Raw genomic sequence first — 57533 nt, 5'->3', positions numbered from 1 at the left:
CGGACCTCGGACGAGTCCGCCTACGACCGCGCCCGCAAGGCGCTGTTCGAGGAGGGCATCTCCACGTCGCGGATGTTCCTCGACCCGCAGCGTCCGGGCGTCGAGGACCTGATCGACTCGATCATCGCCGGTGTGCGGTCCTCCTGCACCTACGCCGGTGCGGGCTCGCTCGCCGAGTTCGAGGAGAAGGCGGTCGTCGGTCTCCAGTCGGCCGCGGGCTACGCAGAGGGCAAGCCCCTCCACGCGAGCTGGAGCTAGCAGCTGCGCTTCGGCGGGGCCTCCGGGGTTTCCCCGGGGGCCCCGCCGCCCGTTGTGGGCGCGCTTCCGCCCCGTTGTGGGCATGCGTTCCGCCGGGGCGGAACGGGTGGGCACAACGGAACGGCGCCCATGCCGGCGCCCGAGGCTCCCGCGCCTGAACCTGCACCACGTGTGCGCCGCGGACCGGGGTGCGGGTCCAGGCGCGTAAGGCGGAGGCGCCGCGGAGGGCGCCGTCCCGTGTGCCCACCCGTCCCGCCCTGCGGGACGATTGCCCACACGGCGGCGGGCGCGGGTCCCACACGGGGGCGGGCGCGGGTCCCACGCGGCGGCGGGCGCGGGTCCCACACGGGGGCGGGTGCGGGGTCCCACACGGCAGCGGGTGCGGGCCCCACACGGGGGGCTCAGTGGGGCGTCGTGGAGCCGCGGAGCGCTTCCGTCACCGCCTGTGCCACCCGCGCATGCCCCGCGTCGTTCGGGTGCAACCCGTCCGCCAGGTGTTCCGGGCCCAGGAGTGGCCGCCCCGGCAGGAGCAGCAGGTGGCGGTCGCCCTCCGCGGACAGGTCCCGGGCCGCGCGTTCCATCGCCCGGCGCAGTTCCGTCAGCGTCGCCCCGAGGGCGTTGCGCGTGTGCTCCGCTTCCGGCCGCAGGACAGGCGAGACGATCAGGAGCGGCGTCTCCGGGTGGCCCCGGCGGACCAGGCCCACGAAGGCGCGGACCGTCGCGTAGAGCCAGTCCGCGGTGGCCGGCACCCGTGACCAGCAGTTGGTGCCGAACGCGAGGGTGATCAGATCGCCCCGCAGCCGGGCCAGGTGCTCCGCCAGCGGCAGTTCGCCCCTCGCCCCGCCCGCGTACCCCAGGTTCACCGTGTCGAGGCCCAGGAGCCGGCCCGCCGTGGCCGGCCAGGAGTGGGCCGGGCGGGTCGACCACCAGCCCTCGGTGATCGAGTCGCCGTGGACGAGCCAGCGGGGCCGCTCAGGGGCGGGGGAGAGGGCGCCCCCGAGGGCCCGCAGGCCGAGCGGCACGGGCGCCTGGCCCTCCGGGAGATGGACGGCGAAGACGCCGCCCTCAGGGGGCAGCGGGAGCCTCACGACGGCCTCCGGCGCGGGAGCCGCGCACGTCTCGCCGACGAGCCGCGTCCCCCGCCAGACCGCGAAGCAGTGCCGCAGCGCCCGCAGCGGGTCGTCCGCCGCCGGGACGGCCGCCCGGTAGCGCAGCTCCACCGCGCGCGTACCGGGCGTGGCCGTGAACTCGATCCGTACCCCGATGGGCAGCGCGGCCCGCTCGGCGATGTCCCACGGCAGCCGTTCGAGGTCGTCGGGGTCGGCGCGGACGGGCCGGCCCTCGTCCAGCCAGGCCGTGCCGCGCAGGAACGGTGCCGGGTCGAGCCAGTGCACGGGGTCTCCGATCGTGGCGCCGGGAGCGGTCGTCAGGGGCTCGAAGCGTCGGTCATTCCGCACGAGGAGTCCATACGCGTGCGCGTGCCGGTTCACACCCCGATGTGTCGATTCATGCGGGGGCGCGCAATGTTTTCCCGTCTGCGCCCCAAGCGCGCAATGATCATCCGGCACTGCGCAACAACCCTGCATTACGACTGCGAAGCTTCGCCCCTTAGGCTCGTGCCCCGTACCAGGAGTGGCGGCGACCGCCTGCTCGGCGGTTCCGTCCCCCGTGGGTCTGCTTCGGCATGCCCTCGTACCGCCGCGGTCGCCTTCCTACCCTCACAGGCAGCGATAAGGAGCCTCCGCAGTGCTGGATCAAGGCGCAGCCCCGCCGGTCGACGACACGGCCACCCCGAAGACCTCCGCTCTCGGCGCACTGGTCCGGCGCAAGCCGGTGGAACGCCTGGTCGACGAGGGTGGCCAGGGTGAGGGCGGCAACCTCCGCCGCTCGCTCTCGATGTGGCAGCTGACCATGATCAGCATCGGCGCCACGCTCGGCACCGGCATCTTCGTCGTCCTCGGCGACGCCGTCCCGAAGGCCGGCCCGGCCGTCACGATCGCCTTCGTCGTCGCCGGTCTCACGGCGCTCTTCTCGGCCCTCTCGTACGCCGAGCTGGCCGGCTCGATACCGGTCGCCGGGTCCTCCTACTCGTACGCGTACGCAACGATGGGTGAACTCGTCGCCTGGGTCTGCGGCTGGTGTCTGGTCCTGGAGTACGGCGTCTCCGTCGCCGCCGTGGCCGTCGGCTGGGGCGAGTACCTCAACGAGCTGCTCGACGGGACCATCGGCGTCACCATCCCCGATGTGCTCTCCTCGGCCCCGGGCGAGGGCGGCGTCATCAACCTGCCCGGCCTCATCGTCGTCCTGCTCGCGATGGTCTTCCTGCTCGGAGGCGCCCGCGAGTCCGCCGTGGTCAACACGATCATGGTCGTGGTGAAGATCGCCGCGCTCGCCCTCTTCTGCGCGATCGGCTTCATGGGCTTCAAGTCCGGCAACTACAAGGACTTCATGCCGCTCGGCACGGCCGGCGTCAGCGCCGCCGGCGCCAGCCTGTTCTTCTCGTACATCGGCTTCGACGCGGCCTCCACGGCCGGTGAGGAGGCGAAGAACCCCAAGCGTGACCTGCCCCGCGCGATCATGCTCTCGCTGCTCATCGTCACCGTCCTCTACGTCCTGGTCGCCGCCGTCGCGGTCGGCGCGTGGAACTGGAAGGAGTTCGAGGGCTCCGAGGCCACGCTCGCGGCGATCATGAACGACGTCACCGGCCAGACCTTCTGGGGCACGATGCTCGCCGCCGGCGCAGTCATCTCCATCGCCAGCGTCGTCCTCACCGTCCTCTACGGCCAGACCCGCATCCTCTTCGCGATGTCCCGCGACGGCCTGGTCCCCAAGGTCTTCGGCAAGGTCAGCGGCAAGACCGGCACCCCGCGCGTGAACACGGTCATCGTCTCGCTCTTCTGCGGCGCGCTCGCCTCGGTCATCCCGCTCGGCAAGCTCGTCGACGCCACCAGCATCGGCACCCTCTTCGCCTTCGGCCTGGTCAACATCGCGGTCATCGTGCTCCGCTACACCCGCCCCGACATGCCGCGCACCTTCAAGGTGGCCCTCGGCCCGGTCTTCCCGGTCCTCGGTTTCATCTTCTGCGCCTACAACATGTTCAGCCTCGATGCCGTCACCTGGGTGGTCTTCGGTTGCTGGATGGCCGCCGGGCTCGTGTTCTACTTCCTGTACGGCATTCGCCGCTCCCGACTGGCATCCGAACAGAAGTGATCCACCCGTAGTGCGACTCAATGACCTCGACGAACGCATCGTCCACGCCCTCGCGGAAGACGCCCGCCGCAGCTACGCCGACATCGGCTCGCTCGTCGGACTCTCCGCCCCCGCCGTGAAGCGGCGCGTGGACCGGCTCCGGGCCGAGGGCGCCATCACCGGATTCACCGTACGGGTGGACCCGGCGGCGCTCGGCTGGGAGACCGAGGGCTTCGTCGAGATCTACTGCCGTCACAACACCTCGCCGGAGGACATCCGGCGAGGTCTGGAGCGGTACCCCGAGGTGGTGTCCGCGTCCACCGTCACCGGTGACGCGGACGCCGTCGTCCAGGTCTTCGCCTCGGACATGCGCCACTTCGAGCGCGTCCTGGAGCGCATCGCGGGCGAGCCCTTCGTGGAGCGCACCAAGTCCGTCCTGGTGCTCTCGCCGCTGCTGCGGCGCTTCTCCTCGGGCTCGCCCGCGTAGTCCGACGGGAGGAGGGGCGGTGCGGGCCGTGGTTCCCGCACCGCCCCTCGGTCGTTCCCGCGGTCACCCGGTCGTTCCCCCGGTCACCCGGTCGTTCCCCCGGTCACTCGGTCGGGTAGTCGACCTGCCAGGGCAGCACCTTGAAGTCACCGGTGCCCTTCTGCACCGTCTCGAACGGAGCCGAGCTCAGGCAGGGCGGAACCTCCAGGTTCGTGTCCCGGCCGACCCAGCTGTAGCCCAGGCGGTCGTGCTTCCCGTCGTCGTGCACCGAGATCCCGACGCGCTTGTTCCTGAAGGCGTCCACGTCGGTCTCGGTCACGACGCCCGTCACCACGGCCACCTTGCCGCCCGTGGTGAGGCAGTCGACCTTGGCCACCGCGTAGCCGCCCTTCCCGTCCTTGTAGTGGCTGAACCGGAAGGTGCCGGTCGCGGCCTGCGGATCCTTGTTGTCCTTCGCCGCCAGGTGCGCGTCGAAGCTGAACGTGATGTCGTCGCCGGCCGGCCGGTACAGCTTGGCCGTCCCGGTCAGCGCCGCGGCCTCCCGGACCGTGCCGTGCCCGTGCCCGCCGTCCCCTCCCGAGGCGACGGCGACACCCCCGGCCCCCAGGGTGAGCAGCACGGCGGCGGCTACGGCGACGATCTTCGTACGGCGGTTCATCGTGGTCCCCTTCGGCAGGTCGTCCGGCAGGTCTTCCGGACGACCACCACTCTTCCGCGCGAGACCCGCCCGGGCGTCGCGCCGCAGAACGGTCCTCGTCTCCGCCGCGCGGCGGGGGAGCCGTACGACCACGGTCGGAGCCGTACGCAACGAATCGACGCCCCGGCCGCTCATCGCGCAACGGTTCGACGGTCGGTCCGCAACGCTGCCGCCTTGTCCCGGGAGAGCGCGAAACCGTACCGTTTTTGACGTCTTCCCCCTCAACTTTCGACCCCCGAGGATCGCCGATGCCCGCGCTGCGCACCGCCCTGCTCCAGAGCTCCGGTGAGCTCGGTGACGTGGCCGCCAACCTCAAGATCCTCGACGAGGCCGCCGCCCGCGCCGCGGCCGCCGGAGCGAGCGTGCTGCTCGCCCCCGAGCTCTTCCTCACCGGCTACGCCATTGGCGCCGACATCGCGCGCCTGGCCGAGCCGTCCGACGGCCCTTCCGCCCGCGCCGTCGCCGCGATCGCCGTGCGCCACGGCCTGGCCGTCGGCTACGGCTACCCGGAGCGGGACACCGAGCGGCACGGAGTCCTCTACAACTCCGCGCAGCTCATCGGCGCCGACGGCGTCCCCCTCGCGCGGTACCGCAAGACCCACCTCTTCGGGGACTTCGAGCTCCAGTGGTTCACCCCCGGTGACGAGCCCCTCGTCCAGGCGGAGCTCGGCGGGCTCACCGTCGGCATGATGATCTGCTACGACGTCGAGTTCCCCGAGAACGTCCGGGCGCACGCGCTGGCCGGTACGGACCTCCTCCTCGTACCGACCGCGCTCATGCACCCCGCCGAGGTCGTGCCCCTGTCCGTGGTACCGGTCCGCGCCTTCGAGAACCAGCTCTACATCGCGTACGCCAACCGGACCGGTCCCGAGGGCGACTTCGAGTTCGTCGGCCTCTCCACCCTGGCCGGCCCCGACGGCACCGCCCGGGCCCGCGCCGGGCGCGGCGAGGACCTCGTCCTCGGCGACGTCGACCCGGCCTTCCTCGCGGCCTCCCGCGCGGAGAACCCCTACCTCCGCGACCGGCGCCCCGGCCTCTACGGCTCCCTCGTCTGAGCCCCCTCGCTTTCCTGACCTGCCTCACCTTTTTCCGTGCAAGGAGTCCGTACCCCATGACGTCCACGGTGCCCACGACCGCCGTCCCCCACAGCGACGGCCAGCCGCCGATCACCATGTTCGGTCCGGACTTCCCGTACGCCTACGACGACTTCCTGGCCCACCCGGCCGGGCTCGGCCAGATACCGGCCACCGAGCACGGCACCGAGGTCGCGGTCATCGGCGGCGGGCTCTCCGGCATCATCGCCGCCTACGAGCTCATGAAGATGGGCCTCAAGCCCGTCGTCTACGAGGCCGACCAGATCGGCGGCCGACTGCGCACCGTCGGCTTCGAGGGCACCGGCACCGAGGGCCTCACCGCCGAGATGGGCGCCATGCGCTTCCCGCCCTCCTCGACCGCGCTCCAGCACTACATCGACCTGGTCGGCCTGGAGACCACGCCCTTCCCGAACCCGCTGGCCGAGTCGACCCCGTCGACCGTCGTCGACCTCAAGGGCGAGTCGCACTACGCCACCACCGTCGACGACCTCCCGCAGGTCTACCGCGACGTGATGAACGCGTGGAACGCCTGCCTGGACGAGGGCGCCGACTTCTCCGACATGAACCAGGCCATGCGCGAGCGCGACGTCCCGCGCATCCGCGAGATCTGGTCGAAGCTCGTCGAGAAGCTCGACAACCAGACCTTCTACGGCTTCCTCTGCGACTCCGAGGCCTTCAAGTCCTTCCGGCACCGCGAGATCTTCGGCCAGGTCGGCTTCGGCACCGGCGGCTGGGACACCGACTTCCCCAACTCCATCCTGGAGATCCTCCGCGTCGTCTACACCGAGGCCGACGACCACCACCGCGGCATCGTCGGCGGCTCGCAGCAGCTGCCGCTGCGCCTGTGGGAGCGCGAGCCGGAGAAGATCGTCCACTGGGCGCAGGGCACCTCGCTCAGCTCCCTGCACGAGGGCGCCCCGAAGCCGGCCGTGACGCGGCTCAACCGGACCGCCGGCAACCGGATCACCGTCACCGACGCCTCCGGCGACATCCGCACGTACCAGGCGGCGATCTTCACCGCCCAGTCCTGGATGCTGCTCTCCAAGATCGCCTGCGACGACTCGCTCTTCCCGATCGACCACTGGACCGCGATCGAGCGCACCCACTACATGGAGTCCTCGAAGCTGTTCGTGCCCGTGGATCGGCCGTTCTGGCTGGACAAGGACGAGGAGACCGGCCGGGACGTCATGTCGATGACGCTGACCGACCGGATGACCCGCGGCACCTACCTCCTGGACGAGGGCCCGGACAAGCCGGCCGTCATCTGCCTCTCGTACACCTGGTGCGACGACAGCCTGAAGTGGCTGCCGCTCTCGGCGAACGAGCGGATGGAGGTCATGCTGAAGTCGCTCGGCGAGATCTACCCGAAGGTCGACATCCGGAAGCACATCATCGGCAACCCGGTGACGGTCTCCTGGGAGAACGAGCCCTTCTTCATGGGCGCCTTCAAGGCGAACCTGCCGGGTCACTACCGCTACCAGCGCCGCCTGTTCACGCACTTCATGCAGGACCGGCTGCCCGAGGACAAGCGCGGCATCTTCCTCGCCGGCGACGACATCTCCTGGACGGCCGGCTGGGCCGAGGGCGCGGTGCAGACGGCGCTCAACGCGGTCTGGGGCGTCATGCACCACTTCGGCGGCGCGACCGACGGCACCAACCCGGGTCCGGGCGACGTGTACGACGAGATCGCCCCGGTCGAGCTGCCGGAGGACTGAGGCCCTTAAGGGTCTGTCTGACAATTCCCGCCGGGTCCGGCCCGCCCGGCCTGATCCGGCGCGAATTGTCAGACAGGCCCTAAGGGCGTGTGAGTGGGGTGAGCAGCATCCGCCCCACCAGGCCCACCGACCGGTCGAGGCGTTCGGTGAACTCCTCGGCCAGGTCGGGCAGCCGCCGCAGCTGCCACAGCGAGCGGGCGGCGAGCCAGGCCCCGTCGCGGGCCCGGTCCAGGCTCCAGCAGCCGAGCAGATGCGTCAGCGGGTCCGCGACCTCCAGGAGGTCCGGGCCCGGCATCAGTTCCTCCCGGATGCGCTCCTCCAGGAGGACGAGGATGTCTCCGACCCGGTCGAACTCGTCCTCCAGGTCCGCCGGGGCGCACTCCAGGACCCGGCAGGAGTCCACCACCGCGAGCGCCAGGTCGTGGCCGATGTGGGCGTTGATCCCGGCCAGCGCGAACTGCAGCGGCCGTACGCCGGGATGGCGGCGGTAGTGGAAGAGGGGCCGCCAGCAGGCGGGGGCGGGACGGCCGCCGATGACGGAGTCGACCGCCGCGAGATAGCGCTCGGCGAACCGTACGTCGAGGGTGGCGGCGGCCCGCCGGTCGGCGAAGGTGCCCGCCTCGATGGCGTGGCCGATCTCCTCGGTGACCGTGAGATAGACCCGGTTGAAGACGGCGACCCCGTCGGCCGGATGCCAGCCGGAGCGGAGCGCCCGCATCCGGTCCACCACGGGGTCGACCGCGACGAACTGGCCGATCCGCTCTTCGGTCCCCTGGGTCTGCGCCATGGGGGCAGGCTCCCAGCCGCCGGGCCCGGGAGGGAACTCCTCGGGCCCGGCTTCCCCAGAACGGGCGAATCACTCAGTTCTTCGACACGCCGTCCGTGTGCGTCTCGTACGAGCTGGTGCCGGCGTCCAGGAGCGGTTCCTGCGTCTTGAGGTGGGCCGGGGCGAAGGCCCGCAGCACGTGGTAGCCGGTGATCACGACGATCGTGCCGAGGGCGATGCCGCCCAGCTCGAAGGTGTCGGTGAAGGTCAGCTTCACGCCGCCGACGCCGATGATGATGCCGGCGGCGGCCGGGACCAGGTTCAGCGGATTGCGCAGGTCGACCTTGGCGTTGATCCAGATCTGGGCGCCGAGCAGGCCGATCATGCCGTACAGGATCACCGTGATGCCGCCGAGGACGCCGCCGGGGATCGCGGCGACGATCGCGCCGAACTTGGGGCAGAGGCCGAAGAGCAGCGCGAAGCCGGCGGCGGCCCAGTAGGCGGCGGTCGAGTAGACGCGGGTGGCGGCCATGACGCCGATGTTCTCGGAGTACGTGGTGTTCGGCGGGCCGCCCACGGCGGTCGACAGCACCGAGGCGGCGCCGTCGGCGGCGATCGCGGTGCCGAGCTGGTCGTCGAGGTTGTCGCCGGTCATCTCGCCGACGGCCTTGACGTGGCCGGCGTTCTCGGCGATCAGGGCGATGACGACGGGGAGCGCGACGAGGATCGCGGACCACTCGAAGCTCGGGCCGTGGAGGGTCGGCAGGCCGATCCAGTCGGCCTTGCCCACGCCGGAGAGGTCGAGCCGCCAGTGGTCGGTGACCTGGCCGCCCGGGGACATCGAGTGGATCTTGCCGAAGACGAGGTCGAAGACCCACGAGATGGCGTAGCCGAAGACCAGGCCCAGGAAGATCGCGATCCGGGACCAGAAGCCGCGCAGACAGACCACGGCAAGACCGGTGAACAGCATCACCAGCAGGGCCGTCCACTGGTCCTGCGGCCAGTACGTCGAGGCGGTGACCGGTGCCAGGTTGAAGCCGATCAGCATGACGACGGCGCCGGTCACGATCGGCGGCATCGCCGCGTGGATGATCCGGGCGCCGAACTTCCGGACGGCGAGACCGGCCAGGAAGAGCACCGCGCCGACGACGAGGACCGCGCCGGTCACGGTGGCGCTGGTGCCGCCGGAGGCCCGGATGGCGGCGGCGACGCCGACGAAGGAGAGCGAGCAGCCCAGGTAGGACGGGACGGTGCCGCGGGTCGCGAGCAGGAAGATCGCGGTCGCGACACCGGACATCATGATCGCGAGGTTCGGGTCCAGGCCCATGAGGACCGGGGCGACGAAGGACGCGCCGAACATGGCGACGACGTGCTGCGCGCCGAGGCCGACCGTACGGGGCCAGGAGAGCCGCTCGTCCGGGCGGACGACCGCTCCCGGAGCGGGTGTTCTCCCGTCGCCGTGCAGGGTCCAGCGCACGCCGAGGTTCATGAGGTCGCTCCCGTTCTCCGGTTTCCGGCGGCCGTGTCGCGACCGCAAAAGATCAGCCACATGGTATGCGTCGCCGGAGGTCGCGGATTTCCGGTGATTCGTCCTATCCGACCGGGCCGGCGCTCTTCGCGGGCGCGGGCGCCGACGAGGCCGTCTCCCGGCCGCCGGTCCTGAGCACGCCCGCGCCGAGCACCAGACCCAGGGTCAGCAGGGTGACCAGGCCGAAGGAGAAGACCAGCGAGGTCGCGTCGGCGATGCCGCCGATCGCCGAGGGGGCGATCAGACCCGAGGTGTACGTGATGGTGGCGACGCCCGCGATGGCCTGGCTCGGGTTCGGCCCGCTGCGCCCGGCCGCGGCGAAGGCCAGCGGGACGACGACCGCGATCCCGAGCCCGATCAGACCGAAACCGGCCATCGCGACGGCGGCGTGCGGGGCGAGGACCACCAGGACCCCGCCGAGGGTGGCGACGGCGCCCCCGACCCGTACCGTACGGACCGCCCCGAAGCGGTCCACCACGCGGTCGCCGACGAGCCGCGCCACGGCCATCGTCAGCGCGAAGGCGGTCGTGGAGGCGGCCGCGAGCCCCGCCGAGCTGCCCAGCTCGTCCCGGAGGTAGACGGCCGACCAGTCGAGGCTGGCGCCCTCCGCGAACACCCCGCAGAAACCGATGGCGCCGATGATCAGCGCGGACTTCGGCGGCAGCGAGAAGCGCGGCGGCGGATCCTCCTCCGGGGTGCTGCGGACGTCGAGCACGCCCTGGCAGAAGATCAGGCCGAGCGCGGTGAGCACGAGGGCCGCGACCAGGTGGTGCAGCCGGGCGTCGCCGCCGAGGTGGGCGGCGACCGTGCCGGCGGCGGAGCCGAGCAGGGCGCCCACGCTCCACATGCCGTGCAGGCTCGACATGATGGACTTGCCGAGCCGGTTCTCGGTCTCGACGCCCAGCGCGTTCATCGCCACGTCGGACATGCCCGCGGTCGCCCCGTACACGAGGAGCGCGCCGCACAGCCCCCAGACGTTCGGGGCCAGCGAGGGCAGGGTGAGGGCGAGCGTCCACAGGGCGAGCAGGCCGCGCAGCGCCGTACGGGCGCCGAAGCGGTGCGAGACGGCCCCGGCCAGCGGCATCGCGAGGGAGGCGCCGAGCGCGGGGAAGGCGAGCGCGAGCCCGAGCTGACCGGCGCTGACGCCCGCGTGCTCCTGGATCCAGGGGATCCGGGTGGCGAAGCTCCCGGTGACCGCGCCGTGCACGCAGAAGACGGCGGCGACGGCGAAGCGCGCCCGCCGGAGGCGATCGGTGCTGGTGACGGTCTCCGCCGCCATGGGCCCTCCCTGTGGTCGTGGTGTGCCGGGGTCTGTCGCGTAAACTATCAGGAACCCTGCCTGATAAATAGAGCGCGGTGAGGGCCCCCGGGTCCGACGCGTCTGAGAGGATCGCCGCATGGCCGCATCCCCGAGCACCGCACGAGCCATCAACGACCGGTTCGCCCTGCGACTGCTCCAGGACGAAGGCCCGTTGACGGCCACTCAGCTCAAGACGCTCACCGGGCTCTCCCGCCCGACCGTCGCCGACCTCGTCGAGCGGCTCCAGGGCTCGGGTCTCGTCCATGTCGTCGGCGAGGCCGGAGCCGAGCGCCGCGGCCCCAACGCCAAGCTGTACGGGATCGTCGCCGACCGCGCCCACCTCGCCGCCCTTGACGTCCGGACCCGCTCGGTCTCCGTCACCGTCGCCGACCTCCTCGGCACCAGGCTCGCCGAGGCCACCGTCCCCGTCGGCGACGACCACGGCACGGGACCGGCCGTCGAGAAGGCGGTCGCGCTCCTGGAGCGCACCGTGAAGGAGGCCGGCGCCGACCGGCTGCACAGCGTCGCCGTCGGCGCCCCGGGGCTCATCGACCCCGCCACCGGCGAGCTGCGCGACTCCTCCGGGCTGCCCGCCTGGCACCGGCGGCTCGTCGGCGTCCTCCAGGAACGGCTGCCCGCCCACGTCCTCGTCGAGAACGAGACCAACCTCGCCGCCGTCGCCGAACTCCGCGAGGGCGCCGCCCGCGACCGCGAGGACTTCGTCCTGCTCTGGCTCGGCCAGGGCGTCGGCGCCGCCGTCGTCCTGGACGGCCGGCTGCGCCGGGGCGCCTCCGGCGGCGCGGGGGAGATCGGCTTCCTGCCGGTCCCGGGCACCTCGGGACTGCCCTCGGCCACCGGCTGCGACGGCGGCTTCCACGAACTGGCCTGCGCGGCGGCCGTCGACGCCCTCGCCGCCGCCCACGGCCTCGACCCGGCCGACGCGCTCGCGGCGGGCCACGGCCCCTTCCTCGACGCCCTCGCCCGCCGCCTCGCCGTCGGCGCGGCCGCCGTCGTCTCCGTCCTGGACCCCGGCTGCGTCGTCCTCGCCGGGGAGACCGGCCACCAGGGCGGGCCGGAACTCGCCGCCCGGGTCGAGACCGAACTCGCGGCCCTCTCCCCCCTGCGCACCGAGGTCCGCGCCACGACCCTCGGCGACACGGCGGTCCTCCGCGGCGCCCTGCTCCGGGCACGGGACGCGGCGCAGGACGAGCTGTTCCCCTAGGTCTCGGGCGGGAACCGCAGCGCGAGGAACTCCTCGAAGGCCACCCGGCCCACCGCTCGTTCCGGCGCCAGATGGCCGCCGTGCCGCAGCCCCTGGTAGACGCGGCCCGGCAGCGGTACCTCCACGAGGCGGCGCCGGCGCCCGGTCGCCCGCAGATAGGCCTGGGCCAGCTCCCTGAAGGTGAGGATCTCCGGGCCGCCCATGTCCTCCACCCGGCCAGCCGGGGACCGAACGGCCAGCTCGGCGAGGCGCGCGGCCGCCTCCGTGACCTCCAGCGGCTGGTCCCGGACGTCCTTGGGGAGCAGCATCACGGGCGGCTTCGCGAGGCCCTGGAGCAGCTGGAGGATCAGGTCGTGGAACTGGGTGGCGCGCAGCAGGGTCCACGGGATGCCGGACGCGCGGATCATGCGCTCCACCGCGTACTTGGTCCGGTAGTAGGGGAGCGGCACCCGGTCGACGCCGACGATCGAGATGTACACCAGGTGCGGCACCCGGGCCCGCCGCGCAGCCTCGATCAGGAGGCGGGCGGCGTCCTTGTCGCCGCGCAGGATGTTGCTGCAGTGGACGACCGCGTCCACCCCGTCGACCGCCCGGTCGAGCAGCGGTCCGCCCTGCCGCAGGTCGACGGCGTACGGCGGCGAGTGCCGGCTGAGCACCCGTACCTCGTGCCCGTCCGCGCGCAGCCGCTCGCAGACGGGCCGTCCGAGCGTTCCCGTACCGCCGGTCACCAGGATCGTGCTCATGTCTTCAGCCTGACCGCCCCGCAGCGGGAACGCGAACGCGCCGCGCCCCGGACAGGGGGGCGCGGCGCTGTGGGCCCGGCGGCGGCAAGGGCCGTGAGTGTCCGCCGCCGGGGGTTCATCGGAGGGAGCGTGTCAGCAGGCGCCGAGGTCCTTCCAGACGCCCCAGTCGCCGGTCGTGCCCGGCTCCTCGTTCTGGGTCCACCACTGGGCCTTCCACTTGTGGCCCTTGTGGGAGACCTCGTTGCCCGCGTTGTAGATCGTGCCCGCCACGTACGCCGGGGCGGTGCAGCCCGTGGTGGGCGGCGTCGTCGGCGGGGTGGTGGGCTCCGTCGTCGGGGGAGTCGTCGGCGGGGTGGTGGTGCCCGGCTCCACGACCGTCGTGCCGCGCGCCAGGTCCCCGGCGAGGGCGTACGTCGTGCCGTTGATGTTCACCGTCCAGTTGGAGGGCGTGGACACCGGCAGGTAGTAGTTGAAGGCCAGGTCGATCGTGGCGCCCGGGGCAAGCGACTGCCAGGCCGGGAGCTTCAGGGAGACGCGGTGGAAGTCGCCCTTCAGGCCGCCCACGTTCGAGCCCGTGTGGTCGCTGCTGATGACCTTCGTGCCGAAGCCGGACTGGTCGGAGGCGTTGGCCGGGGCGGAGGTGCCGTAGTCGAACTGGAACTCCGTGCCGCCGGGCAGCGTCGTCGCCGTGTTGTTGGTGATCTTGATCTTCGGGGTGATCGGGTAGTTCGAGTCGCCCAGCTTGAACTCGGTGAACTGGGTGTCGATCTTCACGGCCTGGGTCGGCAGCGCCTTGTTCGACTTCTTCGCGCCGTACGGGGTGGCCGCCTTGAACTTGTCGTACATCAGCGAGGTGAGCGTGGAGCCCATCTCGTACTGACCCTTGCCCGCGTTCCAGGCGTAGTCGCCGGCCATCTCCCAGACCATGGTGCCGCCGATGCCGCGGCTGACCACGTAGTCGGCCTTCGCGGCCACGGACTGCTCGTCCTCGGTGGAGAGGAAGACCTTCTTCTCGGCGTTCCACAGCCACGGCGCGACGAGGGTCGCGTCGTACTTGCGGGCGTAGGTGCCGGTCAGCGTGGTGTTCGCCGGGAAGCCGTACTGGGTGACGTAGTCGCCGACGATCCCCTTCTCGAGGTTCTTGGCGTGCCACATCGGGTTGGAGCCCGCGGGCGACTCGACGCCGTTGGTGTCCTTGTCGTGCCACAGGTTGTCGATGCCGGTGGCACCGTCGCCGCACTTGGTCAGACCGGCCCCGGCCGGGCAGGTGGCCGCGGAGGCCTTGCCCCACAGGCCGTCGGTGCCGCCCTGCACGTTCTTGTGGCCGCGGGTGTAGTAGGGCAGGCCGATGTTGATGCGGCCGGCCGGCATGGAGCCGCGGAAGTAGTGGTACGCCCAGTCGGTGTTGAGGTAGCCGATGGAGCCGTACTGCGAGGAGCCGTAGACGTTGGCCGCGGCGAGCTCGCCGTCCTTGCCGTCGTCGAAGAGGGAGGCGTTGGGCCCGACGTACTCGTTCCAGGCCCCGTGCAGGTCGTAGGACATGATGTTGACGTAGTCCAGATACTTCTGCATCTGGAAGGTCTCCATGCCGCGCAGCAGGTAGCCGGAGGAGGGGGCGGCGACGGTCAGCAGGTAGTGCTTGCCGTCGGCGGCGCCGGCCGTGTCCAGCTTCTCGCGCAGGGACTTCATGAGGGCCGCGTAGCCCTGCACGAGCCCGGCGCGGCGCGCGTTGGCGAGCTGCCAGTCGAGCGGGTTGCCCGCGTCCTTCATCGTGGTCGGGTACTCGTAGTCGATGTCGACGCCGTTGAACCCGTACGTGCGGATGAAGTCGACCGCCGAGTTCGCGAAGGTGTCGATCCCGGCCTGGTTGACCGAACCGTCGGCGTTGGTGGCCATCGAGTAGAAGCCGCCGGAGTTCACCCGGTCGCCGTTGTCCGCGAAGTAGCCCCCGGTCTCCGCCCAGCCGCCGACCGAGATCAGCGTCTTGACGTTCGGATGCTGCTTCTTGAACTTGTTGAGCAGGTTGAAGTGACCCTTGTACGCGTACGCGGGGTCCATCTCGGCGCCCGCGACACCGGGCCAGGTCATCCCGGTGGCGGCGTTGTCGGGGCCGTTCGTGCCCACGGAGAGCTTGTTGTCGCTGCCGATGTGACCGAAGGCGTAGTTGATGTGGGTGATCTTGTCCCACGGGATGTCCTTGGCCAGGTAGGCGGGCTGGCCGTTCTTGCCGGTGCGCCAGCCGGTGAAGTAGCCGATGACCCGGCGCTGGTGGTCCGCGCCCATCTTCTCGCGGCCCTCGGTGTCGTAGACCGAGCAGTACGGGACGTCGACGCCGGGCGTCTTGTAGAGCCCGTCGGGGCGACAGAACTCGTTGTCGGCCGCGTACGAGACGCCGCCGGAGAGCGAGCTGAGCAGCAGCCCGGCGACGGCCGCGCCGGACGCGAGCAGCGAGGCTCTCTTTGCCGTGGGGGACAGCACGATCGGTTCCTCCAAGGGAGGTCTGCGGAACACAACGAACAAGGGGGTGGGTCGTGTTGGGCCCGTGGAGTGCGCACGCCGACGGACCGTTACCTCGGAGGTGACACGGAGATTAAGAGGACTAGACCAGTGCGTCAATAGGTCTGGACCAAAGAAGGGCCCTGGGGGAGTCTGTGAGCCAGCCCACAGGGCTCCGGGCTATCGCTTCCCGCGCGGCGTGGCACACTGGCCCTGTATCAGCAGCAGCGCACTCCGGGGTCGGTGTAATTCCGAACCGGCGGTATAGTCCGCGACCCGTCCGCAGCCAGCGGCCGGTTGACCAGGTGAAATTCCTGGACCGACGGTGAAAGTCCGGATGGGAGGCAGTGCGCGGCGGGCGACCCCTTCCAGGGGTGTGCCGGCCGTACGTCCGCTGGTGGCCGCTCTTCGTCGGCGCACCCGTGGCTTCCGGCCGTACCGGCATACCCGTGCGAAGCGTCGTACCCGCTCTCTGTCGTCATCGACAGGCCCCGGAGTCCGTGCCCGAAGAGGCAGGAGGACCCGGTGGCCCAGCAGGCCGACATCACCGCCATGCGACGCGCCGTCGAGCTCGCCGCGCGCGGACTCGGCGCCACCAGCCCCAACCCCGTCGTCGGCTGCGTCATCACCGACGCCTCCGGACACCAGGTCGGCGAAGGCTTCCACCAGCGCGCCGGCGGCCCCCACGCCGAGGTCCATGCCCTGCGCGCGGCCGGCGTCCTGGCCCGTGGCGGCACGGCCTACGTCACCCTCGAACCCTGCAACCACACCGGCCGCACCGGCCCCTGCGCCCAGGCCCTGATCGAGGCCGGGATCAGCCGGGTCGTGTACGCCGTCGGTGACCCGAACCCGCAGGCCACGGGCGGTGCCGACACCCTCCGCGCCGCCGGGATCGAGGTCGAGCAGGGCCTCCTGGAGGACGAGGCCGAGGCCGGCAACCTCGCCTGGCTCACCTCCGTCCGCGAGGGCCGCCCCTTCGTCCGCTGGAAGTACGCCGCCACCCTCGACGGCCGGATCGCCGCCGCCGACGGCACCTCCCGCTGGATCAGCTCCGCCGAGTCCCGCGCCGACGTCCACCGGCTGCGCGCCGAGGCCGACGCCGTCGTCGTCGGCTCCGGCACCGCCCGTACCGACGACCCCCACCTGGCCGTGCGCGGCATCGAAGGCGCCGTACAGCCGCTGCGGGTCGTCGTCGACACCGAGGCCGCCGCCGTCAAGCCCGGCGCCCGGGTCCTCGACGAGGCCGCCCCCACCGTGATCGCCGTCGCCGAGGACGCCGAGACCACCCTCCCGGACGTCGTACGGCTTCCCAGGGCCGAGCGCGGTCTCTCCGTCCCGGCCCTCCTGGACGCCCTCCACGCGCGCGGTGTCCGCTCCGTCCTCCTCGAAGGCGGCCCCACCCTCGCGGGCGCCTTCATCGCCGCGGGCGCCGTCGACCAGGTCGTCGGCTACCTCGCCCCGGTCCTCCTCGGCGCGGGCCCCGCCGCCCTCGCCGACGCCGGAATCACCACCATCACCGAAGCGTTGCGGCTCGACATCACCGAGGCCACGCGCATCGGAACAGACCTGCGCATCACCGCCGTCCCGACCCCCAAGGGAGCCTGACCGTGTTCACCGGAATCGTCGAAGAACTGGGCGAGGTCGTCGCCGTCGAGCAGCTGGAGGACGCCTCCCGCTTCCGGCTGCGCGGCCCCCTGGTCACGGAAGGCGCCCAGCACGGCGACTCCATCGCCGTCAACGGTGTCTGTCTCACGGTCGTCGAGTTCGGCGACGGCGAGTTCACCGCCGACGTCATGGCCGAGACCCTCAAGCGGTCCAGCCTCGGCGCCCTCGCGGTCGGCTCCCGCGTCAACCTGGAGCGGCCCATGGCCGTGGGCGGCCGCCTCGGCGGTCACATCGTCCAGGGCCACGTCGACGGCACCGGCACCATCCTGGAGCGGACCCCCTCCGAGCACTGGGAGCTCGTCAAGGTCGGCCTGCCCGCCCACCTCTCCCGGTACGTCGTCGAGAAGGGCTCGATCACGGTCGACGGCGTCAGCCTCACCGTCGTCGAGGTCGCCGACGACTGGTTCACCATCAGCCTCATCCCGACCACCCTCGACCTGACCACGCTCGGCATCAAGCAGTCCGGCGACCCGGTCAACCTCGAAGTGGACGTCATCGCCAAGTACGTCGAGCGGCTGCTCGGCACCGACGCCAAGGAGAACGAGAAGTGAACTGGCTCAACTCCGAGGCGTTCACCGTCCTCGACCAGAAGATCATCTGGTCCGACATGATCGGCAACATCTTCGGACTCGTCGCCCTCACCCTGGGCTGGCGCCGCTCCGTCTGGACCTGGCCCGTGCAGTTCCTCGCCGGCCTGATCCTCTTCGGCGCCTTCTACGGCCACCTCGCCGGCAGCGCCGGCAAGCAGGTCGTCGTCATGCTCGTGGCCCTCTACGGCTGGTGGCAGTGGCAGCGCCGCAAGGGCGAGGGCACGGACGGCCAGATCGCCGTCCGCTTCGCCACCTGGGCCGAGCGGGCCGGCATGGTCGCCGCGGCCGCCGTCGGCACCGTCGCCGTCGCCCTGCTCTTCGAGGCCTTCCCGACGCTGTCCTGGGACCCCTGGCCCGACGCCTACATCTTCGTGGGCACCATCGTGGCCATGTACGCCCAGGCCCGCGGCATGGTCGAGTTCTGGTTCGCCTGGCTGCTCGTCGACCTGGTCGGCGTCCCGCTGAACTTCGCCAACGGCTACGCCTTCTCCGGCTTCGTCTACGTCATCTACGGCGCGCTCGTCCTGTGGGGCCTGCGCGACTGGTGGCTGCGCTCCCGCGGCGCCACCGTCCTGGAAGGAGCCCACGCATGAGCGCACATCCCCTCTGGGACGCCACCGACCTCGCCCTCGACCCCGTCGAGCAGGCCATCCGCGACATCGCCGCCGGCCGGCCCGTCGTCGTCGTCGACGACGAGGACCGCGAGAACGAGGGCGACCTCGTCATCGCCGCCGAGAAGGCCACCCCCGAGATCGTCGCCTTCATGATGAGCGAGTGCCGCGGCCTGATCTGCGCCCCCATGGAGGACGAGGAGCTGGAGCGCCTCGAACTCCCGCAGATGGTCGCGCACAACACCGAGTCGATGCGCACGGCCTTCACCGTCTCCGTCGACGCGTCCTCCGCGCACGGCGTCACCACCGGCATCTCCGCCGCCGACCGCGCCACCACCCTGCGGATGCTGGCCTCCGGCAGCCACGAGCCCGGCGACTTCGTCCGCCCCGGCCACATCTTCCCGCTGCGCGCCAAGCCCGGCGGCGTCCTCGTCCGCAACGGACACACCGAGGCCGCCGTCGACCTCGCCCGCCTCGCGGGCCTCCGCCCGGCCGGCGCCATCGTCGAGATCGCCGGCGAGGACGGCGTGATGCTGCGCCTGCCCGAGCTGGTCCCCTTCGCCCGCAAGCACGGCCTGACGATCATCTCAATCGAGGACCTGATCGCCTACCGGCGCTCCGCCGAGCCCACCGTCCGCCGCGAGGCGGAGGTCCACCTCCCCACCGCGCACGGCGAGTTCACCGCGTACGGCTACCGCTCCACCGTGGACGGCGTCGAGCACGTCGCCCTCGTCCACGGCGAGATCGGCGACGGCGAGGACGTCCTCGTCCGGGTCCACTCCGAGTGCCTCACCGGCGACGTCTTCCACTCCCTGCGCTGCGACTGCGGCCCCCAGCTGCAGGCCTCCATGGACCGCGTCACCGAGGCCGGGCGCGGCGTCGTCGTCTACCTGCGCGGCCACGAGGGCCGCGGCATCGGCCTGCTGTCCAAGCTGCGGGCGTACGAGCTCCAGGAGCAGGGCCGCGACACCCTCGACGCCAACCTGGAGCTCGGGCTGCCCGCCGACGCCCGCGACTACGCGGCCGGCGCGCAGATCCTCGGCGACCTCGGCGTCCGCAGCCTGCGTCTGATGACCAACAACCCCGACAAGATCGACGCCCTCACCCGGCACGGCCTGAGGGTCGAGGGCCGCGAGCCCATGCCGGTCCAGGCGGGCGAGCACAACCTCCGCTACCTGCGCACCAAGCGGGACCGGATGGGGCACGACCTGCCCTGGCTGGACGGCTCCCCGGCCTCCACCTGCAACAACCAGTGATCACCCACGTACGAATCGGCTAGGAGAGACATGAGCGGCAAGGGCGCACCCGTCCTCAGCGTGAAGAACTGCGGCGACCTCCGGGTCGCGGTCATCGCGGCGCAGTGGCACGAGAAGATCATGGACGGTCTCGTCGACGGCGCCCTGCGCGCCCTCAGCGAGCTCGGCATCGACGAGCCGACGCTCCTGCGCGTCCCCGGCAGCTTCGAGCTCCCGGTCGTGGCGAAGGTCCTCGCCGGGCGCGGTTACGATGCCATCGTGGCGCTCGGCGTCGTCATCCGCGGCGGAACGCCGCACTTCGAGTACGTGTGCCAGGGCGTCACCCACGGCCTCACCCAGGTCTCGATCGACACCGGCGTACCCGTCGGATTCGGTGTTCTCACCGTCGACAACGAGGAGCAGGCGCTCGACCGCGCCGGCCTCGAAGGTTCCTCCGAGGACAAGGGCCACGAAGCGGTCACCGCCGCCGTCGCCACCGCCACCACCCTGCGCACGGTCAGCGAGCCCTGGCGCTAGGCCCGCGCCCCTTACCCCGTACTCTTAGGACCATCATGGCGAACAAAACCTTCGAAGAGCTCTTCTCCGAGCTCAAGCTCAAGGCAGAGACCGGCGATCCGGCCACCTCCCGCACCGCGGAGCTGGTGGGCAAGGGCGTCCATGCCATCGGCAAGAAGGTCGTCGAGGAGGCCGCCGAGGTCTGGATGGCCGCCGAGTACGAGGGCAAGGAAGCGGCCGCCGAGGAGATCTCGCAGCTGCTGTACCACGTCCAGGTGATGATGGTCGCCCGCGGGATCTCGCTCGACGACGTCTACGCCCACCTCTGAGCGCAACCCCACGCTGCACACCCTCCCCAGAACTCCCAGGCAAAGGAAGCTCACCCCATGCTGCGCATCGCCGTCCCCAACAAGGGTTCCCTCTCCGGACCTGCGTCGGCCATGCTCCATGAGGCCGGCTACCGCCAGCGCAAGGAGTCCAAGGAACTGGTGGTCATCGACCCCGACAACGAGGTCGAGTTCTTCTACCTGCGGCCGAAGGACATCGCGATCTACGTCGCCTCCGGGAAGCTGGACATCGGCATCACCGGCCGTGACCTGCTCCTGGACTCCGGAGCCAGCGCCGAGGAGATCCTCCCGCTGAACTTCGGCCGCTCCACCTTCCGCTACGCCACCCGCCCGGGCACCGCGAACGGCCCCGAGGACTTCGGCGGCATGACGATCGCCACCTCCTACGAGGGCATCGTCGCCAAGCACCTCGCCGACCAGGGCATCGACGCCTCCGTCGTCCACCTGGACGGCGCCGTCGAGACCGCGATCCAGCTGGGCGTCGCCCAGGTCATCGCGGACGTCGTGGAGACCGGCACCAGCCTGCGCAACGCGGGCCTCGAGGTCATCGGCGAGCCGATCCTGACCTCCGAGGCCGTCGTCATCCGCCGCCACGGCGCCGCGGACGACCACCCGCAGGTGCAGCAGTTCATGCGCCGCCTCCAGGGCGTCCTCGTCGCCCGCTCGTACGTGATGATGGACTACGACTGCCGTGCCGAGCACCTGGAGCAGGCCGTCGCCCTCACCCCGGGCCTGGAGTCGCCGACCGTCTCCCCGCTGCACAACGAGGGCTGGGTCGCTGTCCGCGCGATGGTCCCCGCCAAGGAAGCCCAGCGGATCATGGACGACCTGTACGAGATCGGCGCCCGCGCCATCCTCACCACGGCCATCCACGCCTGCCGCCTCTGACGGCCGCCGGCCCGCACCGTCCCACCAGGGCTCCGTCCCACCCGGCGCCGTCTCACCAGGCGCCGTCAGGACGCCGTCCCACCAGGCACTGAGGAACCCCCGATGTCGCAGTCCACGACGCCCGCCCTTCCGGTCACCTTCCGCCCCGGTCGCACCCGGGCGATCCTGCTGACCCTGGGCGTCACGATGTTCGTCGTCGTCACGGCCGTCGCGATGATGCTGGAGCGCCTCGGGCCGGGGGAGCGCGCCAGCTTCGTCTTCACCGCGGCGCTGCTCTCCGGGGTCCTGGTCCTGCTGAGCCGTCCCAAGGTCGTGGCCGACGAGGAGGGCGTGACGGTCGTCAACATCACCAGGAGCCGGCGCCTCGCCTGGGCGGAGATCCTCAAGGTCAACCTCCGCCCCGGCGACCCCTGGGTCTTCCTGGACCTGAGCGACGGCACGAGCATGCCGGCCCTCGGCATCCAGCCCGGGATCGCCAAGGAATCGGCGATCCGAGACGCCCGCGCCCTGCGGGCCCTCGCGGACAGCCGCGGAACGAGCGCGGAAACCCGCTGAGACCCCGATCCGGCTTGGGGGAACCCCCGATCCGGGCCCGGGGCGGGCTGGGGGAAACCCCGATCCGTCCCCCATCCGGGGCCGACCCCCTGCCCCTCGGGGCGTTCACGTGACTACTCTGGAGACGGTGGTGCCGAGCGGCACCACCGTCTCGCATGTGCAGGGCCGCAGCCGCGGCCCGCGAGACCACCCTTCGACCCGAGGAGTGACTCCCTCCAGCAATGGACGGATCGTCCGGTAGTACCTGCGCCGCCCCCTCCCTGGAGGCGGCGGCATGATCGTCTCCCTTCTGCTGCTCTGCGCGGCCTTCCTCCTGATCCTCGCCAACGGCTTCTTCGTGGCCGCCGAGTTCGGTCTCGTGACCGTCGAGCGCGCCGAGGCCGAGCGGGCCGCGGCCGCCGGCGACCGGCGCGCCCGCAATGTCGTCACGGCGCTGCGCGAGCTCTCCTTCCAGCTCTCCGGCACGCAGCTGGGCATCACCCTCACCTCGCTGGTCGTCGGCATGCTCGCCGAGCCCGCGCTCGCCGGCCTCCTCAACGGGCCGCTGACCGCGACCGGACTGCCCGAAGGGGCCGTCTCCGGGATCTCCGTGGTGATCGGCATGCTCCTCGCCTCCGCCGTCCAGATGGTCGTCGGCGAGCTCGTGCCGAAGAACTGGGCGGTCTCCCGGCCGCTCCAGGTCGCCCGCTTCGTCGCCACCCCGCAGCGCCGCTTCTCGGCGCTGTTCCGGCCGGTGATCTCCCTGCTCAACCGGGTCGCCAACGGGCTGGTCCGGCTCCTGGGCGTCGAGCCCACCGAGGAGCTGGACTCGGTCCGTACCCCCGGCGAGCTCGTCTCGCTGGCCCGGCACTCCGCCCAGGCCGGCGCGCTCGAACAGGACACCGCCGACCTCTTCGTACGGACCCTGTCTCTCGGCGGCCTCACCGCCGAGCAGGTCATGACCCCGCGCGTGAAGGTCAGCGCCCTCCAGTGGGACGCGACGGCGGCCGACGTCGTCAACCTCACCCGGGCCACCGGCCTCTCGCGCTTCCCGGTCTACCGGGACCGCATCGACGAGGTCGTCGGCATGGTCCACCTCAAGGACGCGCTCGCCGTCGCCCCGCACGCCCGTCTGCGCACCCCCGTCGGACGGATCGCGGTCCCGCCGCTCCTCGTCCCCGAGACGCTGCCCGCCCAGACGCTCCTGGAGCGGCTGCGCCGGGAACAGCCGATCGCGGTGGTCGTCGACGAGTACGGCGGCACGGCCGGTGTGGTCACCCTGGAGGACATCGTGGAGGAGCTCGTCGGCGAGGTCCGCGACGAGCACGACACCGCCGCCGACGGCCGGCCCGAGCTGGCCGCGGCCCCCGCCGAGGACGGCCGACCCGCCTGGGAGGCCGACGGCTCCTGCCGGGTGCACACCCTGCGCCGGATAGGCCTCGACGTGCCCGACGGGCCGTACGAGACCGTCGCCGGGCTCGTCGCCGACCTCCTCGGGCGCATCCCGGCCCCCGGGGACCGCGCCGAGCTCCCCGGCTGGCGGCTCTCGGTGCGCCAGGTGGACCGCTACCGTGCCGAGCGGGTACGGATCGTCCGGATGGCCCCGGACGCGGACCAGGTCACGGCCACCCCGGGCGCCGGCCCGGCCTCCGGCCCGGACCCGGTCGCGGCGGCCGCCGCCTCCGCGCCCGTCGCGGTGGAGGCGGTCCGATGAGCACCCTGCAACTCCTCTTCGCCGTCCTCCTGGTCCTCGCCAACGGCTTCTTCGTCGGAGCCGAGTTCGCCCTCGTCTCCGTCCGGCGCAGCCAGATCGAGCCGCTCGGCGGCGCCAGGGCCAAGCAGGTCCTGCACGGCCTGGAGAACCTGCCGCAGATGATGGCCGCCGCCCAGTTCGGCATCACCGTCTGCTCCCTGACGCTCGGCGCCGTCGCCGAGCCGACCGTCGCCCACCTCCTCGAACCGGTCTTCCACACGGTCGGTGTCCCGGAGGGGCTGATCCATCCGCTCGGCTACGTCATCGCCCTCGCCGCGGTCGTCTTCCTCCACCTCGTCATCGGCGAGATGGTCCCGAAGAACCTGGCGATGGCCGACCCCGAGCGCACCGCCCTCCGGCTCGCCCCCGGCCTCGTCGGCTTCGCCCGGCTCTGCCGGCCCGTCACGGCCGCGCTCGGCGCCTGCGCCCGGCTCGTCCTGAAGGCGTTCAAGGTCGAGCCGAAGGACGAGGTGGAGGCCGTCTTCACCAGCGCCCAGCTCGGCCGGCTCGTGGAGGACGCGGGCCAGGCGGGACTGCTCGACCCGGCCGAGCAGGAGCGCCTCGAGGACGCCCTCGAACTGGGCAGCCGCCCGGTGACGGACGTCCTGATCGCCCCGGCCTCGCTCGTCACGGTCCCGCCGTCGGTCACCCCGCGCGAGATCGAGGAGCTGACCGTACGGACCGGGTTCTCCCGCTTCCCGGTCCGCGCCGAGGGCCGGGCCACCTTCATGGGCTTCGTGCACGTGAAGGACGTCCTGGACCTGGACGAGCGGGAGCGGGCGGTGCCGCAGCGGCTGTGGCGCCCGATGGCGACGCTCCGCGCGGAGCTGCCGCTCGACGACGCCCTCACCGTGATGCGCCGCGCCGCCACCCATCTGGCGCAGGTCGCGGACGGCTCCGGCCGGGTCCTCGGCCTGGTCGCCCTGGAGGACGTCCTGGAGATGCTGGTGGGCGAGGTCCGCGACCCGGCGCACCGCGTCCAGCCGCCGCCCGGCCCGGCCGCGGTCCCGGCCCGGGGCTAGTACGCACCGGGTCCGGCCCGGGGCCAGTGCCCACCGGGTCCGTGACGTCCGCCCTCGGCGCAGGACGTCACGGACCCGCGGAGCGCCGAAGGGTCCTGCGACTAGCCTGGTGGCATGGGCGGCGGCGGTCTGACCGGACTGTTCCTCTGCGGAGACGTGATGCTCGGCCGGGGAATCGACCAGATCCTTCCCCATCCGCTGGATCCCGCCCTGCCCGAGCGGTACGTGCGGGACGCCCGCGACTACGTGGCCCTCGCCGAGGCGCGCTCAGGGCCCGTGCCCCGGCCCGTCGGCCCCACCTACCCTTGGGGCGAGGCGCTCGGGCTGATCGACGAGGCCGCGCCGGACGCCCGCGTGGTCAATCTGGAGACCTCCGTCACCCACCACGACGTGCCCGTGCCCGGCAAGGCCGTCCACTACCGCATGGCGCCGGCCGATCTGCCCGCGCTCACCGCCGTACGCCCCGACGTGGTCGTCCTCGCCAACAACCATGTCCTCGACTACGGGCGGCGCGGCCTCGACGACACCCTCGACGCCCTCGCGGGCGCCGGGCTGCGCACCGCGGGCGCGGGGCGGGACGCCGAGGAGGCCACCCGGCCCGCGGTGGTGCCGCTGCCGGGCGGACGCCGGCTGCTCGTCCACGCGCTCGGTCTGCCGTCCAGCGGGGTGCCCCGCGCCTGGGCCGCCACCGATCGCCGGGGAGGGGTGCACTACGCCGAAGGGCCGTACGACGAGGCGGCGACCCGGCTCGCCGGCCGGCTGCGGGCGGACCGGCGCCCCGGAGACCTGGTCCTGGTCTCGGTCCACTGGGGTTCCAACTGGGGCTACCGCCCGGACCGCGCCCAGGTCTCCTTCGGGCACGCCCTCGTCGACGCGGGCGCCGACATCGTGCACGGGCACTCCTCGCACCACCCGCGGCCCCTGGAGGCGTACGGGGGGAGGCTCGTCCTGCACGGGTGCGGCGACCTCGTCAACGACTACGAAGGGATCAGCGGCCAGGAGCAGTACCGCGACGACCTGCGCCTGCTGTACTTCGTCACCGTCCACGACGAGGACGGCTCTCTGGCGGAGGTCCGGCTCGTGCCGCTGCGCAGCCGACGGCTGCGGCTGGAACGGGCCCCGCGGCAGGACGTGCGCTGGCTCCACGACGTCCTCGCCCGGATCAGCCGCCCCTTCGGCATGCGGATCGACCCGGAGCCCGAGGGCCGGACCCTCATGGCCCGGCCCCTGCGCGGACGCTAGGGGGCGTCTTGTCGATCAGGCCGGGCTCGCGGCGTCGACAAGACGCCCCCTAGTACCCGGGTGGCTCCTGCTGGGGGCCGCGGTCGACCGGGCCGCGGCCCGACAGGACCTCGCCGTAGGCCTGCATGAGGTCGGCGAGCCGGAGGGTGGCGAGGTCCTCCCGGCTCGGGGTCCCCGGGTATCCGGAGAGCCGCAGGTCCCGGTAGGCGCAGGACTTCTCGTACAGGGTGCGCAGGAAGCGCCCGTTGCCGAGTTCGTCGATCCAGCCCTGTTCGACGACGTGCCCGCTGATCGAGCGGAGTTCGTCGAGGGCCTCCTCGTCCCAGCCGTCCCCGTTCGCCGAGGCCAGGACCTCGCCGATGGCGGTGAGTTCCAGCGGCCGGTACGAGGGGAAGTCGACCCGGGTGGTGAACCGCGAGGACAGACCGGGGTTGGTGCTCAGCAGCCGGTCCATGCCCTCGGGGTAGCCGGCGAGGATGACGACGAGGTGGTCCCGGTTGTCCTCGGCCCGCTTCAGGAGCACCTGGAGGGCCTCGTCGCCGTACGCGTCGCCCTTGCTGTAGCCGGTGTTGGAGAGCGCGTACGCCTCGTCCACGAACAGCACGCCGCCGACCGCCGAGTCGATCAGCTCATTGGCCTTGACCGCGGTCTGCCCCAGGAACTCGCCGACCAGATCCGCCCGTTGGGCCTCCACGAGGTGGTCGCCGCCGAGCAGACCGAGCGCGTAGAAGACCCGTCCCAGGATCCGGGCGACCGTGGTCTTCCCGGTGCCCGAGGGGCCGGAGAAGACGAAGTGGCGTTTGGGCGGCTGGACCGGAAGACCCTGCCCGGCGCGGAGCCGTGCCATCTCCAGCTGTGCCGAGAGCGCCTTGACCTGGCGTTTCACCGGTTCGAGCCCGACCATGCCCTCCAGCTCGGCGAGCGCCTCCGCGAGCAGAACGGGGTCGGTGGGTCCCGCCGGGAAGCGCGGCGGCATCGGCTGGCCGGGCAGCGGCGCCTTCTGCCGTACGGTCTCCGGGGACGCGACGGGCGCGGCCGGCGGCACCGGTTCGGGCGCGAGCCGCAGCCCGTCGCCGAGTCCGCCGGGGTCGGGCTCGGCGCCCGGCACGGTGTCCACGGCGTCCTGGCCGAGGCCCCCGCCGAGGGTGCCCATCGCCACCGTCGCGAGTCCGGCCGGGTCGTCGACGCCGTCGTAGCCCTCGAAGCCGTCGTACTCGGCGATCGCCGCGAGCCGGGCGGCGGTGTCCATGAACGCCGGATCGATCCGGTGCACCGCCCGGTAGAGGGGGAGGGCGGCGGCGCTGCGGCCGGTGCCCTCGTGGGCGCGGGCGAGCCAGTAGCGCAGTTCCTTGCGCTGCGGCTGCTCGCTGCGGCACCGCATCAGGGAGGCGGAGAGGAGCGGCTCGGCCTGGCTGTACATCTCCAGGCGCACCCGGGCCATGCCGCCGAAGAGCCCGGCCTCGATGCCGAGCAGCGGATCGTCGACGAGGGTCTCGGTGTGCCGGACGAGCTGGTCCCAGTCCTTGACGAGATAGGCGCGGCAGGCGTGCAGGAAGCGCACCTGCGGATCGGTGTCGACCGGGGGGAGGCCCGCGAGCGCGCGGTCGAGCTCCGGCACATGGCGGCCGTCGAGCCAGTGGGAGGCGTGCGCGAGCAGCAGGTCGCGGGGGCTCTCAAGCACCGGCTGCACCCACCAGCCCAGCCAGTACCAAGAGTTCAGGGTGCGCCGGTACCGGGTCCGCTGCTCGCCGAAGCGGTCGCGGTTGCGGTACATGCGCAGCAGCGCGGTCGTGGTGTCGACCCGGAGCGCGTGCAGCCCGAGCCAGGCGTCCGCCATCCCGGGATCGATCCGTACCGCCGTCCGGAACTCGTCCTCCGCCTGCGGATACGCGCCCATCGTGTAGGCGTCGACTCCGCGGAGCCAGGCGAGCTCGGCCGGGGCCTGCGAGCCCTGCGTGCCGATGTCCATCGGGTCCCCCACAACCGTCTTCGCATGGACGGGATTTGACCGCACCTGGGGGCATCGTACCTGCGCAGGGGGTGTGTGCTTAAGGAGAAGCGCATGATCCGGAAGCGGTGACCCTGGGTGAGCATCAGGGGTGGATCAGGGCCTGGAGAAGGCCCGGGGGAGGGCTTCCGAGGGCAGAACGAAGCCCCCGATCACGGGGGAACAACCGGGGGCTTCGTGTCTGCGGCAGCTCCGAAAAGCCGCACATTCAGAACGTAAGACCTGTACGCCCCGTCGGTCAAGCGAAGTTGAGGCACTTGCGGAAGCGGACTTCCGCCCCCTCAGTTCACGGACATGAAGCCGTCACGGTGTGTGATGATCTGGTCCGCGCCCGCTGTCACGGACGGCCCGGGAAGCCAGTCGTAGCCCTCCGGGCACTCCCGTACCAGGGTGTCGGCGAAGGGCCGGGAGGGGTCCTCCGCGAAATGGCGAGTCTCCGCCACGGTCCAGCCGTCCCAGAAGGAGGCCTGCTCGTCACCGTCCCGCCGGCGCCCCCGCTCCCAGGACTCCTCGGCACCGCGCTCCATCCACAGCAGCCACGCCAGGAACGGCCGCAGCAGCCGCCGGCCGGCGCCCACGCCCTCGACGAGGACCACCGGCGCCGGGTGCAGCGCCCGCGCCTCCCCGAAGCGCCGCAGCCGCCAGTCGTACGGGTGGTACGAGGCCGTCTCGCCGCGCGACAGCGGCTCCAGGACCTGCTCCCGCAGCCGTCCGGTCCAGGCGAAGAGCTCCTCGTGCGTGGCGAGGTCGTCGAGGTGGAGGACGGGGGCGTCGCCGAGGGCGGCGGCGAGACGGGCCGCGAGGGTGGACTTGCCGGAGCCCGCGTGGCCGTCGACCGCGATCAGCCGGACCGGCCCGCAGGAGGGCGGCAGCCGGAGCAGCGCGTGGGCGGCGCGGTCGAGGTCGTTCATGGGGCCCAGGGTAGGGGAGGGGCCGACCGCCGCAGGTCAGCGAGGTACCGCCGTCAGTGGTGGAGACCAATATTGGTGCGGCGACGCGGGTCGAAGTGCTGGCGGAGGGCCGGTGGGAGCCGGGATAGTGGGCCCGCGCAGCCCCGCCGGCAGAGCTCCGTAGTTCCGTACGCCCACCGTTCTCGACTGGGGGTCACCGCCCATGACCAGCTCCACCCCGCGCAGAACCGTCCTGGCCGCGGCCCTCGCGGCCGCCGCGGGAACGGCCGCCGCCGGCCCCGCCACCGCCGCCGACTCCGCGACCGCCGCCTGCCCCGACCGCACCGCCTCCGACTGCGCGGCCGACGGCGGCGGGCGGGGCCACGCACCCGCCGCCGGTCTCGTCGACAACCGCTTCTGGTCCTCGTACACCGACTGGAGGTGCGGCACGGCGGCCGGTACGAAGGCGGTCGCGGGCCGCCGACCCGGCCTGGTCCTCGCCACCCCCGCCGGCCGGCTCGACTACACCGACCCGCACACCGGCCGCACCTCCGCCTGGGAGTACGCGAGCTGGACCTCGCCCGTCCACACCCCGGCCGTGCCCGCCACCGAGGTCATCGCCTCCTGGAACGCCGAGACGCCCGCCGGTACCTGGCTCCAGGTCGAACTGTCCGGCACCTACTCCGACGCCGGCACCACCCCCTGGTACGTGCTCGGCCGCTGGGCCTCCGGCGACGACGACATCCGCCGCACCTCGGTCGACGACCAGACCGACGGGAAGAGCACCGTCTGGACCGACACCTTCGCCATCGACGACGCGGCGAGCGGCCTGAGGCTGAGCGCGTACCGCCTCCGTCTGACCCTGTACCGCACGCCGGGCAGCGACCTCACCCCCACGGTGTGGCGGCTGGGCGCGATGGCCTCGGACATCCCGGACCGCTTCACGGTCCCGGCCTCCGAGCCGGGCCTGGACCACGAGCTGACCGTCCCGCGCTACTCCCAGAACACCCACGTCGGCCAGTACCCCGAGTACGACAACGGCGGCGAGGCCTGGTGCAGCCCGACCTCCTCCCAGATGATCGTCGAGTACTGGGGGCGCGGGCCCACGGACGAGCAGCTGGCCTGGGTGAACCCGGCCTTCGCCGACCCACAGGTCTGCCACGCGGCCCGCTTCACCTACGACCACCAGTACCAGGGCTGCGGCAACTGGCCCTTCAACGCCGCCTACGCGGCCGCCTACCCCGACATGAACGCCGTGGTCACCCGGCTCCGCTCGCTCACGGAACTCGAATCACTGGTCGCCGCCGGCATCCCGGCCATAACGTCCCAGTCCTTCCGCAAGGAGGAACTGACCGGCGCCGGCTACGGCACCTCGGGCCACCTGATGACCGTCATCGGCTTCACACCCGAAGGCGACATCATCGCCAACGACCCCGCCTCACCCAGCAACGAGGCTGTCCGCAGGGTCTACCGACGGCGCGAGTGGGAGAACATCTGGCTCCGCACCAAGCGCTACGACGCGAACGGCAAGGTCAGAAGCGGTACGGGCGGTGTCTGCTACCTCTACTGGCCGGTCAAGTCAGCACCAAGCCAGCACCGCGCGCTGCAGGCGCTGGGCCTGGTGTGAGCATGTGCGGCCCCACGGCCGTCTCGACGACCTGACGGCAGCGCTCTGGGCCGTCCTGTGCGAGGTGGCCGTACCGGTCCACCCTGACCTTGATCGAACGACGTCCGAGTCAGTGGGACGCCTCGTGAATGGACACTCCGTTGGTCAGGGCCACGGTGGTCCATTGAGCTTCTTCGAGTTGGCCACCGATCGGGTGATGGGCCGTGAAGCGCAACGAACGAGGCCCCCGAGCTGTTGATCGAGGTGTCTGACGTCTCCATCACGTTGCTCGGGGGCCTCGTTGGTCATCCATCCTGCCGCACGCGACCTGCCGCATGCGCTCGTGGAGTGGGTCGCCATGCTGGTTGTCACTCGTGAGGGCGACCGGCGCTCAAACGCAAGCCACTCCAGGAACTCACTCCCACCGAGAAGACCCTCAACCGGGCGCCGGCCGCAGCACGAGCGCCCGTTGAACGCAGTGTCGCGAGCCTGAAGTCCTGGCGGATCTTCCGCAGGTCCCGGTGCAGCCCCAACCGCATGACGTCCATCGTCAAGGCCATCCTCACGCTGGAGCGGCAGCGCTGAGGAAGCTCACTGCTCCGCCCGCCACCTGGCCACAGCCTGCTCCTCGCGCTCGACGGCCCGGTGCGCGGGGACCTGCGGTGACCAGCTCAGCCGGTGCAGCAGATACAACACCCCGCGCGGGGTGTACCGGTGCCCGAACAGCTGGTGGATCAGCTCGGCCACACGCGCGAGGGTCCACCTGTGGTCCTCCACCCAGCCGTGCGCCGCAGGGCCGGCCTCCAGCTCGGCCTGCAGGCGTTCTGCCTGGGCATCGCTGAGCTGACACGGAAAGCCCGATGACGTAGCACCGCCAACGTCCGCTGTCACCCCACCCTTTCAACCTCAGCGACAAGGGGTGTGAACCGGGCAGGCACGGTCCTCGGTCGTGGTGGTCAGCGAACTCGACACTCCGTGATCGCTGGAGGCTGTGCCTGCGCGTGCATCTACCGAACCATCACGAATGCCGCACTGGGTCCATGCCAACTACGTCGGGCCAAGCACGAGAACGACGGAGCCCTGCACCGCTGACTGCGTGCGGCGTCGCCCTGAGCACGTACGCGGCTTCGTACCGCCGCATCCCTTGTTCGAACAGGTCCGGGGCTGCTGCGGCTCAACTCGTCTTGGAGTTCCCCGAGTTCGGGATTCCGCAGTCGAGGCCCATCAAGGCGACGCCAAAGATCGGCAGTCATCCCGTATGCACCTGATCGCACGACAGGTCGGCTTTATGGATCTTGAATTGGTCGCCCCGGAGTGTAGGGTGGATCCACATGGATTTCAGCAGGCCGGGGGGCTTGTGCGGCCTGTATCGCAACTCATGCGAGTGTTGACGCTCGCCGTGCAGCTATCGCTCAGATGCGCACGATCCTCCTCGGCTTGGGTGAAATCAAAGGAAGCCGTTTGCCTGCCTTTGAGGTCGACCCAATGCGGGCGGTGCCTATTCATTTCTTGTCGTTACGCACGATCTGACAGTGGCTCAGCAGGGCGAACGAACGATCACTGTCCGCGACGGACGACTCACGGAAGGGGTAAGGAGGTGAGGCGCAGACTCACGCCAATGGTGCGGCTGCGCCGAGGTCGCCGCAACGCTCGGTCCATACCCGTCACGCGATTCTCCGTGCGAGACGTGCTGGCGGAGTCGAGTGCCGGCATGCTGCAGCGTCCCGCCTTCTCATTGCTCACGTCCGTGGGGACGGTTCTGGGAGTGGGCACCTTCGTGGCCGTCCTGGGATCGACATCAACAGCCTCGTCGCAGATCGACGAGCGTTTCAGCGCCCTGAGTGCGACGGAAGTGACCACCGAGGACGTTGCGAAAGACCACAACGAGTTTGTGGATCTCGCATTCCCAGCTGATGGGGAGCAGCAGGTAGAGCGCCTCAACGGCGTGGAACATGCCAGGGCGTACTGGCCCGTTCAGTTGCAGGACGGCGACTCCGTGCGTTCGGCACCCGTCGGAGTCTCACGCGGTGGGGAGGACATCCAAGTCGTTGCCGCCTCCTCAGGTGTCCTCGGTGCCGCCGGTCCCCCGATTGTCCAGGGCGGGAATTTTGATGTCTGGCACGACAGAACCCGCCGGTGTGTGGCAGTTGTTGGGTCAGGGGTCGCTGCCCAGCTCGGTATCTCAACCGCCGATGCTCAGCCGGCGGTCTTCATCGGCGACGAGGCGTTCACCGCGACGGTGACAACCGCGCCCGCCATCGGCCTGGCGACTGGTCTGCCGGCCGGCCTGCATCCGGCTTGGAGAGCTTCCCGCATCACGCCGGTAGAGGCGCTGCGCCGCTGAGCGCAAGGAGCGCGGCCGGCATGTGCCACGCACGTGGACCGCCTCACGTCACGTAGAGAAGGAAAACCCATGCACGTCCTCAGGCGAACGACCGTCGCCACCACTGTCATGCTCGCGGCAATCTCGCTCGGTGCCTGCTCCTCGTCCGGATCGGCCTCCGACCCGGCGGAGGACAAGGCTCCGGTCGATCAGGCCAACTGGCCTGCGGAGGTGCCCACTTCCGGACTGGTCAAGGGCCTGGAGCTGCCCCTTGAGTCCTACCTGCCCTCCTACGCGGACCAGGTCGTCGTCGACACCGCGCTGCGCACCCTGCAGACGCGGTGCATGTCTGAGTACGGGCTGACCGTCGATCTGCCGCGTCCCGGCGCGAACCCGCCGCCCCACAGCAACGCCCTCTCGATCGAGCGGCGTTACGGCCTCAGCGACCGCGCACAGGCGCAGAAGTACGGGTACGGGCTGCCGAAGGAGCTGACTCGGAGCCTCGAATCCGTCGAGGAGGGGCTTTCAGGCGTCGAAGTGGAGGTTCTGACCGGGCGGAAGAAGCCCGAGTTCGCCCCGCCCAAGGGTGCCAAGGGCGGCGTCGGCCACTTCGGCGGGGTCCCGGAGCCCGCGCGCGCCGAGCACAACGGAAAGAAGCTGCACGAGGGCGGCTGCGCCGGCTGGTCGAAGCGGCGGCTCAAGGTGAACGAGGACGATGAGGGCTTCGTCTCCGGGCTCGCCTCGATGAGCCTCTCCGAGTCCCGGCCGCTGAAGCCGGTCGAGAAGGCTCTCAAGAGCTGGTCGGCCTGCATGAAGGACAAGGGCCGCAAGGCCGCCGATCCGTACCGGGCGATGGAGCAGGGCTACGCCGACGGCGACGGCACCACCAAGAACGCGATCGAGCTCGCGCTGGACGACATCGACTGCAAGGAGCAGACCCGTCTGATCGAGGTCTGGTTCAAGGAGGAGTCGGCCGTCCAGAAGCGGCTGATCGAGGAGAACAAGGACCAGCTTGCCGCCGTCAAGAAGCGGATGGGCGAGGTCCTTGCGGCCGCGAAGGCCGTCAAGTAATAAGAGAAGGAACACAGTTGAGACAGATACGTTTCCGTCGGCGCGTGCCGATCACCCTTGCGGTGACCACAGCGCTGGCGATACCGCTGAGCCTGCCCGCGCAGGCCGGGGAACCAAAGCCGCCCAAGGGCGCGGCGCAGGGGTGGAGCGACGCCACCCAGCAGCAGAAGAAGCTCCCCCTGAAGCCCTCCGCGATCCCCGCGAAGGACCGCGCCGGCCTGCTCGGCAAGGGCTACGAGAAATCCGCGGACACCGCGGTCACCACGACCGGCGACGGCACCGGCTTCCACCTCCTTGCGGGCAAGGAGAAGGACGGCTACCAACTCCGCACGGTGGCCAGTCTGTTCGAGGACGGTTTCGCCTCGGACACCTGGATCGGCAACCACTGCGTCACCGAGTCCGGCAAGTACGCGGCCGTCTCGTACGCGCCCCGGATGTTCACCAACAAGCCCGAACTGATGGTGCGCGGTGCCTTCACCGCGGTGGTCGACCTGACCTCGGGCAAGGTCACCAAGCTGCCGTTCCAGTCGTCGCTCGCCTACTTCTCGCCCGGCTGCGGCCAGGGCGATCAGGCGGTGTTCACCCAGCTCAGCCATGACGGCGACGCAAAGCAGCAGACCCGTCTGATCACCGTCGACGCGGCCACCGGCAAGGAGTCGAAGCCGGTCACGCTCGCCGGCCAGGTCACCTCGGCGATCCCCACCCGCGAGGGCATCGTCGCCGCCCACGGCAACAAGCTGGTACGGATCAACGGCACGGCCGAGAAGACCCTGGCGTCCACCACCACGGTGCCGTTCCAGATCACCGCCGACGCCGACGGCGGCATCGCCTTCATCGACCGCGAGCTGGACAAGAAGGCGTCCGTCAAGCCGGCCGCCTGGGCCAAGCACCTGGACCGTACGAAGGTGAGGCAAGGCAAGAAGACCGAGCCCGTCACCGTCGCCTCCGGCGGGCTGTACGCCTGGGACCTGACCCGCTCGGCGCGCGGCGAGGTGTTCGTCACCGGTGACGCCACGTCCAAGGCACTGCCCAAGCGGGTACACAACCCCGGCAAGCTCCCCAAGGGCGCCGCGATCTCCAGCCACGCCCAGGCGGCCCTCACCACCACCTGGTCCGATGGGAAGACCACCCTGGTCAACCCGGAGGACGCCGCCAAGCCGCGCTCCGCCCGTACGGCCCTGCGCATGCTGGACTCGGGCAAGTCCGTCACCCTCGACCTGCGCCCCGGCGCGTACCGCGTGGGCGACGAGGCACAGGGGCACGCCCTGTCCCCCGCTCTGCCCACCGGCGGCCCGGTCGCATCCGGCCCGGACACGGGCAGGAAGAGCACGGACGGCCTGTCCCCGCAGACCGCCCGTACCCAGGCCCTCACCGCGCAGGCCGACGACCCGAGCGAAGGCACCGGGGAACGCTATTGCGCGGTGGCCCGCAACGACGTGAAGAAGCAGGCGTTCCAGCCCACACCGCGGCAGGTCGAGTGGGCCGTGGACCAGGCGGTCGTCGGCTCGCTGAACTTCTACCGCGACAGCAACTGGAAGAACACCGGCATCGCCGGCGGTTACCAGCCCCAGGGCCTGTTCCCGCCGACCGTCCTCGCGGGTGACCCCAACGGCAAGCTCGACAACGAGGACCCGGCCGTCACCGACAAGTGGCACATTCCCGCGCAGGTGATGCTGGGCATCACCGCGCAGGAGTCGAACATGTGGCAGGCCACCCGCTTCGCCGTGCCCGGTGTCACCGCCAACTCCCTGATCGGCAACTACTACGGTGTCGACTACGCCGCTTCGGGCGAGCAGCTCGACCCCTGGCGGATCGACTGGGCGGACGCCGACTGCGGTTACGGCATCACCCAGGCCACCGACGGCATGCGCCTGGCGGGCAAGACCAAGCCGGGCGAGACCGCTCTGTCGACGGTCGCGCAGGAAGCCGTCGCCCTCGACTACACGGCGAACATCGCCGCCGGTGTGCGCATCCTGTCCGAGAAGTGGAACCAGACCTACAACGCCGGGATGAAGATCAACGGCGGCCACCCCAAGTGGATCGAGAACTGGTTCTTCGCCCTGTGGGCGTACAACTCCGGCTTCTATGACACCGCCGACTCCGCGGGGCACTGGGGCGTGGGCTGGACGAACAACCCGGCCAACCCGCTGTGGAAGGCCAACCGGGTGCCGTTCCTGCAGCACGCCACCGACTCCTCCAAGGACGACTACAGCCACGCCGCGCACCCGCAGGACTGGCCGTACCAGGAGAAGGTGATCGGCTGGGCGGCGCGCCCGATCTCGGCGATGTTCGCTCCGGGTGACTTCCAGGCGGGCTATCGCGCCGCATGGTGGACCACCAACGCGGACCGCGCGAGCGCCAAGCCTCCGATCGACCTGTTCTGCAACGCGTCGAACAACTGCAACCCGGCCAAGATCGGCGACAACGACTCCAACGACCAGGGCCTGGGTGCCTGCACCCTGGACGCGGGCAACAGCAAGACCAACCCGCACTGGCTGCACTGCTGGTGGAACCAGCCGGTCACCGAGGCGCAGTGGAAGAACTGCACCACGGGGGCCAAGTGCGGCAACGGTGTGCACCGCTTCACGACGTCCTACGGCGAGCAGCCGGATGCCGGGTCCTACCCGCCGAACTGCGCCACCACGGCTCTGCCCGCCGGCGCCCTGGTGGTCGACGATCTGGCGGACGGGACCGTACCCGCCGGCGTGGACGCCAAGCGGGGATGCGGGGCGGTGAAGTCGAGCGGCACGTTCAACTTCACGTATGTCCCGTGGGACACCCAGATGGATCTCACCAACGACGGTACGGACAACCCGACCACCGTCACCACGTATCCGGGGAAGATCGACACGCATCAGATCGGTGCGGGCTTCGGAAACCACTTCTGGTTCACGCACACCCGCTCGCCCGAGGCGAACTCGGCCGACGCCGAGCGTCTGAAGGTGACCGGCACGTGGAAGCTGAACGCTCCGCTGACCAACACCACGCGCCAGGCGAAGATCTTCGCGCACATACCCGACCACGGGGCGCAGACCACCAACGCCGTGTACCGGATCCAGACTCCCGACGGGGAAGAGGAGGCGGCGATCTCGCAGACGGCGAACCAGGCCAACAAGTGGGTGGACCTGGGCGCCTATGAGTTCGGTGACCAGATCCCCGAGGTGCGGCTCGACAACTTCAACGGCGGCAACGGGTCGGCGGACATCGCCTTCGACGCGGTGGCGTTCGTGCCGGGCACGTACGAAGGTGAGGCGCTGACCGGCAGCATGACGGCCGACCCGACCGCTCCGGATCCGGCGCCGGTCGAGCCGGACGAGGACGTCACCAACGGCTCCTTCGCCGCGGCAGCCAGATCCTCGGCAAAGACCGCCACGGTGGCGTCGATGGCAGCCATGGGCACCGCGACATGCTCGAATGTCAACCACTCCCTCAGCCGCAAGCGCACCACCGCCTGTATCCACAGCGACTACGGGATGACGGAGTACTCGAACACCGTCCCGGTCGTCCCGCTCGGAAGCGCGGGATTCGACGTCTCCGCGACGTACTACCTCGACCCCAAGAGTGCCGAGTTCTCGCAGGTCGCCACCATCCGGCTGAAGTCGATGGACGGTTCGGTGAACTCCGCCACCTTCGACTACGCGGCCAAGTGCCGCGGTTACTGCGACATCACCAGCGTCGACTGGAACGGGTCGAAGACCTTCGCCAAGGGCGACACGCTCCTGCGGACCGTCACCACGCGGTTCAAGTGGTCGCCCAGTGGGGGCGCCACCAGGAACCCGATCACCCCGTACCTGTCCCTCGGCGGTAAGGTCAACAACACTACGGTCGTGAATCCGTCCGAATTCGAGAGTGGCCAGCTGATCATCCGCTGCGACACCGAGGTCTCCGGCGCGGGCACCGGCTGTGTGTTCCCCGGCTACAAGCCGACGTATGTCATGAACTCCAAGAAGTTCCCCGGGGCCGCGGCACACATCGACATGATGTGGCGCAAGACCAACATCAAGTGGGGTCAGCGCAGCAGCGGCAAGTCGCTCACCTACCTGGGCAACAAGATGTCCGTCGACGGCTCGGGCAAGATCCAGTCGGATCGCAACCGTCAGCTCATCTGCGGCAGGCAGTGGAAGGCCTACAGCGGCACCGGTCTGTTCAGTGACAAGTGGTCCCTGGAGGCAGGGGAGCCGCGTACCGACTCGAAGAGCTGTGACGAGTTCGTGTTCGCCAACGCCGCCCAGAGCGCCGGGAACTCGGCGGGCCCCAACCCCGTCGGTTACAGCGGCGCGGAGTGCATCCAGACCTATCTCGCGCGCAACCCCGACGACACCATGACGCTCCGCCTGCGCCCGAGTGCCACGCCACCGACGTGGAAGGAGCCGTGTGGCCGGTCCTCGATGTCGAACTGGCAGAACACCCAGTCGATGCGCCCGTTCGGCGACTTCATCAAGGAACAGCGCTTGATGGAGGACGACGGCTACTGGGTCGACCTCGCCGGATTCACCGCACCCACTCCGTAAACGGATCATGAGAAGTGCCCCCCGGCCGTTCATCGGTTCCGGGGGGCACCTCTGTTTCACGGCGTCGCGGCCTCACAACCAGACAAGTCGCCCATCGACGACGGAACAGGCCGGATAGTCACCCGCGCCGATCCTCGTCAGCATCTCCGCCACGGAGTCGAAGTAGTGGGCCAGTGACGCGTACTCGCCGGTGATCGTGGGCTCACCCACGAACCATCTGCCGATGCGTCCGTCCTTCGCATCGATGAACCGCCCCGTCCAGCCGTCCTGATCCGACAGGAACGGAATCCACTCTCCGCGCCATTCGCCCCCACCGGACAAGGGGTGGTTCGCGTAGAGCTTCTCCATCGCCCGGATGCCCAGAAAGAAGCTCCCCTCGTCCGGGAACCCGGCGTAACCGCAGCAGGCGACGTCGTCGTCCACCTCGTCCTCGGGAAGATCCAGGTTGTTCTGCAGCAGCCACGCCCGCAGGTCCTGAGGCAAGGAGACGCCCATGCGCTCCTCGGCGGCCGCGAGCATCCGCTCCGAGGCCGGGCCGGGCAGGTCCGCGTGATCGGCCGGAGCATGCTCCCGGAGGAGGTCCATGACGCGGGACCAGCTCTCCACCACACTCATTCCCCGCTGCCCCTCTCCGCACGGATTCCCTATGCCACCCAACGGGCTCACCTACTGTAGCCGGACAGCACGGCGGGCCGGCCGAAGCGCCCTCGGGCTGCTGGAGCCTCCGCGGTCTGCGCCGCTTGCCCCGGCTGCCGTGCGGCCCGTTCCGGTCCTGGGCCGACATCACCGCGTCGAACTGGGCTTTGCTGGTCACTGCTCGTGGCTCAGGTACGAGTGTGGTCGCAGCCGATCGCCATGGGACAGCCGATGCCAAGCAGCGCGCGCTTCAGTCGCTGGGCCTGGTGTGATGCTCGTCTCCCGCCATGGGGTGATTCGTGGTGATTGGTGAGCATCTCTGTTGCGACTGCATGAACGGGGAAACATTCCAGTAATCGCAGGCAATATCGCCGATCCACCTTCAAATCTGATGCATTGCAGCCGTATGGATCTTTCGATCTAATGTCCGACGTCCGGAGCGGTCACCCCGCTCCGGTGCGATTCAGGGCGCTCCACCACAGTCGGCGCGCCCCAGGCAAGTCGGGAGTACGGCAGCGTGGCAGCGGTATCGGTGGTGGACGCCTTCCGGCGTGATCGAGTGGGGACCCTCTCGCTCTGCGTCGTCGCGTTCTTCGTGCTCCTCGCCGTCACGGCGCCCCTCGTCGCCCTCCTCTACGGCAAGAACCCCACCGAGCACTACGGCCAGAACGAGGCCGGCCTGCTCAGCCCGGAAGGCCTGCCCCTCCTGCCCAACGGCGGCATCTCCGCCCAGTACTGGTTCGGCATCGAGCCGGGGCTCGGCCGGGACGTCCTCACCCAGCTCCTCTACGGCATCCGCACCTCCCTGCTGATCGCCTTCGCCTCGGTCGCCGTCCTCGCCGCCGTCGGAGTGGCCGTCGGCGTGACCGCGGGCTATCTCAGCGGCCTCGCCGACAGGGTGTTCACCTTCGTCTGCAACGTCCTGCTCGCCTTCCCGACCCTGCTGCTCCTGCTCACGCTGGGCCCGGTCATCCAGACCCGCTTCGTCGGACCCGACGAGAACGAACCCGCCTGGATGCAGTTCACCGTCCTCGTCCTCGTCTTCTCCGCCTTCGGCTGGGTGCCGCTCGCGATGGTGCTGCGCACCCTCGTGCGCTCCCTGCGCGAGCGGGAGTTCGTCGAGGCGGCCCGGGCGCTCGGCGCGAGCCGGCGGCACATCGTCTTCCGGGAACTGCTGCCGAACGTATGGGCACCGGTACTCGTCCACATCACCCTCGCCGTGCCCGCGATCGTCACCACCGAGGCCGCGCTGTCCTTCCTGGGCGTCGGCATCAGCGAACCCATCCCCGACTGGGGCCGCATGATCTCGCGGGGCTCCGAGGTCTTCTACGACGACCCCACCTACATGGTGTTCCCCGGTGTCTCGCTGCTCGTCTTCGTCCTCGCCTTCAATCTCCTCGGCGACGCCGTACGGGACGCGCTCGACCCGCACACCGTTCGCTGAACCCTCCGCGACTTCCTTTCACCTCCCCGAGCAACACCCGTACACGACAACGGAGTCAGTCATGCCCGCAATCTCCCCACGTGCCGCAGCAGTCCCGGCCCTCGCCACCGCCGCCGCCCTTCTGCTGTGCTCCTGCTCCGCGGGCGCGGGCGCGGAAGGCGGCACGGGCGCGGGCACGGGCAAGAGCAAGAACAGCACGGCGGCCAAGAGCGGTCAGCGGCTGACCGCCACCCTCGGCACCGCGAAGGACAGCCAGGGTCCCGCCCCCGAGGTCCCCGGCGCCCGCAAGGGCGGCACCGTCACCGTCGCCAACGAGGAGGACTTCTCCCACCTCGACCCGCAGAAGATCTACGCCGGCGAGAGGTACAGCACCTCGCTGCTGTGGGGCAGGCAGCTGACGCAGTATCAGATCATCGACGGCAGGCCCAGGCTGGTCGGCGACCTCGCCACCGACACCGGCACCTCCTCCGACGGCGGCCGCACCTGGACGTACCACCTGAAGGACGGCATCGCCTGGGAGGACGGCAAGCCCGTCACCGCGCAGCAGGTCAAGTACGGCATCGAGCGCACCTTCGCACCCGGCTTCGAGGTCGGCCCCACCTACTGGCAGCCGTGGCTCACCGGCACCAAGGACCTCACCGAGGCGGTGAAGAAGTACGGCGGCCCCAAGAAGGACGGCGATCTCAAGGCCGTGGAGACGCCCGACGACAAGACCATCATCTTCCACTTCCCGCAGCCGCAGTCCGACGTGCCGTACATGGCCGCCCAGTCCTCCTCCTCGCCGGTCCGCGAGGACAAGGACACGGGCGCCGGCTACGACGTGAAGCCCTTTGCCACCGGGCCGTACAAGATCGTCGAGCACAAGCCGAACAAGAGCCTCACCCTGGAGCGCAACCCGTACTGGAAGCCGGAGACGGACTCGATCCGGCACGCCTACCCCGACCGCTTCGAGTTCACCTTCGGCAAGGCCGCCCTCAACACCGCGCAGGAGGTGTTCAACGGCCAGGGCACCGGCGCGACCACGCTCACCACCAAGGACCTCCTGCCGCCGGAGCTGATCTCGACGGTCGAACGCGATCCCGCCAAGCGCAAGCTGGTCGTCTCCGGCAGCAAGGGCGCCTACACCCAGGACCTGTACATCAGGAACGACCGGGTCACCGATCCCGAGGTCCGCAAGGCCATCCACTACCTGTTCCCGCGCGAGCAGGCCCGCCAGGTCCTCGGGGGCCGCTACGCCGGCGACTTCGCGACCACCCTCTCCTCGCCGGCCGTCGTCGGCTGGAAGAACTACGACCTCTACCCCGTCGCCCCCACCGGCGACAGCGCCAAGGCCAAGGAGCACCTGGCCCAGGCGAAGACGAAGGTCACCAGGCTGACGTACGCGTACCCCACCGCGAGCCCGGCGGACGACCAGGTCGCACAGGTCCTCGTCGATGCCTTCGCCAAGGCCGGGATCGAGCTCGTCGTGAAGGGCCTTCAGCCTTCCGCGTTCAACGACCAGATCTTCGGCGGCGACGACAGCCCGTACGACCTGTTCCTGTCCACCAACTCCGTGGACTGGCCCACCCCGTCGACCCTGCTCCCCCTCGGCTACGAGAGCCATCTGGACGCGGTGTCCAACAACATCCGCTACAGCAACCCGCAGGTGGACAAGGAACTGGCCCGCATCGCGAAGATCGGTGACGCGCAGACGAAGGCCGAGGAGCTGATCAGGCTGGAGCAGACGGTCATGAAGGACGTCCCCCTGGTGCCCTTCCTCTACAAGAGCGTCTCCCAGTTCCGCGGCAAGGACATCGGCGGCGCCGCCACCCACCCGATCTACGGCGTCACGGCCCTGGCCGACGTGTACGTCACCAAGCCCTGACCTCCGGCGACAAGAACCCCTGACCTCCTGCGACCATGACCCGATACCTCCTCAAGAGGGTCGCGCAGGCCGTGGCGGTGCTCCTCGCGATCACCGCCACGGCCTTCGGGCTCTTCTACGCCGCCCCCTCCGACCCGGCTCTGATCGCCTGCGGTCCCAAGTGCACCTCCGCACAGCTCGCGGCCGTCCGTACGAGCATGGGACTCGACCAGCCGGTCGTCTCCCAGTTCACCGACTACGTCGGCGGCATCGTCACCGGCCGCACCATCGCGGACGTCGACGGCACCCCGATCCCCTGCCCCGCCCCCTGCCTCGGCTACTCCTACACCCTGCACCAGCCCGTCCTGGCCGCCATCGAGGACCGCCTCCCGGTGACCGCATCCCTCGCGGTCGGCGCCCTCGCGGTGATCCTCGTCCTCGGCGTCGGCTCGGGTCTGGCGGCGGCGCTGCGCCGGGGCACGGCGACCGACCGTCTCCTGTCCGGCTTCAACCTGCTGGGCGCCAGCGTCCAGATCTACTTCCTCGGCTACATGCTGCTGCTCCTGCTCGTCTACTCCACGGGCCTGTTCGATCCCCCGGCCTACGTCCCCTTCACCGAACAGCCCGCCCAGTGGGCCCTGGGCCTGATCCTGCCGTGGCTGGTGCTGGGCTTCGTCAACGCGGCCGTCTTCGCCCGCCTGACCCGCTCGCAGATGCTGGAGACGATGCACCACGGGTACGTCCGCACGGCCCGCGCGAAGGGCCTGGGCACCGTGCGCGTCCACCTGAAGTACACCGCGCGCGGAGCGGCCGGCCCGCTGGTGCAACTGCTCGGCCTGGAGGTCGGGGCCCTGTTCGGCGGCGCGTTCATCACCGAGACCGTGTTCGGACTCGGCGGCATCGGCAAGCTGGCCGTCGACGCGGTCAACGGCAACGACCTGCCCACCGTCGTCGGCACGGTCCTCCTCGCCGCGTTCTTCGTCGTCGTGTTCGTCGCCCTGGCCGACCTCGTCGTCGCCTGGCTGGATCCCCGAGTGAGGCTCGCATGAGCGACCTGCCCGCACTGCGCGTCCAGGACCTGGCCGTCACCTTCACCACCCCGCGCGGCCCCGTGCCGGCCGTCCGGAACATCTTCTTCGACCTGGCCCCGGGCGAAGTCCTCGGCCTGGTGGGGGAGTCGGGCTCCGGAAAGTCCACCATCGGCCTGGCCGCCCTCGGCCTGCACGACCCGGCCCGCACCCGCGTCGAAGGGAGCATCCGCCTCGCCGGCCACCCGGACGAACTGGTCGGCGCGCCCGAGTCCGTCCTCACCCGGATCCGGGGCGACCGGGTCGCGATGGTCTTCCAGGACGCCCTGGACGCGCTGTCGCCGTTCCACACCATCGGCGCGCAGATCGCCGAGGCCTACCGGGTCCACCACCCGAAGGCCGGACGCAAGGAAGCCCGGGAACGGGCGGCGGCCGTGCTGGAACGGGTCGGCATCCCCGCCGCCAGGGCCTCGGACCACCCCCACCACCTGTCGGGCGGCATGCGTCAACGGGTCGTCATCGCCATGGCGCTGATCAACGACCCGGCCGTCCTGATCGCCGACGAACCGACCACGGCCCTGGACGCCAGGGTCCAGCGCCAGGTCCTCGACCTGATCCGCCGGCTCCAGGCGGAGACCGGAGCGGCCATGGTCCTCATCACCCACGACGTGGGCGTGGTGGCGGAGACCTGCCACCGCATGCTGGTCCTGCGCGGCGGGGAAACCGTGGAGGAGGGCACCACGGAACACCTCCTCACCGCACCGGCCCACCCTTACACGCGGGCCCTGATCGGCGCGGCCCCCACCCTGCACACCCCACCCGGCACACGCCTCCCCACGGTCGACGACCCGGAACCGAAGCCGCGGGCGAACCTGGCCCCGGACGAGGACCCGGAACCGAAGCCGCGGGCGAACCTGGCCCCGGACGAGGACCCGAACCAGGACCAGGAGCCGAACCCGGACCCGAACTCGGGCCCGAAGTCGGATCCGGAGCCGCGGGTGAAGGCCGGCCCTCGTACCGCCACCGGCTCCGGTGTCCTGGCCGAACTGCACGACCTGCGCGTGGACTACCCCGGCCGCCGCCGAGGCCACGCCCATCCCGCGGTGAAGGGCGTGAGCCTGCACGTGGCCCACGGCGAGACCCTCGGTCTCGTCGGCGAGTCCGGCTCCGGCAAGTCCACGATCGCCAGAGTCCTGGCCGGCCTGCGCCGTCCCACCGGCGGAGAGGTCCGCTTCGACGGCAGGGACATCTCGAAGGCGGTGACGAGCTCGCGACTGCGCCGCGAGCTGAGCCGGGACGTCCAGCTGGTCTTCCAGGATCCGTACGCGTCGCTGAACCCACGCCGCACGGTGGAACAGATCCTCGCGACGCCGCTGCGCCTCCACACGGACCTGGACGGAGCCCAGCGGAAGGAGCGGGCGGCGGAGCTGCTGGAACAGGTGGGCCTGTCAACGGCCCATCTCTCCCGCCACCCGCACGAGTTCTCCGGCGGTCAGCGCCAGCGCATCGGAATCGCCCGTGCCCTGGCCGTCCGGCCGCGCCTGATCATCGCCGACGAACCGGTCTCCGCGCTGGACGTATCCATCCAGGCGCAGGTCCTGAACCTGCTCATGGACCTGCGCGAGGAACTGGGCCTCTCGCTGCTCTTCATCTCCCATGACCTCGCGGTGGTACGGCACTTCTGCGACCGGATCGCGGTCCTGAAGAAGGGCGAACTGGTGGAAGCAGGCCCGAGGGACACCGTCTTCGAGGCGCCGACCGCCCCCTACACCAAGGAGCTGCTGGCCGCGTTCCCGCGGAACCGCCTGCTCACCGGCGACGGGGAAAGCGTGCGAACCGGCTGCGCGTGGTGATCATGGAGTGTCACAGTCGGGTCATGAGCAGTGACGAGGCCGAGGCGCAGGGATCCGTCATCGACCTGGCGCGGCAGCGCTGGGGAGTGACGCCGGGTGGAGAGCATCCGGCGCGGTTCGCGGAGCCCGGGTGGAGCTACGAGGAGATGGTCGACCGCCGCTGCCCGGCGTGCGGCGGCGAACTGCACGCCCTGCGCCGGCCGTACGAGTCCCAGGGGCGCACCTACCAGTACACGGCGCTCGTCTGCCCCGCCTGTCCCACCGCCTTCACCCTCGCCGATCTCGGCGTGAAGCGGTACGACGAGCTGACCGACGCCGTGCCCCGCCAGGCCGGGCGCGCGCCCCGGACCCGCCCGAAGCGCGTGGACGCGCCGGCGCCCGAGGTGACCGCGATCGTCAGGGTTCCGGCGCAGCCGGGTCCGGGGGCGCGCTCCGGCCGGGGCCCGGCGTGGCCGGACGACCTCGTCGTGCCCGACGGGACCGAGCCGCGCGCCCTGTTGTGGTGCAAGGCCGCCGATCCGGCCTGGCGCCCGGCCGACGCGGCGCTCGCGGCGGCCGAGGACGTGCGGGTGATCCTCCCCGAAGGCCCGGAGTACGAGAAGCTGCGGGCGTGGCTGGAGGAGCGGGAGGTCCCGTACCGCGTCAGCCGGTACTGGGAGGAGGCCGGGCAGGTCGGCACGGTCTCCGACACCGGCGGCCGTACGGACCTGGTCGCGGCCGGTCCGGACGGCGCGGCGCCCGCCGCCGGGCCCTGGGCGACGGCGGCCCGGGACGCGTTCGCCGCCCAGTGGGACGCCCTGGAGGAGCTGCCGGACGGCGACGGCGACGCGTACGTGCCCATCGGCGAGTTGGTTCCGGCCGACTGGGCCCGGCTGCTGCCGCATCCGACGTTCAACCCGGTGCAGGCCGCCGCCGTCCCGGTGGTCCTCGAAGAGACCGGGCACCTCGTCGTGGTCGCGCCGACGGGTGCGGGAAAGACCCCGATCGGGATGGTCGCCGCCCTGGAGGCGCACGCCCGCGGACGCAAGGCGGCCTGGCTGGTGCCGCAGCGCTCGCTCACCGACGAACTCGACCGCGAGCTCGAACTGTGGCGCGGCCACGGGCTGCGGGTGGTGCGCCTGACCGGTGAGGCCGCGGTCGACACGGAGCTGATCCGGTCGGCCGACGTATGGGTGGCCACCACCGAGAAGTTCGAGGCCATCTGCCGCGCGGGCTCGCTGCGCGACGCGCTCGCGGAGGTCGGCTGTCTGGTGGTCGACGAGATCCATCTGCTCGGCGACCCGACGCGCGGCGCCGTCCTGGAGGCCCTGCTCGCCCGGGTACGGGAGGACGGCGCGGGCACCAGGATCGTCGGCCTGTCCGCGACGGTCGCCAACGCGGACGAGGTCGCACGCTGGCTGGGCGCTCGCCTGGTCCGCACCACCTGGCGGCCCACCCGGCTCACCTGGCAGCTGCCCCTGCTGCCCCCGGTCGACGAGGCGGACCGGGCGGCGCGCGCCGCCGTCCGCACCGAGGCCGCCGTGCGCATCGCCCGCCAGGTCACCGGGGACGGTGGCAGCGTCCTCGCCTTCTGCGGCAGCAAGCGCCGCGTCCGGACCACGGCGCTCGCGCTGGCCGCCGACCGGGGCGTGCCCACCGCCGGTGTGGACGCCGACGACGCCGAAGCCGTCGAGCGGCTGTGCACCAAGGCGGGGGTACGGCTGCACTACCGGGACTGGCCGTACAAACGGGAGGCCGAGCAGGCCTTCCGTGCCCGCGAGGCGGAGATCCTGGTCGCCACCTCCACCGTGGCGGCCGGCGTCAACCTCCCCGCCCGGGCGGTGATCGTCTGCGACACCACCCTCGGCCTGGACCGCGTCGAGGTGTCGATGGTCCAGCAGATGTTCGGACGCGCCGGGCGCATCGGCGCCGGAGAGCGCGAGGGCTGGGCCTTCCTGCTCGCCGACCCGGCGGAACGGGCGCACTGGCAGGCCCGGTTGGCCGCCGGATACACCGTGCGGTCGCGCCTCGACGAGCGCCTCGCCGACCACCTCCTCGCCGAGACCGTGCAGGAACGGCTCGCGACCCTGGAGGAGGCGGAGCGCTGGTGGGCCGGCACCTTCGCCGCCTACCAGGGCCACGACAGCGTCGAGCCGCTGCACGAGGCGGCGCAGTTCCTCGCCGCGGTGGGCTGCCTGCGCCCCACCGACGACGAGGACCGCCTGGAACCCAGCCCGCTGGGCCGGCTGACCAGCCGTTTCATGGTCGACGCCACGCTCGCCGACGACCTGACGACGGCGCTGCGACAGGCCCCCTTACCCGAAGACCCGCTCGCCGCCGAGTAGTTGCTCGCCTCCCTGCTCAGCACCCGGCTCCCCGTACTCGAACAGGCGCCGTTCACCGAGCGGGGGCGCGCGGCGCTGCGCAGGGTCCTGCGCGAGTTCGAGCACACGGACGGCGACCCGGAAGACCCCTGGGGCCTTGGCCCGGCCCGGGAACCGGCCCAGGGCGACGACGAGCAGCGGCCCCAGGCCGGAGACCTTTCCCGGGCGGTCCTGCTCCTCGCGGCGACCCGGCCGCAGCTCTTCCGCGGCCGCCCCACCTACGTCCTCGGCATCCCCGTGGAATCCATGACCGGCATCCTGGAGGAGGCCCAGCGCTATCTGGCCTGGCTCGGCGCGCAGGGCCCCCTCGGCACCGTCCACCCCTGGGTGGCCGTCGTCGCCGCCGACCTCGCGCTGCGCATCCGCTGGCGCACCCTCGGGCCCCACCGGGGATCCGGACGCCTCCTCTGGATGTGTGAGCGCATGGCCACCGCCCCGCTCGCGCCCGGCCTCGTCCCGCGCATGTGGAGCGCGGCCCGGGCCCGCGGCATCGCCGCGCCCGACTGGAACGGCACGACGCCCCCGGGCGACTGCGCCCTGCCCCCGGACCGCTACTGGGCCCTCCTCGCGGAACGCGCCACCGGCGCACGCCTCACCCTCCAGGACGACACGGTCCGCGTGTGGGCCCCGCCCGGAGCCGTGATCCGCCTCTGGAACGGTGCGACCACGACTCTGCACCACGCCGATGCCGAGGAGACCACGCTGCTCCTGCCGCCCGCCGCCCCGGCCGACCCCTCGGCGGGCCGCCGCGGCGCGGCCGTCTTCACCCGCGGCGACCGACTGGCGACCGGCTGGCTCGAGGCGTACGCGGGCGTGGGGGACTGAACCGGTGGGGTCCCCGGCGCCCGCTCTGGCCGGTCGCCGACCGACGGGCGCCGGGGTTCCCCGGCCCCCGCCGGCACGAAACCTCCCGACGGCCCGGGACGACGCCGCGACGGCCTCGGGCCGCCCCGCGGCGACCCCGGCGCTCTGGCCGGTCGCCGACCGCGGGGCCACGGGAGACGTGACCCGCGTCCTACCCCCGCCGCGCCCCCCTGGCGCAAGGTGGTCGGCATGACCTCCACCACCCACTCCCGTCTCCTCACCCGCGCACGCACCGGCGGCCCCCGTGACGACGGTCCCAAGATCCTGGAGCACGTCCTCGGCTGGACCCTGGTCGTCCTGCTCGCCGTCCTCGTCACCCGGGCCGGGCTCATGTGACCCGACGCCGGTCGACCGGCAACCGTGTGGAACCCCGGCGGCCACGTGATCCGTCGGTACGGAACGGGCATACTCCCCCCGATCGTCGCGCCCCGCGCGCCCGGCAGGGAGGAGCGTCCGGCCATGGCCGACAGCACCGCGGACGGCGTGGAGCGCCGGCTGCCCACCGACGAGGCCCGGGAACTGCTCTCCCTGGTGCGTGACATCGCCCGCCGGGAGATCGCCCCGCACGCCGCGGAGGAGGAGGCCGCCGGCCGCTTCCCCCGTGAGTTGTTCGCGCTGCTCTCCCGCTCCGGGCTGCTCGGACTGCCGTACGACCCCGAGTACGGCGGGGGCGGCCAGCCGTACGAGGTCTACCTCCAGGTCCTGGAGGAGCTCGCCGCCGCCCGGCTCACCGTCGGGCTCGGCGTGAGCGTCCACACGCTGTCCTGCCACGCGCTCGCCGGCTTCGGCACCCCGGAGCAGCGGGCCGCGCACCTGCCCGCGATGCTCGGCGGCGGGCTCCTCGGCGCGTACTGCCTCTCCGAGCCTTCCGCCGGATCGGACGCGGCGGCCCTGCGGACCCGGGCGGTCCGGGACGGCGACGGATGGGTCGTCGACGGCACCAAGGCCTGGATCACCCACGGCGGGATCGCGGACTTCTGCACGGTCATGGTCCGCACCGGCGGCCCGGGTGCGCGCGGCATCACCGCCTTCCTGGTGCCGGGGGACGCGCCGGGGCTGAGCGCCGCCCCTCCCGAGCGGAAGATGGGCATGAAGGGCTCGCCCACCGCGCAGCTCCACTTCGACGGGGTGCGGGTCGGCGACGACCGGCGTCTGGGCGCGGAGGGGCAGGGCTTCGCGATCGCGCTCGACGCCCTGGACTCGGGGCGGCTCGGCATCGCCGCCTGCGCCGTGGGCCTGGCCCAGGCGGCCCTGGACGAGGCCGTCGCGTACGCGAGGGGGCGCCGCCAGTTCGGCCGGCCGATCGCCGACTTCCAGGGGCTCCGCTTCCTGCTCGCCGACATGGCGACCCGGATCGAGGCGGGCCGGGCGCTGTACCTGGAGGCGGCGCGGCTCCGGGACGAGGGGCGGGCCTTCGGCCGGTGCGCGGCGATGGCCAAGCTCTTCTGCACGGACGCCGCCATGCAGGTCACGACGGACGCGGTGCAGGTGCTCGGCGGCTACGGCTACACGGCGGACTTCCCCGTGGAGCGGTATCTGCGCGAGGCGAAGATGCTCCAGATCGTCGAGGGGACCAATCAGATCCAGCGCGTGGTCATCGCCCGTCACCTGGTCGGACCAGAGTCCCGCTGACGCGCACGGTGCGGTCCGCCCAGACCGGTCCGGCGGCGAGCCGCGCCCACTCCTGGTCGCGGTGGCCGGGCAGGGTGCGGCCCTGGCTGGCCCAGAGGGTGAGCACGTCCCGGTAGATGGGCGGGTGGTCCGGGGCGGGGGGCTTGATCTGCGGCTGGGCCTGCCCCTGAGCCGGCACGGGTACGGGGGCCGGTGCGGGCACCTCCGCCGACGCCGTCGACGGCGCCTGGCGAACCGATTCTTCACCGCGCGGTTCGGCCTGCCGGTGCCGACCGTAACCGCTGGGAGGGGTGTACAGCGTGGTCATGACCGGACCAACGCGCCCCGGCTTCCGGGGTCACCGCCGAGCGGATTCGAGCGGCAGTTCGCCCGGTACCCGGTGCACGACTCTGGCCCCCCGGGCAAGAGCTGACGTACCGTCAGATCCCACTCGCCGCTCAGGAGGTCAGCCGTGGACGACGACCGGCCCGTCGCGCTCGACGAATACCCCGTGCACCAGGCACCGCTCTCGATGAAGCACCACGTCAGCGGCGACCGCAACGCCTACGACCGGTGCATCTTCCACGTCTTCGACCACAGCGGCCGGGCCCTGCTCATCGCCGGTCTCGGGGTCTATCCCAACGCCGGGGTCGTCGATGCCTACGCCACCCTGCGCACCGGCGACCGGCTGCACGCCGTCCGCGCCTCCGACGCCCTCGGCGACGACCGGATGCACCTCTCCGTCGGCCCGCTGACCATCACCGTCGACGAACCCCTCAAGCGGCTCTCCCTGCACTGCGCGGCCGACCCCGACGACCCCGACGGGCTCTCCTTCGACCTCGACTGGACCGGCGACTTCCCCGCCGTCTGGGAGCCCCACCACACCCAGCGCCACGGGGGCAGGCTCACCCTCGAAGGCCGCCGCTTCGTCCAGGCCGGGCACTGCACGGGCACCCTCAGGGCCGGCGGCGAGGAGTTCACCGTCACGGCGGGGGAGTGGACCGGCACCCGCGACCGCAGTTGGGGCGTCCGCCCGATCCCCGGCGAGGAACCCGGCCGCGCCGCCGAGTTCCGCCCCGAGGGCTTCCACTGGCTCTGGATCCCGATGCGCTTCGAGGACCGCTTCCTCATGGTCATCGCCCAGGAGGACGCCGACGGCTACCGCACCCTCAACGAGGCGCTGCTCGTGCGCAACGGCCGCCGCGACACCCAACTCGGCTGGCCCCGCACCGAGATCACGTACCGGCCCGGCACCCGCGACCCCGAACGGGCCACGGTCCATCTCACCGACCAGGCCGGAAAGCCCCTGGAGATCGGCGTCGAGATCCTCGCCTCCTCCCCGCTCGCCGTCGGCGCCGGCTACCCGCCCGCCACCGACTGGCAGCACGGCACCTGGCAGGGCCGCGGCTGGACCGACCGCCGCGTCTACGACCTCTCCGACCCGGCCGCCCACCCCATGGCCGCCTACGGCGTCACCGACCACGCCGCCCGCTTCACCCTCGACGGCCGCACCGGCTACGGCATCTTCGAGCACGGCTCCTTCGGCCGCCACGACCCCAGCGGCTTCGCCGACCACACCTCGACAGCCCCCTGAGGAGCGTTCCTTGGCCACCGCCCCGCGCCCCCGCACCACCACCCGCGACCCCGAGGAGCTCGGCCGGCGGCTCACCGCCTGGCTGGACCGGCACCTGCCCGGCGCCCGGGTCGACGGCCTCGCCGTCCCGGGCTCCAACGGCATGTCCAGCGAGACCCTGCTCTTCGACCTCGACCACCCGGACGCCCCCGTACGCGGCTGCGCCCTGCGGCTGGCCGCCGACCCCGCCGCGTACACCGTCTTCCCCGTCTACGACATGGCGCGCCAGCACCGCGTCATGCGCCTCGTCGGCGAGCACACCGACGTGCCCGTGCCGCGCGTGCTCTGGCTGGAGGAGGACCCGGAACCGCTCGGCGCGCCCTTCTTCGTGATGGCCCGCGCCGAGGGCCGCGTCCCGCCGGACGTCATGCCCTACACGTACGAGGGGAACTGGCTGCACGCCGCCGGCGACGCCGAACGCGCCCACCTGGAGGCCGAATCCGTCTCCGTACTGGCCAGGCTGCACGACCAGTTCCCGGCGAAGGAGGCCGAGTTCCTGCTGCCCGAAGGCGCCGGAAGCCCGCTGCGCCGTCACGTCGACGCCCAACGGGCCTACTACGCCTGGGTGGTGGAGGGGCTCGCGACCTCACCGCTCATCGAGTCGGCCTTCGACTGGCTGGAGGAGCACTGGCCGGCCGACGAGGGCCCCGCCGTCCTCGGCTGGGGAGACGCGCGCATCGGGAACATCGTCTACGACGGGTTCACGCCCGCCGCCGTCCTCGACTGGGAGATGGCGTCGTACGTCCCCCGTGAGGTCGACCTCGGCTGGGCCGTGTATCTGCACCGCTTCTTCCAGGACCTGACCGTCGGCTTCGGACAGCCCGGCCTCCCGGACTTCCTGCGGCGCGACGCGGTCGAGCGGCGGTACGCGGAACTGACCGGGCACACCCCGCGCGACATGGAGTTCCACACGCTCTACGCGGCGCTGCGGCACGCGATCGTGATGCTCAGGATCGCGTACCGCCAGGCCCACTTCGGCGAGGTCGAGGTGCCCGGTGACCCGGACGGCCTGATCCTGCACCACGCCACGCTCGCGGCGATGGTGCGGGGAAGCTACTGGTAGCCGGAAGGCTCAGGCCGCGCGCCGCATCTGCGGCACCCGGATCGGACGCGAGCCCGGACCGCCGACGTGCGAGAAGGGCTGCGTGCGCCAGTCGAGGCCCTGGGGGAGCGTCAGGAGCAGCGCGGTGTCCTGCTCCTGGACGCCCAGGCCGTCGTCGGCGGGGCGGGCCGCGGAAGCCGCGAGGCCCGTGCCCGGGCAGACCGTCAGCACGAAGGGGTTCCACGGCGTCGGGCAGAGGGCGTGCTCCGGCAGCGCGTCCTCGTCCGCGAGCAGCGCGATGGGCTGCACGCACTCCGGGCAGACGACCCGGAACATCTCAAAGGTGTCGTACGCGTCGAGCTCGTCGGACGTGTCGACCGATTCAACAGGCTCCTGCATTGGGATTCTCCCCCTCGGCTGGGTCGGCCGGATCTGTGCGGCCTCGACCACAGCAAGCACTTCCCATGCGCAACTCCGCATAACCGTGAGGCGAGACTTCGGAGCAGGTGCAAACCTGTGGCGTTCGTCACATGCCTGTCGCAGGTGCCCCGTGACAGCCCATAGCGCCCTTTACGGGCCGCCCCCGGCTGTGCCCGATTCCCTCCGGGGTCATAGGGTCACCGCATGGAGGAGCTGGATCGTCAGATCGTGGAGTTGCTCGTCAAGGACGGGCGCATGAGCTACACCGACCTGGGCAAGGCCACCGGCCTGTCCACGTCGGCGGTGCATCAGCGCGTCCGCCGCCTGGAGCAGCGCGGTGTCATCCGCGGCTATGCCGCCGTCGTCGACCCGGAGGCCGTGGGTCTGCCGCTCACCGCGTTCATCTCGGTCAAACCCTTCGACCCCAGCGCCCCGGACGACACCCCCGACCGGCTCGCCGACATCCCCGAGATCGAGGCCTGCCACAGCGTCGCGGGCGACGAGAACTACATCCTCAAGGTCCGCGTCGCCACCCCGCTGGAGCTGGAGCACCTGCTGAGCCGCATCCGCTCCCAGGCCGGCGTCTCCAGCCGCACGACCGTCGTCCTGTCCACGCCGTACGAGGCCAGACCACCGCGCATCTGACGCGACCGGGGGGACCTGCCGGACAAACCGGGTCCTGGCAGGTCCTAGGGCCAGGCCGGCGGGTCATGGCCGGGGTCGCGGCGCCTGGCACGGCGCCTCGCCGCGTTGCCGAAACATCCTGGTAGCTCCGCTACGAGGACGCCCCGGCGCCTTGCGATGCACCGCACCAGACGCCGCGACCCACCCGACCCTGACCCGCCGGCCAGGCCCTAGCCTGGTGGGCATGAGTGAAAGCATGTCCTCCGGCGAACACCGCACCGTGCTGCTGCGCGGTGGAGAAGTCCACAGCCCCGCCGATCCCTTCGCCACCGCCATGGTGGTGGAGCGCGGTCACGTCGCCTGGGTGGGCTCGGAGGGCGCGGCCGACGCCTTCACGTCCGGCGTGGACGAGGTCGTCGACCTGGAGGGCGCGCTCGTCACCCCGGCGTTCGTCGACGCGCACGTGCACACCACGGCCACCGGCTTCGCCCTCACCGGGCTCGACCTGTCCGCCGCCGCCTCGCTCGCCGAGGCCGCCGAGCTGATCAGGGCCCATGCCGCCGCCCGCCCCGAGGACCGCATCCTCATCGGCCACGGCTGGGACGCCTCCCGCTGGCCCGAGCACCGCCCGCTCACCCGCGCCGAGCTCGACGAGCTCACCGGCGGCCGCCCGCTCTACCTGACCCGGATCGACGTCCACTCGGCCGTCGTCACCACCGCCCTCCTCGACCTCGTGCCCGGCATCCGCGACCTGGACGGCTTCCACGACGGGCAGCGGCCGCTCACCGGCGACGCCCACCACGCCGTGCGCGCGGCCGCCTTCGGCGCCGTGTCGCCGCAGCAGCGCACCGAGGCCCAGCGAGCCGCCCGCCAGAAGGCGGCCTCCCTCGGCATCGGCACCCTCCATGAGTGCGGCGGTCCGCGGATCTCCTCCGAGGAGGACTTCACCGGCCTTCTGGACCTCGCACGCGAGGAGGCCGGGCCCCGGGTCGTCGGCTACTGGGCCGACCTCGACGTCGAGCGGGCGCGGGCCCTGGGCGCCCTCGGCGCGGCCGGCGACCTCTTCGCCGACGGCTCCCTCGGCTCCCACACGGCCTGCCTCCACGAGCCGTACACCGACAACGCCGGGCACCGCGGCTCCGCCCACCTGGACGCGGCCACCATCGCCCTGCACGTCGTCGCCTGCACCGAGGCGGGCCTCCAGGCCGGATTCCACGCCATCGGGGACGCCGCCGTGTCCGCCGTCGTCGAGGGCGTCAGGGCCGCCGCCGACAAGCTGGGCCTGGCGCGGATCCGCGCCGCCCGGCACCGCGTCGAGCACGTCGAGATGCTCACCCCCGAGACCATCGCCGCCTTCGCCGAGCTGGGCCTCACCGCCTCCGTCCAGCCCGCCTTCGACGCCCTCTGGGGCGGCGAGGAGGGCATGTACGCCGACCGGCTCGGCGTCGAGCGGGCCCGCACCCTCAATCCGTACGCGGCCCTCCTGCGCGCCGGCGTGCCGCTGGCCTTCGGCTCCGACAGCCCGGTCACCCCGCTCGACCCCTGGGGCACCGTCCGGGCCGCCGCCTTCCACCGGACCCCCGAGCACCGGATCTCCGCCCGCGCCGCCTTCACCGCCCACACCCGGGGCGGCTGGCGGGCCGTGGGGCGGGACGACGCGGGGACGCTGGTCCCCGGCGCCCCCGCCGACTACGCGGTCTGGCGCACCGAGGAGCTCGTCGTCCAGGCGCCCGACGACCGGGTCGCCCGCTGGTCCACCGACCCCCGGTCCGGAACGCCCGGTCTGCCCGATCTGTCGCCCGGGGTCGAACTCCCGGTCTGCCTGCGCACGGTGGTGTACGGGCAGACGGTGTTCGTACGGCCGAACGAGTGATGTGGGGACATTTCGTACCCCGGAGCACGGTCCCGGACGCTTGTCCCCGACCTGCGGATCTTCCCCTCCGGCCTGGGCCTTTGTGGAGTCTCCGCAGGTCAAGCGGGTGTTGACAGTCGCCCGTCGGGGACGGGTAGGTTCACGGCGTCCACCACAGGACGTCCGACCGGACCGCACCCCCACGCCGTAGCCGAACGCCGCCCGCGCCTCGGCCGCGCGGGAAGGTTTCTCCGGCGGAAGGTGCGACCCGGGTGGGGCCCGGACGTTCAGTAGACAACGGCTCTCGGTCGACCCGCAGCCAGCGGATCCCAGGTCGGACCGAAGGACGCCGGGCCCCGCACCGCACGTCACCCGAGGAACACGTTCCGTGAGACCCCCACGTCACCCGTCCCACCCGACCCGCCGCGCCGGACCACTCCGGGGACCTCGCTATGGTGGGGGCCTGCGTATGTATCCGAAGGGGCAGTAGTGAACGACGGTGGCCAGAGGCGTTACGGCCCGCTCGGCAAGGCCTTGGTGATCATTCCGACCTACAACGAGGCGGAGAACATCAAGCCGATCGTCGCGCGGGTGCGGGAAGCCGTACCCGAGGCGCACATTCTCGTCGCCGACGACAACAGCCCCGACGGCACGGGCAAGTTCGCGGACGAGATCGCGTCCGAGGACGACCATGTGCACGTCCTGCACCGCAAGGGCAAGGAGGGGCTCGGCGCCGCCTACCTCGCCGGCTTCCGGTGGGGCATCGAGCAGGGCTACGGCGTGCTCGTCGAGATGGACGCCGACGGCTCCCACCAGCCCGAGGAGCTTCCGCGGCTGCTCACCGCCCTCAAGGGCGCGGACCTGGTCCTCGGCTCCCGCTGGGTGCCGGGCGGCCGGATCGTGAACTGGCCGAAGTCCCGCGAGTTCATCTCCCGGGGCGGCAGCCTCTACTCGCGCGTGATGCTCGACGTGCCGATCCGCGACGTCACCGGCGGCTACCGGGCCTTCCGCAAGGAAACCCTGGAGGGCCTGGGCCTGGAGGACGTGGCCTCGGCCGGCTACTGCTTCCAGGTCGACCTGGCGCGCCGTGCGGTCGCCGCCGGCTTCCACGTCGTCGAGGTCCCGATCACCTTCGTCGAGCGCGAGATCGGCGACTCGAAGATGAGCCGCAACATCGTCGTCGAGGCGCTGTGGCGGGTCACCGGCTGGGGTCTGACGGCGCGGGCGGAGAAGGTCGGCAAGCTGCTCGGCCGCAAGTCCTCCTGACCCCCGTCGGGCGGGCTCCGTACTGATCCTTCCTTTACGACGTTCCGGCGGGGCGCCAGGCACACTGGGGACCATGACGACCGGCGCACCGCCTCCCCTCGCCCCGAAGCGCTCACGCGCGCGTACGTTCCTTCCGCTCGGCGTCGCCGCCTGGCTGGTCCTGGAGATCTGGCTGCTCACGGTGGTGGCGAACGCGGCGGGCGGACTGACCGTCCTCGCCCTGCTCGTCGGCGGCGCCGTGCTCGGCGCCGCCGTCGTGAAGCGGGCGGGCCGCCGTGCCTTCCGCAACCTCACCTCGACGTTCCAGCAGGCCCAGGCGGCCGCGCGGAGTGGTGTGGCGCCCTCGCCCGCCGACCGGGCCGGCGCGGACGACCGCAACGGCTTCCTGATGCTCGGCGGCCTGCTCCTGATGATCCCCGGCCTCCTCTCGGGCGCGGCCGGTCTGCTCCTGTTGATCCCGCAGGTCCGCTCGTTCCTCGGACGGTACGCGGAGAAGGCCGTCGAGCGCCGGATGAGCGCCGCGCCTCCCGGCAGCCTCCAGGACGCCTTCCAGCAGGCCCGTATCCACCGGCCGGACGGGAAGGTGGTCCAGGGTGAGGTCATCCGCGAGGACGCGCCCCAGGGCCCGCGCCGGGCCGACGAGCCCCGCCCGCCCCTGACGCCCTGACCCGAGCCGTGCCCCGCTGCCTTCCGGAGCCTCTCCGGGGGAGTGGGGCACGGGAACGCCGCGGGGCCCGGTACACGATG

Annotated in this window: 48 protein-coding genes, 1 pseudogene and 1 riboswitch (1 of these 50 running past the window's edge); of the genes and pseudogenes, 36 read left to right on the top strand and 13 right to left on the bottom strand. The window is 71.6% G+C overall.

The genetic code is table 11. The features are described from left to right. A protein-coding gene (locus ACWGN5_RS23620) for a GuaB1 family IMP dehydrogenase-related protein (protein ID WP_453518393.1) crosses the window boundary here: on the top strand, positions 1-258 show its 3' portion. It extends 1185 nt beyond the left edge of the window; only the last 258 of its 1443 coding nucleotides appear in the window; its start codon lies beyond the left edge, outside the window; the stop codon is at positions 256-258. 401 nt (positions 259-659) lie between these two features. Here the strand turns inward: ACWGN5_RS23620 and ACWGN5_RS23615 are convergent, their stop codons facing one another. After that, positions 660-1652 (bottom strand): GDSL-type esterase/lipase family protein, encoded by a 993-nt coding sequence (locus tag ACWGN5_RS23615; protein WP_453518442.1) that lies wholly within the window; start codon positions 1650-1652, stop codon positions 660-662. Between the two features lie 352 nt (positions 1653-2004). On the opposite strand from ACWGN5_RS23615, the gene ACWGN5_RS23610 reads away from it, so the two are divergent. Together ACWGN5_RS23610 and ACWGN5_RS23605 are read left to right on the top strand one after the other, a co-directional pair. Then, positions 2005-3468 (top strand): amino acid permease, encoded by a 1464-nt coding sequence (locus ACWGN5_RS23610; RefSeq protein WP_453518391.1) that lies wholly within the window; start codon positions 2005-2007, stop codon positions 3466-3468. A 10-nt stretch (positions 3469-3478) separates the two neighbouring features. Continuing rightward, complete coding sequence (locus ACWGN5_RS23605) at positions 3479-3934, top strand: Lrp/AsnC family transcriptional regulator (protein ID WP_030691274.1); 456 nt, start codon at positions 3479-3481, stop codon at positions 3932-3934. A gap of 103 nt (positions 3935-4037) precedes the next feature. Here the strand turns inward: ACWGN5_RS23605 and ACWGN5_RS23600 are convergent, their stop codons facing one another. Beyond that, positions 4038-4592 (bottom strand): Repetin, encoded by a 555-nt coding sequence (locus tag ACWGN5_RS23600; RefSeq protein WP_453518441.1) that lies wholly within the window; start codon positions 4590-4592, stop codon positions 4038-4040. A gap of 287 nt (positions 4593-4879) precedes the next feature. Here ACWGN5_RS23600 and ACWGN5_RS23595 point away from each other — a divergent pair, with 287 nt between their 5' ends. Both ACWGN5_RS23595 and ACWGN5_RS23590 read left to right on the top strand, forming a co-directional pair. Continuing rightward, the gene (locus ACWGN5_RS23595; protein WP_453518389.1) at positions 4880-5686 is read left to right on the top strand and encodes a carbon-nitrogen hydrolase family protein; all 807 of its coding nucleotides are present in this window, start codon (positions 4880-4882) and stop codon (positions 5684-5686) included. A 56-nt stretch (positions 5687-5742) separates the two neighbouring features. Further along, positions 5743-7440, top strand: a complete 1698-nt coding sequence (locus tag ACWGN5_RS23590) for a flavin monoamine oxidase family protein (protein WP_453518386.1) — start codon at positions 5743-5745, stop codon at positions 7438-7440. Positions 7441-7519: 79 nt separating this feature from the next. On the opposite strand, the gene ACWGN5_RS23585 is transcribed toward ACWGN5_RS23590, so the two are convergent. From ACWGN5_RS23585 to ACWGN5_RS23575, 3 genes are all read right to left on the bottom strand, one after another. Continuing rightward, on the bottom strand, positions 7520-8227 hold the full coding sequence (locus ACWGN5_RS23585) for a DUF5995 family protein (protein ID WP_453518383.1): 708 nt from the start codon (positions 8225-8227) through the stop codon (positions 7520-7522). A 73-nt stretch (positions 8228-8300) separates the two neighbouring features. After that, positions 8301-9695: a uracil-xanthine permease family protein gene (locus ACWGN5_RS23580; protein WP_453518381.1), complete on the bottom strand. Its 1395-nt coding sequence runs from the start codon at positions 9693-9695 to the stop codon at positions 8301-8303. A gap of 103 nt (positions 9696-9798) precedes the next feature. Continuing rightward, a complete protein-coding gene (locus ACWGN5_RS23575) occupies positions 9799-11013 on the bottom strand; it encodes an MFS transporter (RefSeq protein WP_453518380.1) in 1215 nt (404 codons plus the stop codon). A gap of 118 nt (positions 11014-11131) precedes the next feature. On the opposite strand from ACWGN5_RS23575, the gene ACWGN5_RS23570 reads away from it, so the two are divergent. Beyond that, positions 11132-12256, top strand: coding sequence for an ROK family transcriptional regulator (locus ACWGN5_RS23570; RefSeq protein ID WP_453518378.1), 1125 nt, complete (start codon positions 11132-11134; stop codon positions 12254-12256). On the opposite strand, the gene ACWGN5_RS23565 is transcribed toward ACWGN5_RS23570, so the two are convergent. Both ACWGN5_RS23565 and ACWGN5_RS23560 read right to left on the bottom strand, forming a co-directional pair. After that, the gene (locus ACWGN5_RS23565; RefSeq protein ID WP_453518376.1) at positions 12253-12999 is read right to left on the bottom strand and encodes an SDR family oxidoreductase; all 747 of its coding nucleotides are present in this window, start codon (positions 12997-12999) and stop codon (positions 12253-12255) included. The two genes, ACWGN5_RS23570 and ACWGN5_RS23565, sit on opposite strands and share 4 nt — an antisense overlap. Before the next feature lie 132 nt (positions 13000-13131). Next, the gene (locus ACWGN5_RS23560; RefSeq protein WP_453518375.1) at positions 13132-15477 is read right to left on the bottom strand and encodes a chitinase C-terminal domain-containing protein; all 2346 of its coding nucleotides are present in this window, start codon (positions 15475-15477) and stop codon (positions 13132-13134) included. A 243-nt stretch (positions 15478-15720) separates the two neighbouring features. Then, positions 15721-15850, top strand: a riboswitch (FMN riboswitch). A gap of 170 nt (positions 15851-16020) precedes the next feature. On the opposite strand from ACWGN5_RS23560, the gene ribD reads away from it, so the two are divergent. From ribD to ACWGN5_RS23505, 11 genes are all read left to right on the top strand, one after another. Continuing rightward, positions 16021-17100, top strand: coding sequence for a bifunctional diaminohydroxyphosphoribosylaminopyrimidine deaminase/5-amino-6-(5-phosphoribosylamino)uracil reductase RibD (ribD, locus tag ACWGN5_RS23555; RefSeq protein WP_453518372.1), 1080 nt, complete (start codon positions 16021-16023; stop codon positions 17098-17100). Between the two features lie 2 nt (positions 17101-17102). Then, the gene (locus ACWGN5_RS23550) at positions 17103-17711 is read left to right on the top strand and encodes a riboflavin synthase (protein WP_116162048.1); all 609 of its coding nucleotides are present in this window, start codon (positions 17103-17105) and stop codon (positions 17709-17711) included. After that, on the top strand, positions 17708-18343 hold the full coding sequence (locus ACWGN5_RS23545) for a nicotinamide mononucleotide transporter family protein (RefSeq protein WP_453518369.1): 636 nt from the start codon (positions 17708-17710) through the stop codon (positions 18341-18343). Before ACWGN5_RS23550 ends, ACWGN5_RS23545 begins: the two co-directional genes overlap by 4 nt. Then, positions 18340-19617, top strand: coding sequence for a bifunctional 3,4-dihydroxy-2-butanone-4-phosphate synthase/GTP cyclohydrolase II (locus tag ACWGN5_RS23540; protein ID WP_453518368.1), 1278 nt, complete (start codon positions 18340-18342; stop codon positions 19615-19617). The genes ACWGN5_RS23545 and ACWGN5_RS23540 overlap by 4 nt, the downstream gene beginning before the upstream one ends. A 30-nt stretch (positions 19618-19647) precedes the next feature. After that, a complete protein-coding gene (ribH, locus tag ACWGN5_RS23535) occupies positions 19648-20133 on the top strand; it encodes a 6,7-dimethyl-8-ribityllumazine synthase (RefSeq protein ID WP_024760819.1) in 486 nt (161 codons plus the stop codon). 35 nt (positions 20134-20168) lie between these two features. After that, positions 20169-20441, top strand: coding sequence for a phosphoribosyl-ATP diphosphatase (locus ACWGN5_RS23530; RefSeq protein ID WP_030691288.1), 273 nt, complete (start codon positions 20169-20171; stop codon positions 20439-20441). Positions 20442-20498: 57 nt separating this feature from the next. Further along, positions 20499-21347, top strand: a complete 849-nt coding sequence (hisG, locus tag ACWGN5_RS23525; RefSeq protein WP_453518367.1) for an ATP phosphoribosyltransferase — start codon at positions 20499-20501, stop codon at positions 21345-21347. Positions 21348-21449: 102 nt separating this feature from the next. Then, positions 21450-21902: a PH domain-containing protein gene (locus ACWGN5_RS23520; protein ID WP_453518365.1), complete on the top strand. Its 453-nt coding sequence runs from the start codon at positions 21450-21452 to the stop codon at positions 21900-21902. Positions 21903-22176: 274 nt separating this feature from the next. Further along, a complete protein-coding gene (locus ACWGN5_RS23515; protein WP_453518363.1) occupies positions 22177-23595 on the top strand; it encodes a hemolysin family protein in 1419 nt (472 codons plus the stop codon). After that, positions 23592-24656 carry a hemolysin family protein gene (locus tag ACWGN5_RS23510; RefSeq protein WP_453518362.1) on the top strand — a complete coding sequence of 355 codons (1065 nt, stop codon included), beginning with the start codon at positions 23592-23594 and terminating at the stop codon, positions 24654-24656. The genes ACWGN5_RS23515 and ACWGN5_RS23510 overlap by 4 nt, the downstream gene beginning before the upstream one ends. A 114-nt stretch (positions 24657-24770) precedes the next feature. After that, entirely contained in the window at positions 24771-25898 is a 1128-nt protein-coding gene (locus tag ACWGN5_RS23505; RefSeq protein WP_453518359.1) for a CapA family protein, read from the top strand. Positions 25899-25947: 49 nt separating this feature from the next. On the opposite strand, the gene ACWGN5_RS23500 is transcribed toward ACWGN5_RS23505, so the two are convergent. Beyond that, on the bottom strand, positions 25948-27867 hold the full coding sequence (locus tag ACWGN5_RS23500; RefSeq protein WP_453518358.1) for an AAA family ATPase: 1920 nt from the start codon (positions 27865-27867) through the stop codon (positions 25948-25950). 320 nt (positions 27868-28187) lie between these two features. After that, on the bottom strand, positions 28188-28817 hold the full coding sequence (locus ACWGN5_RS23495) for a uridine kinase family protein (RefSeq protein ID WP_453518357.1): 630 nt from the start codon (positions 28815-28817) through the stop codon (positions 28188-28190). Between the two features lie 202 nt (positions 28818-29019). Here ACWGN5_RS23495 and ACWGN5_RS23490 point away from each other — a divergent pair, with 202 nt between their 5' ends. After that, positions 29020-30423, top strand: a complete 1404-nt coding sequence (locus ACWGN5_RS23490; protein WP_453518353.1) for a peptidase C39 family protein — start codon at positions 29020-29022, stop codon at positions 30421-30423. 369 nt (positions 30424-30792) lie between these two features. Beyond that, positions 30793-30987 (top strand): annotated as a pseudogene (locus ACWGN5_RS23485) (transposase family protein); the annotation flags it as partial. A gap of 6 nt (positions 30988-30993) precedes the next feature. Here the strand turns inward: ACWGN5_RS23485 and ACWGN5_RS23480 are convergent. After that, positions 30994-31179, bottom strand: coding sequence for a helix-turn-helix domain-containing protein (locus tag ACWGN5_RS23480; protein ID WP_453518350.1), 186 nt, complete (start codon positions 31177-31179; stop codon positions 30994-30996). Between the two features lie 934 nt (positions 31180-32113). Between ACWGN5_RS23480 and ACWGN5_RS23475 the strand changes: the two genes are divergently transcribed. The 3 genes from ACWGN5_RS23475 (at position 32114) to ACWGN5_RS23465 (ending at position 38307) form a co-directional block, all read left to right on the top strand. After that, positions 32114-32746: an ABC transporter permease gene (locus ACWGN5_RS23475; protein WP_453518349.1), complete on the top strand. Its 633-nt coding sequence runs from the start codon at positions 32114-32116 to the stop codon at positions 32744-32746. A gap of 69 nt (positions 32747-32815) precedes the next feature. Then, the gene (locus ACWGN5_RS23470) at positions 32816-33796 is read left to right on the top strand and encodes a hypothetical protein (protein ID WP_453518346.1); all 981 of its coding nucleotides are present in this window, start codon (positions 32816-32818) and stop codon (positions 33794-33796) included. A gap of 44 nt (positions 33797-33840) precedes the next feature. Further along, a complete protein-coding gene (locus tag ACWGN5_RS23465; protein WP_453518345.1) occupies positions 33841-38307 on the top strand; it encodes a golvesin C-terminal-like domain-containing protein in 4467 nt (1488 codons plus the stop codon). A gap of 72 nt (positions 38308-38379) precedes the next feature. On the opposite strand, the gene ACWGN5_RS23460 is transcribed toward ACWGN5_RS23465, so the two are convergent. Further along, on the bottom strand, positions 38380-38892 hold the full coding sequence (locus ACWGN5_RS23460) for an SMI1/KNR4 family protein (RefSeq protein WP_453518342.1): 513 nt from the start codon (positions 38890-38892) through the stop codon (positions 38380-38382). Positions 38893-39460: 568 nt separating this feature from the next. On the opposite strand from ACWGN5_RS23460, the gene ACWGN5_RS23455 reads away from it, so the two are divergent. The 8 genes from ACWGN5_RS23455 to ACWGN5_RS23420 all read left to right on the top strand — a co-directional run bounded on the left by ACWGN5_RS23455 (position 39461) and on the right by ACWGN5_RS23420 (position 49970). Further along, entirely contained in the window at positions 39461-40387 is a 927-nt protein-coding gene (locus tag ACWGN5_RS23455; protein WP_453518339.1) for an ABC transporter permease, read from the top strand. Between the two features lie 61 nt (positions 40388-40448). Beyond that, positions 40449-42251: an ABC transporter substrate-binding protein gene (locus tag ACWGN5_RS23450; protein WP_453518337.1), complete on the top strand. Its 1803-nt coding sequence runs from the start codon at positions 40449-40451 to the stop codon at positions 42249-42251. A 35-nt stretch (positions 42252-42286) separates the two neighbouring features. Next, entirely contained in the window at positions 42287-43279 is a 993-nt protein-coding gene (locus ACWGN5_RS23445; RefSeq protein WP_453518334.1) for an ABC transporter permease, read from the top strand. After that, entirely contained in the window at positions 43276-45111 is a 1836-nt protein-coding gene (locus tag ACWGN5_RS23440) for a dipeptide ABC transporter ATP-binding protein (protein ID WP_453518332.1), read from the top strand. Before ACWGN5_RS23445 ends, ACWGN5_RS23440 begins: the two co-directional genes overlap by 4 nt. 23 nt (positions 45112-45134) lie before the next feature. After that, a complete protein-coding gene (locus tag ACWGN5_RS23435; RefSeq protein WP_453518330.1) occupies positions 45135-47435 on the top strand; it encodes a DEAD/DEAH box helicase in 2301 nt (766 codons plus the stop codon). Further along, positions 47436-48299 (top strand): hypothetical protein, encoded by an 864-nt coding sequence (locus tag ACWGN5_RS23430; protein WP_453518329.1) that lies wholly within the window; start codon positions 47436-47438, stop codon positions 48297-48299. 228 nt (positions 48300-48527) lie between these two features. Continuing rightward, the gene (locus ACWGN5_RS23425) at positions 48528-48674 is read left to right on the top strand and encodes an SCO1431 family membrane protein (RefSeq protein ID WP_369143101.1); all 147 of its coding nucleotides are present in this window, start codon (positions 48528-48530) and stop codon (positions 48672-48674) included. 123 nt (positions 48675-48797) lie between these two features. Continuing rightward, positions 48798-49970 carry an acyl-CoA dehydrogenase family protein gene (locus ACWGN5_RS23420; RefSeq protein ID WP_453518328.1) on the top strand — a complete coding sequence of 391 codons (1173 nt, stop codon included), beginning with the start codon at positions 48798-48800 and terminating at the stop codon, positions 49968-49970. On the opposite strand, the gene ACWGN5_RS23415 is transcribed toward ACWGN5_RS23420, so the two are convergent. Continuing rightward, the gene (locus tag ACWGN5_RS23415) at positions 49933-50277 is read right to left on the bottom strand and encodes a hypothetical protein (RefSeq protein ID WP_453518325.1); all 345 of its coding nucleotides are present in this window, start codon (positions 50275-50277) and stop codon (positions 49933-49935) included. The two genes, ACWGN5_RS23420 and ACWGN5_RS23415, sit on opposite strands and share 38 nt — an antisense overlap. A gap of 144 nt (positions 50278-50421) precedes the next feature. Between ACWGN5_RS23415 and ACWGN5_RS23410 the strand changes: the two genes are divergently transcribed. Together ACWGN5_RS23410 and ACWGN5_RS23405 are read left to right on the top strand one after the other, a co-directional pair. Continuing rightward, positions 50422-51543, top strand: a complete 1122-nt coding sequence (locus tag ACWGN5_RS23410) for a hypothetical protein (protein ID WP_453518324.1) — start codon at positions 50422-50424, stop codon at positions 51541-51543. A 10-nt stretch (positions 51544-51553) separates the two neighbouring features. Next, the gene (locus ACWGN5_RS23405) at positions 51554-52645 is read left to right on the top strand and encodes a phosphotransferase family protein (RefSeq protein ID WP_453518322.1); all 1092 of its coding nucleotides are present in this window, start codon (positions 51554-51556) and stop codon (positions 52643-52645) included. A gap of 9 nt (positions 52646-52654) precedes the next feature. On the opposite strand, the gene ACWGN5_RS23400 is transcribed toward ACWGN5_RS23405, so the two are convergent. Further along, positions 52655-53023: a hypothetical protein gene (locus tag ACWGN5_RS23400; protein WP_453518320.1), complete on the bottom strand. Its 369-nt coding sequence runs from the start codon at positions 53021-53023 to the stop codon at positions 52655-52657. A 225-nt stretch (positions 53024-53248) separates the two neighbouring features. On the opposite strand from ACWGN5_RS23400, the gene ACWGN5_RS23395 reads away from it, so the two are divergent. The 4 genes from ACWGN5_RS23395 (at position 53249) to fxsA (ending at position 57453) form a co-directional block, all read left to right on the top strand. Then, complete coding sequence (locus tag ACWGN5_RS23395) at positions 53249-53689, top strand: Lrp/AsnC family transcriptional regulator (protein ID WP_017242178.1); 441 nt, start codon at positions 53249-53251, stop codon at positions 53687-53689. A 223-nt stretch (positions 53690-53912) separates the two neighbouring features. Continuing rightward, positions 53913-55541, top strand: a complete 1629-nt coding sequence (locus ACWGN5_RS23390; protein ID WP_453518317.1) for an amidohydrolase — start codon at positions 53913-53915, stop codon at positions 55539-55541. Positions 55542-56009: 468 nt separating this feature from the next. Then, complete coding sequence (locus ACWGN5_RS23385; RefSeq protein ID WP_453518315.1) at positions 56010-56786, top strand: polyprenol monophosphomannose synthase; 777 nt, start codon at positions 56010-56012, stop codon at positions 56784-56786. A 73-nt stretch (positions 56787-56859) separates the two neighbouring features. Continuing rightward, positions 56860-57453, top strand: a complete 594-nt coding sequence (fxsA, locus tag ACWGN5_RS23380; RefSeq protein WP_453518312.1) for an FxsA family membrane protein — start codon at positions 56860-56862, stop codon at positions 57451-57453. Positions 57454-57533: the final 80 nt, after the last annotated feature.

The organism is Streptomyces sp. NPDC055815, from assembly GCF_053616475.1.
This window is presented reverse-complemented; position numbering and strand designations above follow the sequence as displayed.

Excerpts from the sequence above, each read along its gene's own strand:
- fxsA (WP_453518312.1), top strand. The coding sequence starts at position 56,860 with ATGACGACCGGCGCACCGCCTCCCCTCGCCCCGAAGCGCTCACGCGCG.
- ACWGN5_RS23510 (WP_453518362.1), top strand. The coding sequence starts at position 23,592 with ATGAGCACCCTGCAACTCCTCTTCGCCGTCCTCCTGGTCCTCGCCAAC.
- ACWGN5_RS23530 (WP_030691288.1), top strand. The coding sequence starts at position 20,169 with ATGGCGAACAAAACCTTCGAAGAGCTCTTCTCCGAGCTCAAGCTCAAG.
- ACWGN5_RS23470 (WP_453518346.1), top strand. The coding sequence starts at position 32,816 with ATGCACGTCCTCAGGCGAACGACCGTCGCCACCACTGTCATGCTCGCG.
- ACWGN5_RS23415 (WP_453518325.1), bottom strand. The coding sequence starts at position 50,277 with ATGACCACGCTGTACACCCCTCCCAGCGGTTACGGTCGGCACCGGCAG.
- ACWGN5_RS23390 (WP_453518317.1), top strand. The coding sequence starts at position 53,913 with ATGAGTGAAAGCATGTCCTCCGGCGAACACCGCACCGTGCTGCTGCGC.
- ACWGN5_RS23495 (WP_453518357.1), bottom strand. The coding sequence starts at position 28,817 with ATGAACGACCTCGACCGCGCCGCCCACGCGCTGCTCCGGCTGCCGCCC.
- ACWGN5_RS23515 (WP_453518363.1), top strand. The coding sequence starts at position 22,177 with ATGATCGTCTCCCTTCTGCTGCTCTGCGCGGCCTTCCTCCTGATCCTC.
- ACWGN5_RS23460 (WP_453518342.1), bottom strand. The coding sequence starts at position 38,892 with ATGGACCTCCTCCGGGAGCATGCTCCGGCCGATCACGCGGACCTGCCC.
- ACWGN5_RS23450 (WP_453518337.1), top strand. The coding sequence starts at position 40,449 with ATGCCCGCAATCTCCCCACGTGCCGCAGCAGTCCCGGCCCTCGCCACC.
- ACWGN5_RS23580 (WP_453518381.1), bottom strand. The coding sequence starts at position 9,695 with ATGAACCTCGGCGTGCGCTGGACCCTGCACGGCGACGGGAGAACACCC.
- ACWGN5_RS23400 (WP_453518320.1), bottom strand. The coding sequence starts at position 53,023 with ATGCAGGAGCCTGTTGAATCGGTCGACACGTCCGACGAGCTCGACGCG.
- ACWGN5_RS23435 (WP_453518330.1), top strand. The coding sequence starts at position 45,135 with ATGAGCAGTGACGAGGCCGAGGCGCAGGGATCCGTCATCGACCTGGCG.
- hisG (WP_453518367.1), top strand. The coding sequence starts at position 20,499 with ATGCTGCGCATCGCCGTCCCCAACAAGGGTTCCCTCTCCGGACCTGCG.
- ACWGN5_RS23420 (WP_453518328.1), top strand. The coding sequence starts at position 48,798 with ATGGCCGACAGCACCGCGGACGGCGTGGAGCGCCGGCTGCCCACCGAC.
- ACWGN5_RS23595 (WP_453518389.1), top strand. The coding sequence starts at position 4,880 with ATGCCCGCGCTGCGCACCGCCCTGCTCCAGAGCTCCGGTGAGCTCGGT.
- ACWGN5_RS23520 (WP_453518365.1), top strand. The coding sequence starts at position 21,450 with ATGTCGCAGTCCACGACGCCCGCCCTTCCGGTCACCTTCCGCCCCGGT.
- ACWGN5_RS23440 (WP_453518332.1), top strand. The coding sequence starts at position 43,276 with ATGAGCGACCTGCCCGCACTGCGCGTCCAGGACCTGGCCGTCACCTTC.
- ACWGN5_RS23475 (WP_453518349.1), top strand. The coding sequence starts at position 32,114 with ATGCTGCAGCGTCCCGCCTTCTCATTGCTCACGTCCGTGGGGACGGTT.
- ACWGN5_RS23490 (WP_453518353.1), top strand. The coding sequence starts at position 29,020 with ATGACCAGCTCCACCCCGCGCAGAACCGTCCTGGCCGCGGCCCTCGCG.
- ACWGN5_RS23565 (WP_453518376.1), bottom strand. The coding sequence starts at position 12,999 with ATGAGCACGATCCTGGTGACCGGCGGTACGGGAACGCTCGGACGGCCC.
- ACWGN5_RS23600 (WP_453518441.1), bottom strand. The coding sequence starts at position 4,592 with ATGAACCGCCGTACGAAGATCGTCGCCGTAGCCGCCGCCGTGCTGCTC.
- ACWGN5_RS23540 (WP_453518368.1), top strand. The coding sequence starts at position 18,340 with ATGAGCGCACATCCCCTCTGGGACGCCACCGACCTCGCCCTCGACCCC.
- ACWGN5_RS23590 (WP_453518386.1), top strand. The coding sequence starts at position 5,743 with ATGACGTCCACGGTGCCCACGACCGCCGTCCCCCACAGCGACGGCCAG.
- ACWGN5_RS23425 (WP_369143101.1), top strand. The coding sequence starts at position 48,528 with ATGACCTCCACCACCCACTCCCGTCTCCTCACCCGCGCACGCACCGGC.
- ACWGN5_RS23500 (WP_453518358.1), bottom strand. The coding sequence starts at position 27,867 with ATGGACATCGGCACGCAGGGCTCGCAGGCCCCGGCCGAGCTCGCCTGG.
- ACWGN5_RS23585 (WP_453518383.1), bottom strand. The coding sequence starts at position 8,227 with ATGGCGCAGACCCAGGGGACCGAAGAGCGGATCGGCCAGTTCGTCGCG.
- ACWGN5_RS23395 (WP_017242178.1), top strand. The coding sequence starts at position 53,249 with ATGGAGGAGCTGGATCGTCAGATCGTGGAGTTGCTCGTCAAGGACGGG.
- ribH (WP_024760819.1), top strand. The coding sequence starts at position 19,648 with ATGAGCGGCAAGGGCGCACCCGTCCTCAGCGTGAAGAACTGCGGCGAC.
- ACWGN5_RS23445 (WP_453518334.1), top strand. The coding sequence starts at position 42,287 with ATGACCCGATACCTCCTCAAGAGGGTCGCGCAGGCCGTGGCGGTGCTC.
- ACWGN5_RS23505 (WP_453518359.1), top strand. The coding sequence starts at position 24,771 with ATGGGCGGCGGCGGTCTGACCGGACTGTTCCTCTGCGGAGACGTGATG.
- ACWGN5_RS23575 (WP_453518380.1), bottom strand. The coding sequence starts at position 11,013 with ATGGCGGCGGAGACCGTCACCAGCACCGATCGCCTCCGGCGGGCGCGC.
- ACWGN5_RS23570 (WP_453518378.1), top strand. The coding sequence starts at position 11,132 with ATGGCCGCATCCCCGAGCACCGCACGAGCCATCAACGACCGGTTCGCC.